This window comes from Priestia sp. MDV22-iso46 (assembly GCF_058629175.1).
Window position 1 is genome coordinate 1,554,543 of sequence record NZ_JBZVWT010000001.1, and the last position, 56,801, is coordinate 1,611,343.

Annotated in this window: 63 protein-coding genes (2 of these 63 cut by a window edge); 17 read left to right on the forward strand and 46 right to left on the reverse strand. The window is 38.5% G+C overall.

Features of this window, described 5'->3' with window-relative positions; genetic code table 11:
• The 3 genes from AC4NPH_RS07985 to AC4NPH_RS07995 form a co-directional block, all read right to left on the reverse strand.
• Positions 1-50: the 5' portion of a hypothetical protein gene (locus AC4NPH_RS07985; RefSeq protein ID WP_013056121.1), read on the reverse strand. 613 nt of this gene lie to the left of the window's left edge; 50 of the gene's 663 nt are visible here — the first part of the coding sequence; it begins with the start codon at positions 48-50; its stop codon lies beyond the left edge, outside the window.
• Positions 51-114: 64 nt separating this feature from the next.
• The gene (locus tag AC4NPH_RS07990) at positions 115-1,278 is read right to left on the reverse strand and encodes a spore coat protein (protein WP_146273847.1); all 1,164 of its coding nucleotides are present in this window, start codon (positions 1,276-1,278) and stop codon (positions 115-117) included.
• Positions 1,279-1,408: 130 nt separating this feature from the next.
• The gene (locus tag AC4NPH_RS07995) at positions 1,409-2,494 is read right to left on the reverse strand and encodes a CotH kinase family protein (protein WP_013056119.1); all 1,086 of its coding nucleotides are present in this window, start codon (positions 2,492-2,494) and stop codon (positions 1,409-1,411) included.
• Positions 2,495-2,665: 171 nt separating this feature from the next.
• On the opposite strand from AC4NPH_RS07995, the gene AC4NPH_RS08000 reads away from it, so the two are divergent.
• Positions 2,666-3,052, forward strand: coding sequence for a CotG/ExsB N-terminal domain-containing protein (locus AC4NPH_RS08000; RefSeq protein WP_491938685.1), 387 nt, complete (start codon positions 2,666-2,668; stop codon positions 3,050-3,052).
• Positions 3,053-3,196: 144 nt separating this feature from the next.
• Positions 3,197-3,343, forward strand: coding sequence for a hypothetical protein (locus AC4NPH_RS08005; RefSeq protein ID WP_335481793.1), 147 nt, complete (start codon positions 3,197-3,199; stop codon positions 3,341-3,343).
• A gap of 31 nt (positions 3,344-3,374) precedes the next feature.
• Here AC4NPH_RS08005 and AC4NPH_RS08010 read toward each other — a convergent pair whose 3' ends face one another.
• Complete coding sequence (locus AC4NPH_RS08010) at positions 3,375-3,788, reverse strand: YppG family protein (RefSeq protein ID WP_013056116.1); 414 nt, start codon at positions 3,786-3,788, stop codon at positions 3,375-3,377.
• Between the two features lie 229 nt (positions 3,789-4,017).
• Between AC4NPH_RS08010 and AC4NPH_RS08015 the strand changes: the two genes are divergently transcribed.
• Positions 4,018-4,212: a YppF family protein gene (locus AC4NPH_RS08015; protein ID WP_013056115.1), complete on the forward strand. Its 195-nt coding sequence runs from the start codon at positions 4,018-4,020 to the stop codon at positions 4,210-4,212.
• A gap of 125 nt (positions 4,213-4,337) precedes the next feature.
• Entirely contained in the window at positions 4,338-4,508 is a 171-nt protein-coding gene (locus tag AC4NPH_RS08020; protein ID WP_013056114.1) for a hypothetical protein, read from the forward strand.
• A 93-nt stretch (positions 4,509-4,601) separates the two neighbouring features.
• Here the strand turns inward: AC4NPH_RS08020 and AC4NPH_RS08025 are convergent, their stop codons facing one another.
• Positions 4,602-4,952: a YppE family protein gene (locus tag AC4NPH_RS08025; protein ID WP_013056113.1), complete on the reverse strand. Its 351-nt coding sequence runs from the start codon at positions 4,950-4,952 to the stop codon at positions 4,602-4,604.
• Between the two features lie 45 nt (positions 4,953-4,997).
• On the reverse strand, positions 4,998-5,252 hold the full coding sequence (locus tag AC4NPH_RS08030) for a hypothetical protein (RefSeq protein WP_013056112.1): 255 nt from the start codon (positions 5,250-5,252) through the stop codon (positions 4,998-5,000).
• Positions 5,253-5,479: 227 nt separating this feature from the next.
• Between AC4NPH_RS08030 and AC4NPH_RS08035 the strand changes: the two genes are divergently transcribed.
• Positions 5,480-5,581 (forward strand): hypothetical protein, encoded by a 102-nt coding sequence (locus AC4NPH_RS08035; protein WP_016763465.1) that lies wholly within the window; start codon positions 5,480-5,482, stop codon positions 5,579-5,581.
• An 11-nt stretch (positions 5,582-5,592) separates the two neighbouring features.
• Here AC4NPH_RS08035 and AC4NPH_RS08040 read toward each other — a convergent pair whose 3' ends face one another.
• Positions 5,593-6,588 carry a DUF2515 family protein gene (locus AC4NPH_RS08040; RefSeq protein ID WP_063671005.1) on the reverse strand — a complete coding sequence of 332 codons (996 nt, stop codon included), beginning with the start codon at positions 6,586-6,588 and terminating at the stop codon, positions 5,593-5,595.
• A 73-nt stretch (positions 6,589-6,661) separates the two neighbouring features.
• Between AC4NPH_RS08040 and recU the strand changes: the two genes are divergently transcribed.
• Both recU and AC4NPH_RS08050 read left to right on the forward strand, forming a co-directional pair.
• The gene (gene recU / locus AC4NPH_RS08045; protein ID WP_063671003.1) at positions 6,662-7,261 is read left to right on the forward strand and encodes a Holliday junction resolvase RecU; all 600 of its coding nucleotides are present in this window, start codon (positions 6,662-6,664) and stop codon (positions 7,259-7,261) included.
• Between the two features lie 63 nt (positions 7,262-7,324).
• Complete coding sequence (locus AC4NPH_RS08050) at positions 7,325-10,165, forward strand: transglycosylase domain-containing protein (RefSeq protein ID WP_098314634.1); 2,841 nt, start codon at positions 7,325-7,327, stop codon at positions 10,163-10,165.
• 35 nt (positions 10,166-10,200) lie between these two features.
• On the opposite strand, the gene AC4NPH_RS08055 is transcribed toward AC4NPH_RS08050, so the two are convergent.
• The 19 genes from AC4NPH_RS08055 to AC4NPH_RS08145 all read right to left on the reverse strand — a co-directional run bounded on the left by AC4NPH_RS08055 (position 10,201) and on the right by AC4NPH_RS08145 (position 27,986).
• Positions 10,201-10,692 carry a YpoC family protein gene (locus tag AC4NPH_RS08055; RefSeq protein WP_097813224.1) on the reverse strand — a complete coding sequence of 164 codons (492 nt, stop codon included), beginning with the start codon at positions 10,690-10,692 and terminating at the stop codon, positions 10,201-10,203.
• Positions 10,679-11,350, reverse strand: coding sequence for an endonuclease III (nth, locus tag AC4NPH_RS08060; RefSeq protein ID WP_013056107.1), 672 nt, complete (start codon positions 11,348-11,350; stop codon positions 10,679-10,681). The genes AC4NPH_RS08055 and nth overlap by 14 nt, the downstream gene beginning before the upstream one ends.
• A 140-nt stretch (positions 11,351-11,490) precedes the next feature.
• Entirely contained in the window at positions 11,491-12,198 is a 708-nt protein-coding gene (locus tag AC4NPH_RS08065) for a DnaD domain-containing protein (protein WP_063670997.1), read from the reverse strand.
• A 336-nt stretch (positions 12,199-12,534) separates the two neighbouring features.
• Positions 12,535-13,827 carry an asparagine--tRNA ligase gene (gene asnS, locus AC4NPH_RS08070; protein ID WP_013056105.1) on the reverse strand — a complete coding sequence of 431 codons (1,293 nt, stop codon included), beginning with the start codon at positions 13,825-13,827 and terminating at the stop codon, positions 12,535-12,537.
• Positions 13,828-13,982: 155 nt separating this feature from the next.
• Positions 13,983-15,167, reverse strand: a complete 1,185-nt coding sequence (locus tag AC4NPH_RS08075; RefSeq protein ID WP_013056104.1) for a pyridoxal phosphate-dependent aminotransferase — start codon at positions 15,165-15,167, stop codon at positions 13,983-13,985.
• A gap of 133 nt (positions 15,168-15,300) precedes the next feature.
• A complete protein-coding gene (locus AC4NPH_RS08080; protein WP_013056103.1) occupies positions 15,301-15,789 on the reverse strand; it encodes a cell wall elongation regulator TseB-like domain-containing protein in 489 nt (162 codons plus the stop codon).
• A gap of 11 nt (positions 15,790-15,800) precedes the next feature.
• A complete protein-coding gene (locus tag AC4NPH_RS08085) occupies positions 15,801-15,971 on the reverse strand; it encodes a YpmA family protein (protein ID WP_013056102.1) in 171 nt (56 codons plus the stop codon).
• 188 nt (positions 15,972-16,159) lie between these two features.
• Positions 16,160-16,957 carry a ComEC/Rec2 family competence protein gene (locus AC4NPH_RS08090; RefSeq protein ID WP_063670988.1) on the reverse strand — a complete coding sequence of 266 codons (798 nt, stop codon included), beginning with the start codon at positions 16,955-16,957 and terminating at the stop codon, positions 16,160-16,162.
• 89 nt (positions 16,958-17,046) lie between these two features.
• Positions 17,047-19,848 carry an ATP-dependent DNA helicase DinG gene (dinG, locus tag AC4NPH_RS08095; protein ID WP_013056100.1) on the reverse strand — a complete coding sequence of 934 codons (2,802 nt, stop codon included), beginning with the start codon at positions 19,846-19,848 and terminating at the stop codon, positions 17,047-17,049.
• A 202-nt stretch (positions 19,849-20,050) separates the two neighbouring features.
• Positions 20,051-20,434 (reverse strand): aspartate 1-decarboxylase, encoded by a 384-nt coding sequence (gene panD / locus AC4NPH_RS08100; RefSeq protein ID WP_013056099.1) that lies wholly within the window; start codon positions 20,432-20,434, stop codon positions 20,051-20,053.
• On the reverse strand, positions 20,435-21,292 hold the full coding sequence (gene panC / locus AC4NPH_RS08105; protein ID WP_063670986.1) for a pantoate--beta-alanine ligase: 858 nt from the start codon (positions 21,290-21,292) through the stop codon (positions 20,435-20,437).
• Position 21,293: 1 nt separating this feature from the next.
• Positions 21,294-22,127, reverse strand: a complete 834-nt coding sequence (panB, locus tag AC4NPH_RS08110) for a 3-methyl-2-oxobutanoate hydroxymethyltransferase (protein WP_025749372.1) — start codon at positions 22,125-22,127, stop codon at positions 21,294-21,296.
• Between the two features lie 272 nt (positions 22,128-22,399).
• Positions 22,400-23,389, reverse strand: coding sequence for a biotin--[acetyl-CoA-carboxylase] ligase (locus AC4NPH_RS08115; RefSeq protein ID WP_081252124.1), 990 nt, complete (start codon positions 23,387-23,389; stop codon positions 22,400-22,402).
• On the reverse strand, positions 23,374-24,567 hold the full coding sequence (locus AC4NPH_RS08120) for a CCA tRNA nucleotidyltransferase (RefSeq protein ID WP_025749373.1): 1,194 nt from the start codon (positions 24,565-24,567) through the stop codon (positions 23,374-23,376). The genes AC4NPH_RS08115 and AC4NPH_RS08120 overlap by 16 nt, the downstream gene beginning before the upstream one ends.
• A gap of 15 nt (positions 24,568-24,582) precedes the next feature.
• Positions 24,583-25,710 carry an N-acetyl-alpha-D-glucosaminyl L-malate synthase BshA gene (bshA, locus tag AC4NPH_RS08125; protein ID WP_013056094.1) on the reverse strand — a complete coding sequence of 376 codons (1,128 nt, stop codon included), beginning with the start codon at positions 25,708-25,710 and terminating at the stop codon, positions 24,583-24,585.
• Positions 25,711-26,421: a bacillithiol biosynthesis deacetylase BshB1 gene (gene bshB1, locus AC4NPH_RS08130; protein WP_053487028.1), complete on the reverse strand. Its 711-nt coding sequence runs from the start codon at positions 26,419-26,421 to the stop codon at positions 25,711-25,713.
• Positions 26,422-26,431: 10 nt separating this feature from the next.
• Positions 26,432-26,830: a methylglyoxal synthase gene (gene mgsA, locus AC4NPH_RS08135; protein ID WP_013056092.1), complete on the reverse strand. Its 399-nt coding sequence runs from the start codon at positions 26,828-26,830 to the stop codon at positions 26,432-26,434.
• A gap of 12 nt (positions 26,831-26,842) precedes the next feature.
• Positions 26,843-27,643, reverse strand: a complete 801-nt coding sequence (gene dapB, locus AC4NPH_RS08140; protein ID WP_013056091.1) for a 4-hydroxy-tetrahydrodipicolinate reductase — start codon at positions 27,641-27,643, stop codon at positions 26,843-26,845.
• A 13-nt stretch (positions 27,644-27,656) separates the two neighbouring features.
• Positions 27,657-27,986 (reverse strand): nucleotide pyrophosphohydrolase, encoded by a 330-nt coding sequence (locus AC4NPH_RS08145; protein ID WP_013056090.1) that lies wholly within the window; start codon positions 27,984-27,986, stop codon positions 27,657-27,659.
• Positions 27,987-28,298: 312 nt separating this feature from the next.
• On the opposite strand from AC4NPH_RS08145, the gene AC4NPH_RS08150 reads away from it, so the two are divergent.
• Complete coding sequence (locus tag AC4NPH_RS08150; protein ID WP_013056089.1) at positions 28,299-29,165, forward strand: YitT family protein; 867 nt, start codon at positions 28,299-28,301, stop codon at positions 29,163-29,165.
• Positions 29,166-29,195: 30 nt separating this feature from the next.
• On the opposite strand, the gene AC4NPH_RS08155 is transcribed toward AC4NPH_RS08150, so the two are convergent.
• The 4 genes from AC4NPH_RS08155 to AC4NPH_RS08170 form a co-directional block, all read right to left on the reverse strand.
• Complete coding sequence (locus tag AC4NPH_RS08155) at positions 29,196-29,873, reverse strand: zinc metallopeptidase (RefSeq protein WP_013056088.1); 678 nt, start codon at positions 29,871-29,873, stop codon at positions 29,196-29,198.
• A 64-nt stretch (positions 29,874-29,937) separates the two neighbouring features.
• On the reverse strand, positions 29,938-30,714 hold the full coding sequence (locus tag AC4NPH_RS08160) for a sporulation protein YpjB (RefSeq protein WP_013056087.1): 777 nt from the start codon (positions 30,712-30,714) through the stop codon (positions 29,938-29,940).
• Positions 30,715-30,798: 84 nt separating this feature from the next.
• Positions 30,799-31,815, reverse strand: coding sequence for a CAP domain-containing protein (locus tag AC4NPH_RS08165; protein WP_029325123.1), 1,017 nt, complete (start codon positions 31,813-31,815; stop codon positions 30,799-30,801).
• Between the two features lie 190 nt (positions 31,816-32,005).
• On the reverse strand, positions 32,006-32,425 hold the full coding sequence (locus AC4NPH_RS08170) for a CBS domain-containing protein (protein WP_013056085.1): 420 nt from the start codon (positions 32,423-32,425) through the stop codon (positions 32,006-32,008).
• 185 nt (positions 32,426-32,610) lie between these two features.
• Here AC4NPH_RS08170 and AC4NPH_RS08175 point away from each other — a divergent pair, with 185 nt between their 5' ends.
• The gene (locus tag AC4NPH_RS08175) at positions 32,611-32,970 is read left to right on the forward strand and encodes a YugN family protein (protein WP_097813227.1); all 360 of its coding nucleotides are present in this window, start codon (positions 32,611-32,613) and stop codon (positions 32,968-32,970) included.
• A gap of 36 nt (positions 32,971-33,006) precedes the next feature.
• Here the strand turns inward: AC4NPH_RS08175 and ctaG are convergent, their stop codons facing one another.
• The 6 genes from ctaG to cyoE form a co-directional block, all read right to left on the reverse strand.
• Complete coding sequence (gene ctaG, locus AC4NPH_RS08180) at positions 33,007-33,945, reverse strand: cytochrome c oxidase assembly factor CtaG (protein ID WP_041816514.1); 939 nt, start codon at positions 33,943-33,945, stop codon at positions 33,007-33,009.
• A 57-nt stretch (positions 33,946-34,002) separates the two neighbouring features.
• Positions 34,003-34,335 carry a cytochrome c oxidase subunit IVB gene (gene ctaF, locus AC4NPH_RS08185; RefSeq protein WP_013056082.1) on the reverse strand — a complete coding sequence of 111 codons (333 nt, stop codon included), beginning with the start codon at positions 34,333-34,335 and terminating at the stop codon, positions 34,003-34,005.
• 4 nt (positions 34,336-34,339) lie between these two features.
• The gene (gene ctaE / locus AC4NPH_RS08190; protein WP_013056081.1) at positions 34,340-34,960 is read right to left on the reverse strand and encodes a cytochrome c oxidase subunit III; all 621 of its coding nucleotides are present in this window, start codon (positions 34,958-34,960) and stop codon (positions 34,340-34,342) included.
• Complete coding sequence (gene ctaD / locus AC4NPH_RS08195; RefSeq protein WP_013056080.1) at positions 34,960-36,825, reverse strand: cytochrome c oxidase subunit I; 1,866 nt, start codon at positions 36,823-36,825, stop codon at positions 34,960-34,962. The genes ctaE and ctaD overlap by 1 nt, the downstream gene beginning before the upstream one ends.
• A gap of 34 nt (positions 36,826-36,859) precedes the next feature.
• Positions 36,860-37,915: a cytochrome c oxidase subunit II gene (coxB, locus tag AC4NPH_RS08200; protein ID WP_491938686.1), complete on the reverse strand. Its 1,056-nt coding sequence runs from the start codon at positions 37,913-37,915 to the stop codon at positions 36,860-36,862.
• Between the two features lie 137 nt (positions 37,916-38,052).
• Positions 38,053-38,991, reverse strand: a complete 939-nt coding sequence (gene cyoE / locus AC4NPH_RS08205) for a heme o synthase (RefSeq protein WP_013056078.1) — start codon at positions 38,989-38,991, stop codon at positions 38,053-38,055.
• 504 nt (positions 38,992-39,495) lie between these two features.
• Here cyoE and AC4NPH_RS08210 point away from each other — a divergent pair.
• On the forward strand, positions 39,496-40,398 hold the full coding sequence (locus AC4NPH_RS08210) for a COX15/CtaA family protein (RefSeq protein WP_081252123.1): 903 nt from the start codon (positions 39,496-39,498) through the stop codon (positions 40,396-40,398).
• A 39-nt stretch (positions 40,399-40,437) separates the two neighbouring features.
• Here the strand turns inward: AC4NPH_RS08210 and pyc are convergent, their stop codons facing one another.
• The 3 genes from pyc to AC4NPH_RS08225 form a co-directional block, all read right to left on the reverse strand.
• Positions 40,438-43,887: a pyruvate carboxylase gene (pyc, locus tag AC4NPH_RS08215; protein WP_013056076.1), complete on the reverse strand. Its 3,450-nt coding sequence runs from the start codon at positions 43,885-43,887 to the stop codon at positions 40,438-40,440.
• 133 nt (positions 43,888-44,020) lie between these two features.
• Positions 44,021-45,211 carry an FtsW/RodA/SpoVE family cell cycle protein gene (locus AC4NPH_RS08220; RefSeq protein ID WP_013056075.1) on the reverse strand — a complete coding sequence of 397 codons (1,191 nt, stop codon included), beginning with the start codon at positions 45,209-45,211 and terminating at the stop codon, positions 44,021-44,023.
• Positions 45,212-45,354: 143 nt separating this feature from the next.
• Entirely contained in the window at positions 45,355-45,621 is a 267-nt protein-coding gene (locus AC4NPH_RS08225) for an Fpa/YlaN family protein (RefSeq protein WP_370506486.1), read from the reverse strand.
• Positions 45,622-45,902: 281 nt separating this feature from the next.
• Between AC4NPH_RS08225 and AC4NPH_RS08230 the strand changes: the two genes are divergently transcribed.
• Positions 45,903-46,403 (forward strand): hypothetical protein, encoded by a 501-nt coding sequence (locus tag AC4NPH_RS08230; protein WP_013056073.1) that lies wholly within the window; start codon positions 45,903-45,905, stop codon positions 46,401-46,403.
• Positions 46,404-46,440: 37 nt separating this feature from the next.
• On the opposite strand, the gene AC4NPH_RS08235 is transcribed toward AC4NPH_RS08230, so the two are convergent.
• Positions 46,441-47,769, reverse strand: a complete 1,329-nt coding sequence (locus AC4NPH_RS08235) for a PhoH family protein (RefSeq protein WP_013056072.1) — start codon at positions 47,767-47,769, stop codon at positions 46,441-46,443.
• Positions 47,770-47,985: 216 nt separating this feature from the next.
• Between AC4NPH_RS08235 and AC4NPH_RS08240 the strand changes: the two genes are divergently transcribed.
• On the forward strand, positions 47,986-48,585 hold the full coding sequence (locus tag AC4NPH_RS08240) for a YhcN/YlaJ family sporulation lipoprotein (protein WP_013056071.1): 600 nt from the start codon (positions 47,986-47,988) through the stop codon (positions 48,583-48,585).
• A gap of 26 nt (positions 48,586-48,611) precedes the next feature.
• On the opposite strand, the gene AC4NPH_RS08245 is transcribed toward AC4NPH_RS08240, so the two are convergent.
• The gene (locus AC4NPH_RS08245) at positions 48,612-49,067 is read right to left on the reverse strand and encodes a pyridoxamine 5'-phosphate oxidase family protein (protein WP_013056070.1); all 456 of its coding nucleotides are present in this window, start codon (positions 49,065-49,067) and stop codon (positions 48,612-48,614) included.
• 185 nt (positions 49,068-49,252) lie between these two features.
• Here AC4NPH_RS08245 and AC4NPH_RS08250 point away from each other — a divergent pair, with 185 nt between their 5' ends.
• Entirely contained in the window at positions 49,253-49,453 is a 201-nt protein-coding gene (locus AC4NPH_RS08250) for a YlaI family protein (protein WP_013056069.1), read from the forward strand.
• Position 49,454: 1 nt separating this feature from the next.
• Positions 49,455-49,889: a hypothetical protein gene (locus AC4NPH_RS08255; RefSeq protein ID WP_013056068.1), complete on the forward strand. Its 435-nt coding sequence runs from the start codon at positions 49,455-49,457 to the stop codon at positions 49,887-49,889.
• Between the two features lie 26 nt (positions 49,890-49,915).
• On the opposite strand, the gene AC4NPH_RS08260 is transcribed toward AC4NPH_RS08255, so the two are convergent.
• Positions 49,916-50,233 (reverse strand): YlaH-like family protein, encoded by a 318-nt coding sequence (locus AC4NPH_RS08260; protein WP_013056067.1) that lies wholly within the window; start codon positions 50,231-50,233, stop codon positions 49,916-49,918.
• 159 nt (positions 50,234-50,392) lie between these two features.
• Positions 50,393-52,231 (reverse strand): translational GTPase TypA, encoded by a 1,839-nt coding sequence (typA, locus tag AC4NPH_RS08265; protein ID WP_013056066.1) that lies wholly within the window; start codon positions 52,229-52,231, stop codon positions 50,393-50,395.
• A gap of 113 nt (positions 52,232-52,344) precedes the next feature.
• On the opposite strand from typA, the gene AC4NPH_RS08270 reads away from it, so the two are divergent.
• Positions 52,345-52,530, forward strand: coding sequence for a YlaF family protein (locus AC4NPH_RS08270; RefSeq protein ID WP_016763441.1), 186 nt, complete (start codon positions 52,345-52,347; stop codon positions 52,528-52,530).
• A 108-nt stretch (positions 52,531-52,638) separates the two neighbouring features.
• Here the strand turns inward: AC4NPH_RS08270 and AC4NPH_RS08275 are convergent, their stop codons facing one another.
• Complete coding sequence (locus AC4NPH_RS08275) at positions 52,639-53,445, reverse strand: inositol monophosphatase family protein (RefSeq protein ID WP_063670981.1); 807 nt, start codon at positions 53,443-53,445, stop codon at positions 52,639-52,641.
• Positions 53,446-53,640: 195 nt separating this feature from the next.
• A complete protein-coding gene (locus AC4NPH_RS08280; protein ID WP_013056063.1) occupies positions 53,641-53,826 on the reverse strand; it encodes a YkzI domain-containing protein in 186 nt (61 codons plus the stop codon).
• Between the two features lie 267 nt (positions 53,827-54,093).
• Between AC4NPH_RS08280 and AC4NPH_RS08285 the strand changes: the two genes are divergently transcribed.
• Positions 54,094-54,729: a YktB family protein gene (locus tag AC4NPH_RS08285; RefSeq protein ID WP_013056062.1), complete on the forward strand. Its 636-nt coding sequence runs from the start codon at positions 54,094-54,096 to the stop codon at positions 54,727-54,729.
• Between the two features lie 49 nt (positions 54,730-54,778).
• Here the strand turns inward: AC4NPH_RS08285 and AC4NPH_RS08290 are convergent, their stop codons facing one another.
• On the reverse strand, positions 54,779-55,048 hold the full coding sequence (locus AC4NPH_RS08290) for a UPF0223 family protein (RefSeq protein ID WP_013056061.1): 270 nt from the start codon (positions 55,046-55,048) through the stop codon (positions 54,779-54,781).
• Positions 55,049-55,578: 530 nt separating this feature from the next.
• Here AC4NPH_RS08290 and AC4NPH_RS08295 point away from each other — a divergent pair.
• Positions 55,579-56,801, forward strand: the 5' portion of a protein-coding gene (locus AC4NPH_RS08295) for an aminotransferase class I/II-fold pyridoxal phosphate-dependent enzyme (protein WP_013056060.1). 253 nt of this gene lie beyond the right edge of the window; only the first 1,223 of its 1,476 coding nucleotides appear in the window; it begins with the start codon at positions 55,579-55,581; its stop codon lies beyond the right edge, outside the window.

Consider the following 56,801-nt stretch of genomic DNA (forward strand, 5'->3'; position numbering starts at 1 on the left):
CCTGAAATATCTACTTCTACAATTTTATTAATATAACGATTTATACTCATTCTCCTCCCTCTTTCCTATATGACAGAAAAGGTGCTTTATAAGCACCTTTTTTGTTCTTATTCATTATGCTTTCCAACGATAATTTTTTGTTTGGATGACTTGCTCTCTTGACGCTGACGAGTGTGAATCTGTGCGGCGGCTTTTTCCTGACGAGTGTGAACCTGTGCGGCGGCTTCTTCCTGACGAGTGTGAACCTGTGCGGCGGCTTTTTCCTGTACGACCTTCTGGAACGCCTTCCGTTGATCCTCCGTCTTCAGCATTTGTATTTTCCTCTTTCTGCTCATCATCTTGATTATTATTTTGTTTAAAAGATCCTTTTGCTCCTACACAAATGGTTTTAACATGTCTTGGCTGTAAGCGTAATACTTGATTGTCCTGAACAAGGGTAAAAGTACCATTCCGACTTTGCACCAATACACCTTCTACAGCTTCTGGACCGCCGCCGTTGATCGATACCCATTTGTGTGATAGATGAGTAAATAAATTATTAAAGTTTTTTGATTTCATATAAGTTGGTTCCTGATTTGTAGCAAATTGATTATTCATTTGAATGTTATTATTGTTATTATTATTGTTATTATTGTTTTGATATTCACTTATACTTTTTACATGTTCAACATTGATATAGACGATACCATCATCTTCCGACAGTAATACAAGGTAAGCAGACTCTGACGAACCTAATACGTCAAGGAGCTGGCCTGCTTTTTTCTCAGGACCCCCTTGATTTATTTGAACATATTTACTTTTCAGTAATGATAAAGTACTAGCAAATGTCTTGCCTCTATACAACTCTAAAGTACCGTCATTATCAAACCCGGTAAACGTCTGTGCTGAATTTGACATAGCATCTTCCGTAATACTCTTAACATGGGATAAATGATAATATACAACAGTATATTCTTGTTGATTATTTTGATTATTTTGGTTACTTTGGTTGTTTTGGTTGTTTTGGTTGCTATTTCCCTCATTATTATTTTCATCATTGTTATTATTGTTATCGTTTTCTACTGCTAATATTAAATAATCAGACTGAACATCAAGTAAATAACCTGTTTTTGATTCAGGACCTCCTCGATAAACAGTCACCATTCTTCCTTTTAAAGGTTTAAACTGCGAAGAATAGCCTTTATCAGTTCGATTTGCATTTTTGCTGTGGCTGCGTTTTCGGTTTGGATTTGAATCTTGACCTTGATTTTGCCCATAATAATAATAATAGTTTTCCATTCTTTTTCCTCCTTGTTAGTCATCCATATTGGTCATTCATACTGTATATATACGTATCATGTACAGCTATTGATTTCGTACATTTGCCTATTATTAACAAATTCCACTTCTGCCTATCATTCTATGGTATCTAAAAAGCAAGAAGATTATTTTTAATATATGCTGTTCGGTCTTTTATAAAGGATAAAATAAATGCCGGCTCCTCATAAAATTGTTCTATATTGTTTTTTACATAAGGATCTTTCAAAATATAAGGCTTAAGCTCTTCGTGCATTTGATAGACGATGGGTTTCATATATTCCACTGTAAATTGATTATTTAGAACATTGTTCATCTTTTTAATATAACGTTTTTTAATGCTATCTACTGCCAATAAGCGAGCGGTAAGCGTGTTAAATCCTTGTGCACGGACGTAATCCCCTTCCATTACTTTTCCATTTACATCTCTTCCCCAAGTCGCATCATAATCCCATGGAATCAGTTCAAAGCGTCCACTTTCATGGTTTCGATAGAGGGCATAATTATGAACAAAACCGTCGTAATTCTGCATACAAATAATACCAACTAACCAAGATAAGTAGCGGTCGACGTGCAGATACTTCTCAATATTCTGTTCGAATTCTGTATTTGTCCACGTATTAAGATTAAATATAAACTGCTCTAATTTTTCCTCATCTCCTTGTTTCACTGCTTTATCTTCATACCCTGATAGCAGAGTTGTTTTCGGCTTTTTATCTAAGTCGCTCATTAAAGAAAAATTAGCATCTCCGTCTACTGCATAAAATATGGATCCATCCGCCAAATTTCTTTTTTTCAAAAATAGTTCATCTACCGATTCGAGCTGAAGATATATTCCTTCATTTTTACCGTTAATTGTGAGGTTTATAAACTGAGACTGAGGAGATAAAACGTCTAAGGAGGAGAAAAAATCGAGGGACAATTTGTTGCGCATAAGCGATGGATCTTTATATTCAGCGTTTAGGTGTATTTCTTTGGCACGCTGAAATATTTTCGGAGAATAGAATTCAATATAATATGACTTTTTCTTCATCTTCCGAATATGGGAGCCTCTTAGCAACAAATCAATATCGTAGCGTTTTTTGTTAAACTTCATCGTTGCCTGAACAGCTTCTTCTGACCAAATATCTCTTTGCATTTCCTTTAAATCTTTTACATTCACAAACAGAGCGTATTGAGGAATTTCTTTTTGCTTCATTACTCGACCACCTTTCTTCAATTATTAAAGTATATGAAGAGCAAATTCTCCATGATACCCCATCATATCAACTATTTCCTTAAACTCCACTTTTGACTTATATCAAAGACAAGCATCGTCGCGTATTCTATTAATGCAAGACCTAGTCCAATTGACAAGGAGGTTTTTGGATTGCATATTACAGCTGAAAAAATTAAAGAGGCTGCTGAAGCCCTAGAAAGTACAGAACTGAAATCTTTTATGTTTCAAGAGCCAACTGCCGGCCCACTAACAAGACGTCGTCGCTCTTCTCGTAGTACTGGCCGCTCTCGTCGTTCTACTCGCGGTACTCGCCGTTCTACTCGTCGTTCTACCCGTCGTTCTACCCGCGGTACTCGCCGTTCTACTCGTCGTTCTACCCGCGGTACTCGCCGTTCTACTCGTCGTTCTACCCGCGGTACTCGCCGTTCTACTCGCCGCTCTCGTCGTTCTACTCGCCGCTCTCGCCGTTCTACTCGTCGCTCTCGCCGTTCTCGTCGTTCTACTCGTCGCTCTCGCCGCTCTACTCGCCGTTCTTAATTTCTCTAAATACTCATCTTTATTCCAAAAAAAGCCGAAGAACCATGAGTGTCTTCGGCGTTTTTTTCCACTTATAGAAGGGGCACATTTGGAAATATACTAAGATGGGATGTTATTCATTTTACATAGAGAAGGAGAGGTTTTATGAAAAAAAACAAGCATCAAATTTCAACTTCATCAACAACAGATATCGAAGAAGTCAAACGTTTAAATGCTCAGTCTGGATTAACTTACAATGAAGTATTTACACTTTTTGGAGAAACCTATTTGAAAAATCAAAAGAAAAAATAATAAGCAGGGACTAGAAAACACCTTCTAGTCCTTATACTTTGAAAATCCCGGAAAACCCTTTTACTAGGGATGTTAATTGGTTCATGGCTCCCATCATCTGCCCCGCAGTATTCATCATCTTGTTCATATCGTAATTGCCATCACTCGATTTAAACTGAGACATTAATGACTGAAATTGAGAAGGCTGGGGCTTTTGTTGCTGAGCTTTAGGGTATGGATTAAAAGGCGCACCTGCATTATTGTACATAGGCTGCTGGTACATTCCGTTCATATAGGGAATTTGCTGAGGACCAAAAGGCATTTGTTGCTGAGCGTACGGATGTTGCGGCATATAAGCTTCCGTCCATGGCTGCTGATGATACTGCGGAAATGGATGTACCTGACTTAAATCAAAACGTTCTGGTTGATGTTGCTCATAATACGGATAATGCTTACTTGTATACATGCAAAATCAATACCTCCTTTTTAATATTACATAATATATAGTATGTATGCAGAAATAAGAGGTGACGTTCGTCTACTTGTACTTTTGGAAAACACATTCAAAAATATGTAGGTTTCTGTCGAAAGTTTAAATTTTTCAAAAAAACGAGATTATTTAAATATATGGTACGATAAGAACAAGTGATACTACGATACGTAGTGGCACAAATGGGGATTAGGAGGGAATTTACATGTATGTGAACGAACTTCAAGAAGCTTTTATTGCGGTGAAACAGTATGAGCCGCAGTCAAGTAATGAATTACTCGATTTTGCTCAGCAGCAGTATTTAAAAGGTTTTTTAACTCCTATGAATTACAAAGCCGCTGTACGTGAACTCGAACAAATTGGAGCTACTAAGCCCGATTTTAGTGCACAAGATGATTAATTTTTTTACTACCATCGAGAAATCGGTGGTTTCTTTGTTTCCTATAAAGTGGACACATACTTCTGTTTTGACTTGTTTATACTATAAAAGCTTTAACGTAGTATTCAATAAAGGAGGTCTATCTTATGAGTCGTGGAAAACATTTTGATCATAAAAAGCAAGGACAAAGTGCAGTAACTAAAACAAATAACGCCGTTGCTTCTAAACATACTGAAAAAGTTGATTATCATATCGATACAGTCGCTTCACAAGATCACCCAGCTGTTTCTATCCAATCTCAAAAAGATTTTGATTAACTTTTTATTGATAATGATAAAATGCCTAAAGAGTTTGCTCTTTAGGCATACATAGAAAATCCCCACCTTATAAGTCTCAACGGAAGGCCGGGATTAATTATTCAATATCGACTCGAGCACATACTTATTTGAGTGATACATCTTTTTAAATCGCTTTTCTCGCGTCTCAGGATAAAAGGACTGTAGTACAACGTTTTGTAAATTTTCTTTTAACGTCTCTACTTGATTCACATGAATATATTTTGGTCGCTCTTTCTTCAGCCATTCCGTTACGAGACTAGCCCATTCATCAAGTTCTTTGAAGAAAATATCTCCATAAGGCTTTACTTCTTCAAAAAATTTCACTTCATAATTTTCTTCCTGTTGAATAGACGCTAATCGTTCTACAGCTACTTCATTATATTGAAACATGATCTCCGTACTTTTTTTCACATCTTCATTCATCGTTATTCGTCACCTCTACGATGACTATTGTAACATAAACAGTCTTTATACTGTATGAAGAACCATTTCTCTTCGGCTTCTATTCCATTCTGTTTCGGAAGGCATGCTTTCATACACAGCTACTTCAATTTCTTGCAGTGATTGGTCAATGCGATGAACTTGTTCCATATATGTTTCTTCACAATGTGTAAATGCTTCATTTATAGATGTAGACATCGTTTTATCCACTAAATCTACTTGCTCTAGTAAGCTATCTAATAAAGTCATCATTTCGCTTGTTTTAACCATACTTTGTTTCATCGCCATCCCTCCAAATTTTCCTTTGCATAACGTATTCTCTCTTTTCTTCATTGTCCCTTCATACATGACAAAACTAGTTTCTATTCGTCAAAGAAAGATGTTTTCGACATTTTCATTTATGGTGAATCGAAAGTGAACATATTGAAAACACTAGTATAGACATTTCAGCTAAGCAGATACATTCCGCTGCTGAACGTTTATTACAACATGATAGGAGGTGCCTAGATATGGCCAACAAACAGCAAAAATCACAGCCTAAAAATAAGCCTGAAACAAAAACCTACGGTGATCCTAAAAAGTTAAACGGTCCTAACCAGCCTTCTACTTAAGAACAAAACGGTCACTTGTGACCGTTTTTATTTACATTAAATACTTGCGCTACTTTCATTAATATATATAGCTGCTTTTGCTTTTGAAGATACCACTTTGTAAAATGAACTTTCTTTGGAAAAGACGGCTTTTTCATGAGCTTTTGCTCCTCTTCTTTCGTTAAAAACCACTCTTCTCTCTTCTTTTCATGATGTCTAATAGCCGGATACACCTTTCGAAGAGCAGGTGTACGGCAAATGGTTTCATTCACAAAATACTGCTCATAATCGTATCTCGAACCCGTATGCTTTGTTTTCAAAGAAAATTCATAAAACAAGGGATAATACTTTTCATGAAATAATAAAGCCGCTAATTTCTTCCCCAAATCAATCCGATTATTTACTTTTGTAAAATCATGAACAGAACAACCGTATAGCTCCCCTTTTGTAGTAGGAAAAAGGACGGAACTAAAGTGGAATATATCTTGAAAAAAAAACAGGGTACTTTTAAACACTCTATCTTGATAAAAAGGCTGTTCAATAACGGGCTGTTGAATAACATGCTGCTCATTCACAATTAACGCATGAATAAGCTGCAGTTCACAAGGTCTCTGCATAAATTGTCTCCACTTCTCTTCGATAAAAGATGAAACATTTAAATAGGGAAGTAAATGAACGTAAGAGACATGTTTTTTACGCGAAACAGCATACAATAGTAATTGAGGGAAGGCATCTTTAAAAATAAGCCAATTTGCTCTTTCATACGTCAAAAATAATAAATCGCGCGTTTGCTTTGATAACGCTTTTTTCATGTTTTTCCCTTGCAAATCACACATATTCCATCCTGCGTTTCGTGATACCATACTTGCGAGAAATGCCCACTTTACTTCAGGATATCTATGATAAAAAGTTGCATAAGCCTGGGTTCTTGATATATTATCAATATTCAGCTTGTCTGTGGTTTTTTTAATCGCCGTCAACAGCGCTTGTTCCGAACTATTGAGTGACATCTCTTCATCTTCTTTCATCTATTTTTATTTGTAGGATTTGGTATAATAGAATTTGTTTGTTTAATAGATTTACACTAAAGGAGTGATGGTTATGATTCGCTATCCTAACGGAAAGGCCTATAAGCCATTGAATACCAGCAGTCCTTCCCCTAAAAAGCTAGAAGCTAGCTATAGCAATCGTGGTATGACGCTGGAGGACGATTTAAACGAAACAAACGAATACTATGTTTCAAAAGGAATAGCCATTGTTCACAAAAAACCAACCCCTGTTCAAATTGTAAAAGTAGACTATCCGAAGAGAAGTGCCGCTGTTATCAAAGAAGCTTATTTTAAACAGGCTTCTACTACAGACTACAATGGAGTCTATAAAGGAAAACACCTTGACTTTGAAGCAAAAGAAACGAGAAATAAAACCTCATTTCCGCTGCGTAATTTTCATGAACATCAAATTGAACATATGAAGCAAATTGTGAAACAAAACGGGATTTGTTTCGTTATGTTAATGTTCTCTACTTTACAAGAAATATACTTGTTCGAAGCACAGTTCCTTTTTCCTTATTGGGATGCCATGAAAAAAGATGGACGAAAATCAATCCCTAAGGCAGATATTGAAAAAAAAGGACATTTCATGGAACTTGGTTACCATCCGAGAATCGATTACATAAAAACTATAGATAAATTATACTTTTAAGAGTATGATATATATGTTTACGGAAATCATTCTCTTACAATGCGTTGAAAGGTAGGAGTTTTTATGTCAGATAATTATCGCTCTCGTGAAGAACGACGAAGAGCTATGAATGACAACAAACCAGAAGGTAAATCTCAAGGAAAACCGAAAAAGAAGAAAAAAGGAGGCCTATTTCGTAAAATTGTTGCCGCAGTTTTACTGATAGGAATCATCGGGCTCATTGCCGGAGTGGGAACTTTTTTTGCTATGATAAGTGATGCTCCAAAAGTTGATGACTCGGTATTAAAAAACTCTTTTTCATCTAAAGTATATGCAAACGATGGAAAGACAGTTGTAAAAGAAATTGGAGCTCAAAAACGTACATATGTGCAATACGATGAAATCCCTCAAGTCGTCAAAAACGCATTTATCGCTACGGAAGACGTTCGTTTTTATAAACATCACGGCGTCGACTTTTACCGTATTGGCGGAGCATTAATGGCGAACTTTAAAAACGGCTTCGGTGCTGAGGGCGGTAGTACGATTACTCAGCAAGTGGTAAAGAATTCGTTCTTATCACCAAAGAAGACGGTTAAACGTAAAGTACAAGAAATGTGGTTAGCTTACCAGCTTGAGCGTAAATATTCCAAGCAACAAATTCTTGAAATGTATTTAAACAAAATATATTTCGCATCAGGTGAAGTATACGGTATTGAACGAGCAGCTGAGAAATTTTATGGAGTTAAAAGCGTAAAAGATTTAACTCTTGATGAAGCTGCTATGTTGGCAGGCTTACCAAAAGCGCCAACTACTTATAACCCAGTTACAAACCCAGAGAATGCTACTAAACGCCGTAACACAGTATTAAACTTAATGGCTAAAAACGGCTTCATTACACAAGCCGAGGCCGACAAAGCAAAACAAGTAGATGTACAGGCTCACTTAGCTAAACAAACTGAATCAACATCTAAGTACGATGTATTTATTGATCAAGTAATCGAAGAAGTAAAAAAGAAAACAGACGCAGATCCATTTTCTGCGGGCTTAGAAATTTATACAACGCTTGACACTAATGCTCAGGACTATGTGGATGATGTGATGAATAACAAAGTAGTCAACTTCCCGAACGATAAATTCCAAGCAGGTCTTGTCGTTGTAGATAATGAAACAGGCGGTATTCAAGCAATTGGAGGCGGACGTAATCGTGTGTCAGGCGGCTTAAACTTTGCAACAAATATGAGACGCCAGCCCGGCTCAACCATTAAGCCGATCTTAGATTACGGCCCAGCGATTGAGAACTTAAAGTGGTCCACTGGACAACCGATAAAAGATGAAGAATATCATTATTCAAACGGCACGCCAATCCGAAATTTTGGACGCAATTATAAAGGGTGGGTTTCAGCGCGTGAAGCTTTAGGACGCTCACTGAACATCCCTGCTTTAAAAGCGTTTCAAGCAACCGGGGCAGACAAGGCAAAAGAGTTTGCTACGGGCCTTGGGCTAAAATTAGACGAAGAAGACGGCGAAGCTTATTCTGAATCTTATTCTATCGGAGGCTTCCGTACAGGTGTTACACCGCTACAAATGGCTGGAGCCTATAGCGCTTTTGCAAATGAAGGTATGTACAATGCACCTCATACAGTAACAAAGGTAAAATTCCCAGATGGAACAGAAATTGATTTAACGCCAAAATCGAAACGCGCAATGCAAGATTACACGGCATTTATGATGACGGACATGATGAAATCTGTTGTAAACGAATCATATGGTACAGCTCGTGCTGTTCGTACACCAGGATTAGAAATTGCAGGTAAAACGGGAACTTCGAACTTTAGTGCTGCAGAAAAACAACGATACAACATTCCAGACGCTGGTGAAAAAGACGTTTGGTTTAATGGGTTTACGCCAAACTATACGATTTCCGTATGGACAGGCTATGAAACTGCTAAAGACGGGTATATTTTAAGTGCTAATGAAACAGGCATGGCAAAAAATATCTTTAAGCATGTTATTACTCATATTTCTGAAGGCAAACCTAAAGGAAGTTTCAAGCAGCCGGACAGCGTAGTTGAACGTTCCGTGGAAAAACCAACAGGCAAAGACTTAAAACGCCCAAGCGGCTCTACTCCTTCGAGCTTAATTACTAAAGAATACTTTGTACGCGGTACTGCACCGACAAAAGTATCGCAAACGTTTGTGAAAAAAGAAAAAGAAAAAGAAGAAAAGAAAGAAGATAAAAAAGAGGACAAAAAAGAGAAAAAAGACAATAAAGATGTGAAGCCAAAAATTACTGCTTCGTATAGCGGAGGAGCAATTTCAGTTAACTGGTCAGCGGCAAACGCAGCCAGTGATACGACCTTTACAGTCACAATGTCATCTCCTAACGGTTCTGAACAACTCGCATCTGGCGCAGGAGCCGGTGGAAAAACAATTTCCAATCCAGCACCAGGCGCAACGTATAGTTTCACCGTAACAACAAATACGGGTGAAAGCGCTAGTTCTTCTGTAAAAGTCCCTGATTCATCAGATCAAGCTACCGAAGATGATTCTACTAAGCCTGAAGATGACGGAACAACGGACGATAATCAAAATGAAGACAATAGCAACACTGATCAAAACAACGGCTCTGATCAAGGTGACGATTCATCTACTCAGCCGGATGATAACCAAAACAGCAATAATGGCAGCAATAATGGCAGCAATAACGGCGGTAACAATAGCGGCAATACCGATAATAACAATAATGATAGCGGCAATGCTAACGATGGTAATAGCGGCAACAACAGTAATAACGGAGGCACAACAACTCCTCCAGCAGACAACGGTGGAAGTGACTCAGGAAGTCAAACACCACAAACCCCTGCTACACCATCGACGCCGGCAACTCCTGCTACACCGCAGCAAGAGCCAACAACTGAAAATTAACGTAGCAGTAAAAAGCCCCTACACGTGTAGGGGCTTTATTTCTTGTGAAGAATAAGCATTTTTGCATACTGCTTACGCAGCTCATTAAATAATTCTGTCAGCTGAATATACGCTTGATAAGAAGAAACTCGCTGCAGCGAAAACATAAGTCTCTCAGCACAGTTAATAGGCTTATAGGTTAGGTCCGCTATATCTTCTTGCAGCCGATTTAAACGCCGAACGGGCTGTCCGTTAATCCAAAACAGTAAACTAATATACATAGCAGCAGCTTGTTTCATACAAGGGGCTGCTTCTTTTGCTTTTCGCAGAGAAAAAAGCGTATACAGTTCTTCCCTTTGAGTTTCCCACTTTTCAAAAAATGGCCGTATGTTCTTTTGAACATCTCTCCAAGGTGTTTTCGTTTCTTTATGTACATCGTATAAAATATCATAAGCAAAATAATTTTTTCCACCCACTTCAAGAACCCGATCTTCTTTTGAATAGAATGGTTCGCATATGAAATGTGACGGCACTTCAATCGGTAACATCTGTCTTCTTCTCTTTTCCTTTCATTCGTTTCTTTCCTTCTCGGCAAAGATCAAGAAGCGGGCAGACATGACATTGAGGAGACTGTGCTTTACAGTGATAGCGTCCAAAAAAGATAAGTCGATGATGCGTAACTGACCATTCATCTTTCGGAACTTTTCTCATTAGCGTTTTTTCTACTTCCAAAACGGAATCTTTCCACCTGCAAATCCCGAGGCGTTTACTTACACGTTCTACATGCGTATCTACTGCTATTGACGGTACTCCAAAAGCTACGGATACAACAACATTAGCCGTCTTACGCCCTACTCCTGGAAGATTGGTCAGCTCATCACGATCTGTTGGAACTTCTCCTCCGTACTCATCAATGAGCATACGGCAGAGCTTTTGAATATTTTTAGCTTTGTTTCTATATAAGCCGATTGATCTAATATCTTGCTGCAGCTCTTCTAACGAAACGGCTAAATAGTCTTCAGGCGTTTGATATTTTTTGAATAAATCCGCTGTTACGCGGTTGACTAGAGCATCTGTGCACTGAGCAGATAGCGCCACAGCAATGACTAAATCAAAGGGATTCCGATGATTTAACTCACAGTGGGCGTCAGGAAACATTTCCGCCATAGCATCTAGGCACTGTCTGATTTGTTTTAACGTTAACATACTAGTTCTCCTTCTTCTTACAGGTAGTTCCCTCCTATTTTACAATAGGGTTCCTGTCAAATGCTACTTTTGTCCATATTCTTTTAAAAAAGCTGCTTCAAGATTCAATTACTTGGATCTTGAAGCAGCTTTTTATCCTGTCATTGCTCTAGCCAGTTAAAAAAAGGAATGGCTGATGTAGACTGAGAAGGGTTAACAGAAGATAGTTTTTTGGGCTGTTGATTTTGACGAAATTTTTGGCTATGCTTGCGGGCTTGATCAATGGTTTGAATACCATTTTTCTTCCATTCAAATAAAATACGATCAATATACCGGAAGTTTAATTTTCCAGACATCACCGACTCTCTTAGTGCCGCTTTAATAATAATGGGATCATGATGATCTTGATCAATCCACATCGCTAGCGTTTCGCATTCAAACGGAGACAATGCTCTGCCGAACTCTTTTTCAAACATTGTATATAAATTAAGCTCTTCTTGTTCTTCTTCGCTTTTTTCTACTTCTCTTGTTTCTTGCATCATATGATGAATAAGCTTTTCCCAAAGCGGTTTTAATGAATAACGTTCACAAATAAGGGCGTTTTGCTGTTGATCTTGCTCAATAGATAAAAAGCCGCGCTGAATTAATGCTCGCAGCGTATCCATACAGACAGCACTTGAAATACTCATTTTTGCCGCCAATTCGTTAGGTGTCGGGAAACCTTCACCGCCTTCAATGGAAACATAAATATGCATTAACGTCATGAATTCCGTTTCGTTCATTCCCAAATTGCTATAGTGATTAAACAGCAGCTTCGGAATTGAAACTGTGCCTTGTTCAAACCATTCAATTAACGTTTCTTTTTTCATATCCGAACACCTCAGTAGTTAGTATATCATGAAGTTTATAGTCAAAGTAATAATTATTCGAAGCTAAAAAAGCTTCTATGTAAAACTTTCCGCTGAAACCGTACCATTGCTCTGCACATATAAAATATATACGAACGATGACTTCCTTCCAAGAATATTACACTAACTTATTTTTTCGAGAATTGCAACTCCCTTTTAAGTTAGACTCTTTTCTATGTTTGCCTTTGTTTCCTTATGATATAAGTAAAAGCCTCGTTTTTCTTTTCTTTTTATGATTCATAAAAAAAGCTAAAAAAGTATCCTGACTACAAGAGTCAGAATACTTTTTTCACTTCCTTACGGGTATAGACGGTTTAATAAGCGTGGGAATGGAATCGTTTCACGAACGTGTTCTACGCCGCTAATCCATGCTACCGTACGCTCAAGGCCTAAACCAAATCCTGAATGTGGAACTGAGCCATACTTACGAAGCTCTAAATACCACTTATACGTTTCAGTATCTAATTTGTGCTCTTCTACACGCTGAGCTAAAAGCTCTTGATCATGAATACGTTCAGAGCCTCCAATGATTTCTCCGTAGCCTTCTGGTGCGATTAAGTCTGCGCATAATACTACGTCTTCATTTGTTGGATCTGGCTGCATATAAAATGGTTTTAATGACGTTGGATAGTGTGTAATGAATACCGGCTTGTCATAGCTTTCTGCGATAGCCGTTTCATGCGGTGCTCCAAAGTCATCTCCCCACTGGATGTCTGTAAATCCTTTTTCATGTAAAAATTTAAGAGCCTCATCGTACGAAATACGAGGGAATGGCGCTTTAATTTGTTCTAACTTAGATGTATCACGGCCTAGTACATTTAACTCTAACTTACAGTTTGTTAAAACAGACTGTACGACATGAGACACATACTCTTCCTGTACTTTCAAGTTATCTTCGAATTGGTAGAAAGCCATCTCTGGTTCAATCATCCAAAACTCAATTAAATGACGGCGTGTTTTAGATTTTTCAGCGCGGAACGTTGGACCGAATGAAAATACTTTTCCGAGCGCCATTGCCGCTGCTTCCATATAAAGCTGTCCACTTTGAGAAAGATATGCATCTTCCTCAAAATATTTCGTGTGGAATAATTCTGTTGTTCCTTCAGGAGCACTTCCTGTTAGGATTGGAGGATCTACTTTTGTAAACCCGTTTTCGTTAAAGAATTCGTACGTTGCACGAATAATTTCGTTACGAACCTTCATAACAGCATGTTGACGTTTAGAACGGAGCCATAAATGACGGTTATCCATTAAGAACTCTGTTCCATGTTCTTTTGGCGTAATTGGATAATCAACAGCTTCATGAATAACTTCAAGGCTTGTAACTGTTAACTCATAGCCAAACGGTGAGCGCTCATCTTCACGCACCACACCTGTTACATATAGTGATGATTCTTGCGTCATAGATTTAGCTAATTTAAAAGTTTCTTCTTCTACTTCAGCTTTTACAACTACCCCTTGCATGAATCCTGATCCATCGCGCAGCTGTAAAAAGGCAATTTTACCACTTGAACGTTTATTCGCTAACCAAGCACCAATTGTTACTTCTTTTCCTACATGCTTGCTTGCTTCTGAAATCGTAATTTTCACGATTAATATCCCTCCAAAAAACTTACATTTCGTAATTATGTATGCCATCCTATTATACATTTCGACAAACATAATAACAAGTAACAAACAAAAAGAGCCTTCTAACACGTGTGATTTGTGCTAAAAGGCTCCTTTGTTTTTAAATATAATCTTTTTTATTTCATATGACGAGTCATAAATGAATGGATGCGTTCCACTGCTTTTTCTAGCAGATCTAGTGATGTAGCATAAGAAAGACGTACATTTTCAGGTGAACCGAATCCTGAACCAGGCACTAGCGCTACCTTCTCTTCTTCTAAAATAGCTTCTACCCATGCATCAACTGTATCAAAACCAGTTAACTTTGCAGCTTCAATTGCATTAGGGAATAAGTAGAAAGCACCCTGTGGTTTTAAGCATGAGAACCCTGGAATGTTAATCAGCTTTTCATGAATTACGTTTAGACGCTCTTCAAAAGCTTGTCGCATCATTTCCACCGGCTCCTGAGTGCCGTTATAAGCAGCAATTGTTGCATATTGAGCAATAGATGTTGGATTTGACGTGCTGTGACTCGCTAGGTTTGTCATCGCTTTAATAACTGTAGCATCACCAGCTGCATATCCAATGCGCCAGCCCGTCATGGAATGTGACTTAGAAACACCGTTAATGATAATTGTTTTTTCTTTTAACGCTGGTGAAAGCTGTGCAATCGATACATGTTCATTTTGACCATACACAAGCTTTTCATAAATTTCATCTGATACGATAAAAATATCGTGCTTCAAGCAAACTTCTCCTAAAGCTTGTAGCTCTTCTCTTGTGTAAATCATACCTGTTGGGTTGCTTGGTGAATTGATAATAACAGCTTTGGTTTTAGCAGTAATAGCCGCTTCTAATTGTTCAGGTGTGATTTTAAATTCGTTATTTTCAGAACCTTCAACGAATACTGGTGTACCTTCTGCTAACTTTACTTGCTCAGGATAACTTACCCAGTAAGGAGTTGGGATAATCACTTCGTCACCTTCGTCTAACAGAACTTGAAATAACGTATACAGTGCGTGCTTAGCACCTGTACAAACAATAATTTCAGAAGGTGAATACGTCAGGCCTTGGTCGCGTTTGAATTTTTCAATTACCGCTTCTTTTAATGGTGCAAGGCCGCCTGCTGGCGTATATTTTGTCTGACCATCATTCATTGCTGTAACAGCCGCTTCTAAAATGTGCTGCGGCGTATTAAAATCAGGTTCCCCTGCTCCAAGTCCAATCACATCATGACCAGCCGCTTTCAATTCTTTCGCTTTTGCTGTAATCGCTAATGTTGATGATGGCGTTAATGCTGATACACGTTTTGCTAACTTCACTAAAATCTCCCCCTATGAACTAAAGCTATAATCAGCCCGCGGGCTGATTATAGATAAAAAATTGGCTTCATTTTCATAAAGCGCTGAAATCTTATATTATGACACATATGGTATTTCATATGGTATAAACGATTTATGATTGAGATAAGCTGTATCGTTTTATAAATTCACCGCTAGAGAAATCAAGATAATAGTATGTTAAATGTTTCTTATCTTTATCCACATATGTTACTTCCCACAGCGGCTTTTTATTTTCAATGCCTAGGCGCACCGACTTAATTTCCTGCGGATTTTTATCATTTTTCACAATGGAAATGGCTTTCTCTTTTGTGATCCCGCTGCTTGCTTTCTTTAAAACAGCTGTTTGTTTTTTGCTTTTAGGCATCCAAGCAATTACCTTTTGATTGCTTCGGTTTGTACCTTCTACTACATAAAATGCATGATTGCCGAAATATGGCTGGGTGCTTGTGACAGATTTCAAATTAAATTCTTTTTTTGCTTGGGATGCTGCTTTTTCCTCAGCAGACTGCACATCCTTCACGGACGAGTGATAAATGCTAAAAGAAATGCCCCCGATAATTAAAAGCACAGCAGCTACCGCTACAATAATTAACTTTTTCATAAAATCCCTACTTATGTACGATAAATTGTAAATACAGCTTTGCTTTGATCTTCTTCATCTAACGCTAATCCGAACATCAAATCTTGCTTTTTCAACGTGCGATTCAAACTATCAACAATTTTATATAAATCCGAGGAATTTTCCACGCGGACAGTTGATAATACTTCAATCCTACTTTCCATTGTAAACCTCCTAGCTCGTCTATCACGACGCAAAAATGACGATATCCGTATTATAACAGGTATCAAAAACCATCGTCATCTTTTTCACTCATCAATCCAATCTGTACGTTTTGCGTAAAAACCGAATAAATAAGTAAACATATATAATATTATAAGGAATTTACCTCTTTTTGCAAAAGGAAATTTATTTATTTTGCAGAAAATTTCATCACATCATAGGATTTTAGCGACATTTTAATAGAGTAAGCGCTCCCCTCTCTTACGTCATATAATTCAATCCATTCAGCTGTTAAATTTGAAAGCAGTCGAGGGGAATAGGAATGGCCTGGTTTCGTAAACGCAACCGCAAGCTGTGTATCTAATTGCTTCAAAAATGCATTCGAAAAAAACGTTCCCTCTCCAAAATTAGGAATTTTCAATACATCTACATGGGTAAGAGGAATGCGTAAAAACTTTTCTTCTACTTCATCTGAGCTGCTCATTGCATATAGAATCCGATGTTCTCCGATCGTAAATAATAGATCCATAGCCGCTGTTTTTTGCTTCGATGCATGCAAGACATCAACGTGTATATTATTTGTTAACTGAAATAAATCACTTTCTTTCCACTTCTCTGTTTGAAATTCCGCCTGGTACTGAGCCGGGACAATAATACGCTCTATATGATAATCATTCACAGCTCGCTGAACATTTGAATCATAGTACTTTTGCTGTTTCGTAATCACTAATTGGTTGATTTTTTTTACTTTATATCGCTTCAACCACTTCTTTAGCTCGGGATAGGAAGATGTATTCCCGGTATTTATCAAAATAGTCTCACCGCTTCCGTCTTGAATCAGACTCGCTTCTCCAGCTGAAAGAGGTAAAAAGGTGATCACTACTTCATCAGCTTGTAAACCAAAATCTACGTTTTTAATGACGGCTGCTGAAACCGAACAGTTCATAAAACTAAAAAACAGTACAGCACTTATTAATATTTTAATCATACACTGTCCTCATTTGCTTATCATAGTATATTACTATCGTCTCTCAAGTGAAGAAACAGTATGCATAAAAAAAAGACTTAAGCGTATGCTCAAGTCTTTTCATTCCACCATTCTTTGTAGTCCAGTAATATATTCGAAAACGTTTTTTGAACAACCTGGACTTTTGGAAGTGAGTGAAGGAAATGGTACCCATATGCTGTTCGCGTAATACGATTATCAAAAATAAATATAGCTCCTCGGTCACTTTTGGAACGAATCAACCGCCCAAATCCTTGTTTAAAACGGATAACGGCCTGGGGAAGTGAATAATTCATAAAAGGACTTTTTCCTTCTTTTTTCATCTGCTCAAATTTAGCTGTCAGCAGAGGTTGATTTGGAGATGAAAAAGGAAGTCTGACAATTACGAGACATGATAATAAATCTCCTGGCAGATCAATTCCTTCCCACAGACTGTTTGTACCTAATAGAATGGAATGCTCAAACTGGCTGAAGTCCTTTAGCAGTCTATTACGATTTCTAGTTGTGACTCCTTGACCGAGCAGTACAAACTCTTCAAGATCGTTTAACTCTTTTAAATAACCATACGTAGCTTTCAACATGTCATATGAAGTAAAAAGCACCAGCATACGACCATTTGTTACTTTAGCTACGTCAAGAATACTTTCTGCCATCATAGCGCTATACTCATATAATGATACTTCGTTAACAGCAGGCATATCTTGAGGAATATAGACTCTAGCTTGCTTCTCATAATCAAACTCGGAAGGGAGAATGAGTTGAGCAGGCTGAAAGTCATATAACCCTAGCTCTTGAATTAAATAATCAAATGTTCCATTCACCGTCAATGTAGCCGATGTTAAAATAACGCTTTGTTTCTTAGCGAAAAATTCATCAGCCAGCGTATCGGCAATGGAGGTAGGCTGACTATAGATATACGTAGCATTCGCTGCTCCTTTTGGTTCAATCTCAAACCACGTTACGTGATGACTCTGCTGTTTGAACAAAAGCTTTTCTATTTGCTGAGATATGTGTTCAAATCCTTTAACAGCCGTTTGAAATTCATGAAGAGACGACTGTTCATTTTTTGTGACTTTGTCATATAGTTCCTCTAAGGAATGTCTTGCCCCATCATTCCATGTAAAAAGATCGTGAATTAAAAAACGAATGCGCGACGCTGCTTCTTGAATAGCCGTCCAGTAATGCCCATGCTCTTTTTCCACTTTATATCGATAGCTGCTTCTTCCAATCTCGCCCTGCTGATTGCCAATTCTTTTTTGGACAAAAGAATGAATCAAACGAAATAAGTCATCGCACTCAGAATGAAGCTGCACAAACAGGTTTTGAAGAAGTTCAGTGTTAAGCTCGATACTATATTTCACAAACGTATGATGAACTTTTTTTAACAGCCCTTTGTCTTGAATGGTTCCGATTCGGTTTAATAGCGCATGAACCGCAAAATAATCTAAGCGCTCCCCCAGCTCTTCTCCAGCAATGTCTTCTAAGTGATGAGCCTCGTCAATAATAATCTGTTCATACTCAGGCAGCAGCTCATGATTACTCATCACATCCATCAACAGCAAGCGATGATTTGTCACTACTATATGGGCATTTTGCGCTCTGTTCTGCGCTCGTTCATAAAAAGAATAAAGTTTCCAAGGATGTTTAAAGTCACTTGGAGACGGATTGCTTTCGTTTAGCTGTTCCCAAAAAAGTTTGCCGCCAGAAGGCAGGTTTATTTCATCGCTATCGCCCGTTTCCGTTTCCGTCAGCCAAATAAGCAGCTTCGCTTTTGTGAGGATCGCATCGTAATTATTATTGCGCTCTTTTAAGAGCTGAATAAATTTTCTTATACTAATGTAGTGTTCTCTTCCTTTTAAAACAGCTGCCGTAACAGGAAACGGAACAATCTTTTCTAGAATGGGCACATCTTTTTCGATGATTTGCTGCTGAAGCGTTACCGTGTTAGTCGAGATAATGACTGGGTGATGATGAACAGAAGCATAAAACACGGCAGGAACTAAATAAGCGTAGGTTTTACCAATACCGGTCCCGGCTTCAATTAAAGCATGCTCATTACCTGCAAAGCACTCTTGTACAAAGTTCATCATCTCCCACTGCCCTTTTCGTTCTTCAAACAATGGCAGAGCCTGATGGAACAGCTTTTGCTTTTCAGTTTCAAATATTTCGTAAGTATGAGAGTGCTGCTTTTCATTAGCTGAATGCGGCTGATATTTGTTTAGCGCAATGCCATGTATAAATTCATAAGAACCATCCTCGGCATAACTTTTATCATCTATAACTTGTTGAATCAGTTCTCCAATTTCACTTTTAAAGTGCAAGCTTAGCGCATACAGCTGCTTTAAGGTTGTTAGAGGTAGCTTCTTTAATTTCTCAATTAGTAACAGTAAAATACGTGCCGTTACTTCTGCATCACTATCTGCTTGATGAGGGTTTTCATGTTCAATATGTAAATACTCAGCTAATTGGCTAAGTTTGTACCCATCAACTGTAGGCAGCAGAATCCGAGCCAGTTCGACGGTGTCTACGGTTGAATTATAAAGCGTCTCCTCTCCGCACTGATAGAGTTCTTCTTGTAAAAAAGTTAAATCAAATGCCACATTATGTGCAACAAAATAAGCATCATCTAGCAATTCTATAATTTTAGGTGAAATTTCTTCAAATAAAGGCGCATCTTTCACCATATCATTTTGAATGTTAGTTAGTTGTGTAATAAAAGGCGGAATATCCATACCAGGATTTAAAAAACTAGAAAAACGTTCAACAATTTTGCCGTCTTCTACTATGACAGCAGCAAATTGAATCATTTTATCTCCTTGTTTTGGAGAATGTCCCGTCGTTTCAAGATCTACCACAACAAAGCGTTTATTCACGGTCAACACCTCGCAAGTCTGTCTTTTTATAGTATAAAGTGAAAGCCTGCTCTATATGCTTTAAAAGCGCAACTCCTTCTCGTGAAAAACAGAGAGGCTTCCATACATAGAAGTTTTACTTTAGTGTGTATAGAGGTATATACCGTTCACTTACTAGCGTATGTATTCAAATAAAAATCCCCCTCATAAAGGGGGACTGTTCTTATAGAATTGTACCAGCTGGTTCTTGTTTAAGCAATTGTTGGATTTTATTCTGCTCATTCATAATCGCTACGGTTGGATGATGGTGAGCTACTTCTTCATTTGCTACAAGCGCATAAGAGATAATGATGATGATATCTCCAGGCTGCACAAGTCTTGCAGCAGCTCCATTTAAACAAACTACGCCGCTCCCGCGTTCGCCGGGAATAACGTACGTTTCCAAGCGAGCTCCGTTATTATTGTTTACAATTTGGACTTTTTCGTTTGCTGCGATTCCTACTGCGTCGATGATATCTTCATCAATGGTGATACTGCCAACATAATTTAAGTTGGCTTCAGTTACATGAGCTCTGTGTATTTTAGCATTCATCATCGTGCGAAACATTTAGTTATCCCCCTGTACGTCTACAATTACATTATCAATTAAACGAGCTTTAGAGAATTGAACAGCTAAAGCAATGATGATTTTGCCAGCGGCTTGTTTAATCGTTTTTAGCTCTGGATACGTATAAACCTCGATATAATCCACTTTACCGCTCGTATATTGCTCAATTTCTTTTCGAATGGCCTGTTTAATAATTTCTACGTGCTTCTCTCCGCTTTCAAGAAGCTGCAGAGCGCTTTGTAAACTCTTAAATAAAACAGGTGCCTCTTCTCTTTCTTTATCTGTTAAATATACGTTACGAGAACTTTTTGCTAAGCCATCTGCTTCTCTCACCGTATCTACTGCTCTAAGCTCCACTGGGAAATTAAAGTCTTCAATTAAGCCATCTACTACAGCAACTTGCTGTGCATCTTTTTTACCAAAGTATGCACGATCTGGTGTTACAATGTGAAAAAGCTTTGTTAGGACCGTGGCTACTCCGTCAAAATGGCCAGGTCGCTTCTGTCCACACAATACGTCTACACGATCTGTCACGGTTATAGCAACTGAACGGCTTGGCTTATACATTTCCTCTACTGAAGGATAAAATAAATAGTCGACGTTAGCTTCTTTTGCCACGCGCTCATCGCGCTCAAAATCTCTTGGATACGTATCAAAATCTTCATTTGGCCCAAATTGAGTCGGGTTCACAAAAATACTTAGCGCCACTACTTCATTTTCTGTGCGGGCTGCTCCAAGTAAAGTAGCATGGCCTTCATGCAAATAGCCCATCGTCGGGACAAATCCAATTGAACGTCCAAGCTGCTTTTCTTTTTTCATCTCCTGCTGCATGTCTTTAATTGTTGTAATGACTTTCATCTTATTTTCCTCCGTACAGCGCCGTTAACTGCTCTTCTTTCATTGAAAAAGTATGGGCTTCTTTCGGAAACTCTCTTTTTTTCACTTCACTTACATACTGTGAAAGCCCCTGTAAAATAGGCTCATTTATTTTCGCAAATGACTGAACGAATTTTGGCACACGCTCTACGCCGTACGTTAATACATCGTGGTATACAAGTACTTGACCATCCGTGTCAGCTCCTGCTCCAATTCCGATTGTGGGAATGCTTAAGCGTTCAGCTACTTGTTTTGCTACTTGTTTAGGAACACATTCTAATACAACAGCAATAGCTCCCGCCTGCTCACACTTAATCGCGTCTTGGATTAGCTGTTTGGCTTCTTTCGCTTCTTTCCCTTGCACTTTATAACCGCCCAGGACACCGACAGACTGAGGTGTTAACCCGAGATGTGCAACAACCGGAATACCAGCTTGCGTCAATTCTGAAATTGTATAAAGAACATCGTTTGCACCTTCTACTTTTAAAGCATGAGCTCCGCTTTCCTGCATAATGCGAGCAGCATTTTTCATCGTGTCTTCTTTCGACACGTGATAGGACATAAATGGCATGTCGGTGACGATAAATGTATCAGCAGCTCCTCTTTTAACCGCTTTTGTATGATGAATCATATCATCTACCGTTACAGGAATCGTAGAGTCATATCCTAAAACGACCATTCCTAGAGAATCGCCTACTAAAATCATGTCTACGCCTGCTTCCTCAGCGTACTTAGCTGACGGATAATCGTACGCAGTCAGCATCACAATTGGTTCATTGTTTTGTTTCATACGTAAAAAATCTAATTTTGTTTTCACTAACTTTCTCCTCCTTCTCAGAGGAGATGAGCGCACGTCTGCACACAAAAAGTCCTTCTACCTATAAAAGAAAGAAGGACTTTGACAGACTTCATCTATAAAAAGCACGCTTTACCTAATGTGCTTACCTACGCGTCATCCCTCTGTCCTAGTCCTTAATGGATCAAGGCAGATTTATTGTCGTATTAAAAATAAACAAACGAGTATCAAGTGAAGTTCTTGCGATACTACCTTGATACTCGTATTATAATAAAAATTTCTTTGTTTTTCTACTATTTTTTAGCAGAGAGCTCAATATCTGCTGAATGAATTCGGTGTATAACTCCTGCATCATCTTCAATCAATAAAACGCCTTCGTCTGTTATACCTTTTGCAAAGCCTTCAATGTTGGCTGTCATCGTGCGCGCTATAATTCGCTTGCCAATACTGATCGCATACGTTTCCCAAAGAACTTTAATTAAGCCAAAGCCATTTTTTAAGTATTCTTCATAAAGGGTTTCTAACTTTAAGAAAAACGCTTGCATCAAAGCTGCACGATTAATTTCTTCACCTTTTTCAATACGTAAAGATGTGGCAATGTGTTTGATTTGTTCATTAAAATCCGTTTCCTGCTGATTCACATTGATGCCGATTCCAATGATGACCGAATGAATCCGGTCAAAATCCGCCTGCATTTCTGTTAAAATCCCAACTAGCTTCTTCCCATTTAATAAAACATCATTAGGCCATTTAATGTCTGGAGAAAGGTTCGTCACTTCTTGAATGGCCTGTACCACAGCCACTGCTGATAGTAGAGTCAGCTGCGGAGCCTGCTGCGGAGGGATAGAAGGACGCAGTATAATACTCATCCAGGCACCAGTATATTTTGGAGAATACCACGCTCTATCAAGTCTTCCTCTCCCTGCCGTTTGCTCTTCAGCAACTACGACCGTTCCTTCTTTGGCTCCTTCTTGAGCAATTCGATGAGCAATTTTTTGAGTAGAATGCACGCTTTCCTCATAATGAATATACTGACCGATTTTTGTTGTTTGTAGCCCTAATAAAAGCTCGTTGCTGCTTACTTTGTTCGGCTTCCCAACAATGCGATAGCCTTTTTTACGAACAGCTTCAAGTTCATAGCCGTCTTTTCGCAGCTCTTCGATATGCTTCCATACAGCTGTTCTTGAACAGCCTAATAAATCGCTGATCTTTTGGCCGGACACATAGTCCCCATCTGCGTTCGTAAACATTTCAAGCAGCGTTCTTCTTATATCTGACTGCAAGACTGCACCCACTTTCTTATTGAAGATTTCGTGTTCATTAACTCATTGTATAGAACTTTCTCCTCAATTTCTTTTAACAGTTGAGACACCCATGGACCACCCTTTTTACCTGTCCACACTAAAAGATCTTGACCATTTATATCTAAATCTTTTAAAGAATGAATAGGCAGCTCGCTATAGATGTAAAGAAGCTCATGTTCATTCATATACTCATTGCTTCGAAGAAGTTGTAAAATACGATTCACGCTTACGCTGGCCTGCTCTCCAATTGTATACATGATGCGCTTTGACCATCCATTTTCCAAAACGTCTCGAAGACCAATAGACTGAAGCTGAATATCTTTAATTTGCTTATTAGATAATTTCCAGCTTTTAAAAAATGCCTGCTTGTCTTGAATGTCGAGTAGATGTACCAGAAGTGTCCATGACTCCGATACTCGCTGAAGCATCATCCAATCGTGTGCACAAACAGATCGGAATTTTTGCGGATCTACATTCAATTGGGGCAAGTAGCGATACAGCTCCGTATCTGCTACAAGTGCTAATGCTAAAGACGGACGCTTTCCGCTCAGCATTTTTTCGAATTCAACTGTAATGCGTTCAATAGAAACATGCCTCAGCAGTTCACCATATTGCTGAATGGCTCTTTTAGTTTGATCAGACAGCGAAAACGCCAGCTGACTGACAAAGCGAACGGCTCTCATCATACGAAGAGCATCTTCATGAAAGCGTTCCTTAGCATTTCCGACAGTGCGAATTAACTGGTTTCGCAAATCTTCTCTTCCATTAAATGGATCAACAATTTCTCCTTTTGCATTCATAGCCATTGCATTGATTGTAAAATCGCGACGCTGCAAATCTTCTATCAGAGACGAAATAAACGTAACGGACGAGGGACGACGAAAATCATCATATTCTCCCTCAGAGCGAAAAGTGGTTACCTCATAGGTCTCGTTCTCATGGACAACGACAACCGTACCATGCTCGATTCCTACATGAATCGTCTTAGGAAAGAGTTCCATCACTTGTTCAGGCCTAGCTGACGTAGCAATATCAATATCACCAATCGTCCGATTTAAAATGAGATCCCGGACCGCTCCTCCAACAAAATACGCTTCGTAACCGGCTGTCTCCAGTTTTTCAATAATATAAAGAGGATGAATGAACGGTTCTTTCATAACGTCCTCCATTCTTCAACCCTGTACCAATTTATAATAAAGTTTTTCATATTGACTCACAATCTCTGTTGAATGAAATTTATGATTAACTGCGCTTAGAGACGCTTCCCTCATTTGGTGATGCAGCTGTTCATTTTCAAGTAGCTGAATTGCTTTGCTCGCTGCCTCTTCGACGTCTCCCACTTCGCAAATATATCCTGTTTTTTCGTGTTCAATTACTTCAGGAATTCCGCCTATATTTGTTCCGATGCATGGAACACCACAAGCCATAGCTTCTAAAAGTACAAGCCCAAAGCTTTCTTTTTCAGATAATAACAATTTTAAATCGCTAATCGAATATAATTCTGCTACATTTTCTTGTTTCCCAAGAAATAACACAGAATCTTGAAGATTTAGCTCTCTTACTAATTGAGACACAACCGTCATTTCAGGGCCGTCTCCTACAAGCAGCAGCTTAGACTGAAGCTTTTTATTAATAATAGCAAATGTTTTGACTATATCTGTAACTCGTTTGACTTGACGAAAGTTTGAAATATGAATAACGACTTTTTCATTTTCTAATATGCCATACTCCGCTTTTAAATACTGCACTTCTTTTTTATGATAAACTCGTTCATCAATAAAATTATACATCGTTTCAATTTCTTTATCTGGACTAATTAAATGGTGAGTTTGATCAACAAGTGACTGAGATACAGCAGTCACTGCATCTGATTTCTCAATTCCAAATTTAATTAAATCTTTTAACGATGGATCCTCTCCTAGAACCGTAATATCTGTCCCATGAAGAGTCGTCACAATTTTCACTTCGTGCTCCACCATTTGTTTAGCTAAAATCCCGCAAACGGCATGGGGGATTGCATAGTGCGTATGAATAATGTCAAGCTTTTCTCTTTTAGCCACTTCAGCCATTTTACTGGATAAAGCGAGATCATACGGAGGGTATTTAAAGACGGAGTACTGATTTACATCTACTTCGTGAAAATAAATATTTGGATATACTTTCGTCAATCTAAAAGGCATGCTAGAGGAAATAAAATGAATTTCGTGCCCCTTTTCAGCCAGCAGCTTCCCTAGCTCCGTTGCTACCACTCCTGAACCTCCAACGGAAGCATAACATGTAATACCAATTTTTAACTTCATTTATTTTCCACCTACTAAATCGTCGTACATCAAAATCGGTTTTTTAGATAAAAAACCTTCACCGTATGCTACCCCGACTTCTTTGCCAAATAATCTCTCTCTGCTCTCTACCGTTTCAATATATCCGTTTACCAGCGGCGTATCAAACGTATCTGCTGTTTTTATAAATTGACTTTCATAAGCCTCTAGACTAGCTACTTTCTTTTGAAACGTGCTTGATACATCTACAATAAAATCTGGCTTATGAAATCCATTTATCATATAGAAATAAAGAGACTCAGCACGATGAGCTTTTTGCTTTTTATAATCGATATAATTTTTAACGCCAGCGGAAAACATGGCCTCTTCTACAAGCTTTGCACAATTTCCATGATCAGGATGACGATCTTCAAAGTAAGGAGCAAATATAATCCTTGGTTGATACGTGCGAATGACTGATGCAATTTCAGCTATATACTCTGCCTTTAAAACCAAACCTCTGTCTGGCAAATGCAGATGAATTCGCTCATGAACACCTAAGACATCAGCAGCTTTGGACGCTTCTCGTTTTCGAATTTCAACCGTTCCATTTGAAGAAAGTTCAGCTTGCGTCAAATCGCAAATAACTACCTTCAAACCTTGTTCACTCATTCTTGCAATGGTTCCACCCATACCGATTTCTACATCATCGGCATGAGCACCAAACGCAAGGATATCTATTGTTTCTTTCATTATCTTCACCCTATTTTTTTATAATTGAACGCCAATGCAAATCGCCTCGTTCAAGTCCATGAATTAAAATCTCTGCTGTTCCCATATTCGTTGCAAGAGGAACCGCATAGACGTCACATAGGCGCATCAGAGCTGAAATATCAGGTTCATGAGGCTGAGCTGTTAACGGATCGCGGAAAAAAATAACCATATCCATTTCATTTTGAGCAATTAAAGCTCCTATCTCCTGATCTCCTCCAAGCGGCCCTGATTGAAAGCGGTGAACCTTCAAACCTGTTGCTTCTGAAATACGCGTTCCTGTTGTTCCTGTTGCGAACAGCGAATGTTCCTGTAAAATCGCTTGATAGGCTGTTGTGAATTGTACCATATCATTTTTCTTTTTATCATGTGCAATTAAGGCGATTTTCATTTTTCTCGCTCCTTAGTCAATAATATTTTCTAATCCATATACAAGTGTGTCTACGTTCATAACTGTATCAACAGCTAGCTTCACACCTGACATAAAAGAAGCACGGTTGTATGAATCATGACGGATTTTTAATGTTTGTCCAAATCCTCCGAACATTACTTCTTGGTGAGCAATCAGCCCTGGCAGGCGTACGCTATGTAGGCGGATTCCTTCATAATCTGCGCCGCGCGCCCCTTCTAGCAATTCTTTTTCCTCAGGATGACCCTGTTTTTTTGCTTCACGAACTTCACTGATAAGCTCCGCTGTTTTTAAGCCTGTTCCTGATGGTGCATCTAACTTTTGATCGTGATGCATTTCAATAATTTCAACATCATCAAAGTATTTAGCTGCCATTTGTGAAAACTTCATCATTAAAATAGCGCCAATCGCAAAATTAGGTGCAATGATACAGCCAAGTTCCTTCTCTTCAGCAAGCTGCTTTAATTCTTTTAAATCTTCTTCTGAAAAGCCAGTGGTTCCTACAACAGGTCTTACTCCATATGTTAGGGCTGTTTTAGTATGAACGCGCCCAATTTCAGGTGTTGTCAAGTCAACTAAAACATCTGCCTTAACGTCTTGAAAACATTTTTCAATATCCGTGTAGATTGGCGCTTGTACATTTGGCATTCCTTCAATATCACTTATGTATTTTCCTTCATTGATACGATCTACCGCTGCTACTAATTCAAAATGCTCTGTTTCTTCTATTAATAATACAGCTTCTTTCCCCATACGACCTCTTGGTCCTGCAAGTACAATTCGAATTTTGTCCATTCTTTTTCTCTCCTTAGTCTTCTTTTTTCGTCCAGCGATCTTTGTCACGCGTATTAAATTTATTCATAACGCGATCATGCGCTTCTTGTAAATCAATATTTAATGAATTTGCAAAGCAAATTAATACAAATAAAATGTCGCCCATTTCTTCTTCGACCGTACGTTCTGCTTCAGTCGTTTTCTTCGGCTTTTCACCATAATAGTGGTTAATTTCGCGCGATAATTCGCCCACTTCTTCCGACATTCGCGCAAGCATAGCAAGAGGACTAAAATATCCTTCTTTAAATTGGCTAATATATGCATCAACTTCTTGCTGCATTTGCTCCATCGTTTTTTTTGACATCTTTTTATTTCACCTCTTTTAGAAGTACACTCAGCTTACTATTATAACATCTTTACTTCAAATTATTTAGTGTAATTACTTCTTCTTACCAAGCCTTTGTCAGATGCTCTTTCACAATATTCCTCGCGTTTCCCTTAATTCTCAAAAATCTGTCTATATTTTACGAATTGAGGATACTACTAATACATAGCACTCGAAGAAACATCATCACTTTTTACTATTTTCAAAAATCTTTTCGATAGTTATTTACGAAATGAAATATATTCCTTTATGATAAGGTAGTGCAAAAACGGTCATAGGAGGTTTGTAAGTATGAAAGGTCTCAGATTTAAAAATATTATTTTTATACTGCTTGGTGCTGCCATATTTGCGTTTGGACTTGTTAATTTTAACATGCAAAACAATTTAGCTGAAGGTGGATTCACAGGCATTACCCTGCTTTTATTTTTCTTATTTAACATTGATCCCTCTTATTCTAACTTAGTGTTAAATATTCCTTTGTTTTTTGTAGGGTGGAAACTATTAGGGAGAACAGCATTTATTTATACCATGCTCGGAGTCGTTAGCTTATCGCTATTTTTATGGATATTCCAGCGCTTCCCGGTGAATATGCCCCTGCGTCATGATATGACTCTAGCAGCTCTTTTTGCCGGTGTTTTTATTGGAGTGGGTCTTGGCATTATTTTCAGGTTTGGAGGAACAACAGGAGGAGTCGATATCATCGCACGTGTTGTTCAAAAATATATCGGGTGGAATATGGGAAAAACGATGTTTCTTTTTGACTTTATTGTGATTAGTGCGTCTCTCATTTATTTATCCTACCGAGAAGCTATGTACACACTTGTTGCAGTCTTTGTCGCTGCACGGGTTATTGACTTTATGCAAGACGGCGCGTATGCCGCGAAAGGAGCAACGATCATTTCAAATCATAACGAAGCCATATCGGATAAAATTATGAAAGAAATGGATCGAGGCGTGACGATTTTAAAAGGACAAGGTTCTTTTTCTAAGCAAGATACCAACGTGCTATACTGCGTGGTTAGTAAAAATGAAATTTTCCGTTTAAAGCAAGTTATTACTTCTGTAGATCCACACGCATTCGTTGCAGTTACGGATGTTCATGATGTCTTAGGCGAAGGATTTACCCTTGATGAAAATAAAAAACCGCTTGAAAGATAAAAAAAATACCGCTAATGCGGTATTTTTTTATTAGTCGTCGTTATTCATTCCTGTATAAATCATGATTAAACGAACCAACTCAAGAACTGCTACTGCTGCGGCTGCTACGTATGTTAAAGCCGCTGCGTTAAGCACTTTACGCGTCTCGCGCTCTTCGTCATTTCGAATCGCTCCGACTGAGACGATTTGCGTCATCGCTCGGCTTGAAGCGTTAAATTCAACAGGCAGTGTTACAACTTGGAATACGACCGCTGCTGCCATGAAAATAATACCTAACAATAGCAACGGCTTAATCGACGCGATAATTCCAATCATAATTAAAATCCAAGAAGCGTTTGATCCAAGGCTTGCCACCGGCACAAGGGAGTGGCGAAGACGTAAAAACGAATAGTTTTCTTTGTCTTGAATCGCGTGTCCCACTTCGTGAGCCGCAACGGCAGCGCCCGCAACAGACGTTCCGTAATAGTTGTCTTCTGATAAACGAATTACTTTTGAACGAGGATCGTAGTGATCCGATAAAAATCCGCCTACAGGCTCTACGTGAACGTTGTACAACCCGTTTTCATCCAAAATTTTTCTTGCCACTTCTGCGCCGGTCATTCCTGATGAGTTGCTTACTTGTGAATATTTTTTGTAAGCACTTCTCACCTTAAACTGTGCCCAAATTGGCACAAGGATAATAATGAGAAAATAAATCAAAAAGCTCATTTACCCACACCTTTCATTATGTGTTTGACTACTCTTTTATTTTAGACAATTCTGCGCTTTTACGTCAATCATTACGCCCTCTAGCTGACTTTCTTTTCTGGTCAGCAAAATATTTTCGCGCTCCTACATAAAAAAGTGTAGCAATAATAATACTTCCGGTGGTAATTGTAACCCAAATAAAAGACGGGTCTGTACGATTTTCTTTTACTTGTTCAAAAAAATCTTTTAAGTTTTGTTCCATTTGGTTAAACTGCTCATCGTTAATCTCACTTGGCGTTCCTTCAGTTTGTAAAAAGTGAACGTCCGCGCTCACACGCTGTACGTAGGGAGACGACACGTCTACCTGCGCGCTCGGTAAGATCATATCATATTCCTTCAAAAATTGCTTAAGCTGCGCTTCATAAGCCGCTTGTTCTCCTTTTACCGCTTCATTTCGCATCTCTTTAAATGTTGCTAGCATACTGCCTTCGAGCTCAGTCCACATAGGCTGATGCTTGCTGTGCAGCGCATCGACTAACAATCGAAATTGAGTAGCTTTTTGAAGACGTTCTTCATCACTGGAATCAGAAGATAAAAGAGACCTTTCTACCTGTTCATAACAAAGAGTTAAAATACGTATATCTTCGGCCGATACGCCCAAAGAAGCTGTATTGAGACTGGTAAATTCATTCGAAAAGTTTCTGAACAAATGTTGGGCTGCTTTATACTCCTTTTGCTCTACAAGCGATAGCGTTTGATCAGATAAGTTATCAAGCTTTTCCCACTGCCCTTCAGCTGCATGTACAGTAGTCGTATATGCAAAGAAAAGTACGAGCAATATTCCTACTATTCTTCCTTTCATTCTCGTCCCTCCTCTAACCTCTACTAAAACTTATGAGAAAGAGGACAAGAGTAGACCTATTTTCAAAAGGAAGTTTTAATCTTACTATTCATTCATCGGAGTGATAAAGTTTTGCGTGTAATATTTCTCATATACACCTACACCAAGACGCGTAAACTCTTTATTGAGTAAAGCCTTACGATGTCCCTCACTATTAAGCCACCCTTCAACCGCAGCGATTCCATCCTGATAATTCGAGGCAATATTTTCGCCCGCGATACGATATACTACATCACCTTTTTGCAGACGGTTGCCTAAATCACCTTGTGCTGGTGAAACGTGAGAGAAATAGTTTAAGTCGCTCATTTCTTTGCTGTGTAAATAAGCTACTCCAGCAGTGGCTTCGTCCCAAGCTAAAGGTGACAGCTGAAACCGGTCTCGAATTACATTTGTAATATCGATAATTTGCTGCTCTTCTCCTTCTTGGACACTTTTCCACTCCTCCGATGTCAATGACGGAGCTGTTGGAAGCTCGCCGCGATAAACAATTTCGTACGGGCGCTGTTTTAATAGCGTGTCCATGTCCATAATTCGAATACTTGAGATTGTATTAAGGAACTGATCAAAATATAGTTGGACGTATACATCTCCATATTTAATAATGGGACGCATTTTCATATCCTCTTCACTCAGACGAAATCGGTATTCATTTCCGTCTTTTTGAAGCGTGAGTTCGGATGAAAGTGAAACTCTTTTTTCTACTTCCTCTCGCTTCTCACCAATCTCAAAAGGATCTGTATTTGTTTTTGAGCCAATGACGTATACAGATACGACTTGATTATTTTCTACTCCTACCTGCGCATACGTTTGACGATTCTTTTTGTAAATCCACCAGTCATAGCCATATGCAGAAGAATCAATACGATCCGGCTCTCCAAGCATTCCAATTAACTGTTCTGAATGATCTCCAATGAGCCTCATCATATTTTCACTTTGTTTTTCATAAGAAGCCACTTCTTGTGTGGGCTGACTTTTGGAATCCGTTTGGTTTTGCTCAATATTTTGACCCGTTAGATATTTTTCTAGCTGAGGTAAATAATCCTCCGCGTATACAAATGCCACTATTAATACGAGAATAAAAATAACTTTTTTCAGCTTTTCTTCCTCTCCTTACACCTGTTTTCTTTACCTGTTTAACTTATTTTTATCTCTATTATACATGCATTCAAAAAAAAATAGCTATCGGTATGAAGGAAACAAAAGAAAAAGCCAACTATTTACGAATATACTGCAAACAGTTGGCTTTCGCTTTTTAATGCGTTTGTTGTGAAATGTCTGAGAGCGCTTCTCCTGCACGTTCATTTGCATAGCGAAACGTTGATAAATCACCTAGCGATACAATCCCTACTAGCTTTTGATTTTCCACAACGGGAAGACGACGGATTTGATGTTGAGCCATAAGCTTAGAAGCTTCTTCTACAGAGGCTTCCGCTGTAATAGTTATAAGCTCTTCACTCATAACATCCGTTACTTTACTTGAATTTGGCTTCTTTTCTGCAATGCCTTTTATAACTAAGTCTCGATCTGTAATCATTCCTACTAGCTGATCTCTATCGACAATTGGAATTGCTCCTACATTCCATTCCTTCATTTTCACTGCTACTTCATATACGTTATCAAGCGTGGTGCATGTTTCCGTATCAGCTGTCATTACCTCTTGTACAGTTTTCATTGTTTTATCCTCCTTTACATCGTGTGTTCGTTTTATAGTGTGACCAACTTTTCAGTAAACTTTCGTATTTAAAACGTTTAAATAAAAATAGATAACGTTTACATTTTTCCTTATTAGATATTGCAAGTTTTATCCATTCGGCTTATGATTTAATTGGGGTATATCTGTTTTGGGAGGGAGTTCATATGAAATTTGAATATGCAAAATTTGATTCATTAAAGGTTGATTTAGATTTATTAGATGAGATTATGCATCAATTTGGTCTGGTCCGCGCCGGACAATGGGATTATGAACGCGTCACGTACGATCGAAAATTCGAGTTTCAGCGAGATACCTTCTATTTGCGAGTACAAGGACATGCTATTTCAGGCGACGTAGGGGGCAGGCATGCTGTTATTCATCTTATGACACCTCTACTAGGCAAACATTATTATCCTCACGGTGTAGAATATGGAGACGGCGAATACTTTCCGCCATCCCTTGTAGAACAGTGTGAAAAGATATTAACACAAATCAAATCAAAGCTTGAAACCGTTCAGCTATAGAATTAGAAAAAGCGCAGTAATCACACTGCGCTTTTTTTAATTCAAAGGAGGAGTAGACGGAAATTCCTTTGGTTTTATATCTTGAGGCTCAGTAAAATCGGGCATGTACGTATCTTTCTCTCGTTCTTTTCGAGCCCACTGAAAAAAAATAAAGCCTAAAACCGTTCCATACACAATTTCTTGAATGATCTTCATAATAACGCCCCCTAGCTGCTGATCTTCCACGGGTGGCAGCGTATTAAACATCTCGGGAGCAAGCTGCCCTAAACTTGCAATCATAGAAGGCGGTACACAAAGGGAAAGAGCTTGTACCCAAGCGCTTGAGTCTGTATACGTCGCATATAAAGAATGATTTGCAAAAATAATCAGCGCGCATGCTGGAGTAAGGAGTACGCCATCTGCAAAAATGTATCCAAGTTTTTTTAAAGAACTTAGCGTTTGTTCTTCTTCTAGCTGATTAACGAGTGGCCACCACATGCAAAATGCAGCGATAAATAATACAACACTCACGATTCCGTGGAGCATCATATTCGTTTTAATAAAATCAAAAAGCAGCGGAATATGATACAAAGAGAATAACCCATTAAATAATAGCAGAGCAATTAAAGGCTTTGTAAAGAATTTAAAAACATGTTTAACCCCTTTTACATAAATAACAGAACGAGCTAGCCACGGCGGAATTCCTAAAATAAAAAGCGGAGGAATCACCAAGTAAACGATGGCCATTTGCGTCATGTGAGCACTAAACATAAAATGCCCTAGTAAATCTACGGGTCCTCCTTTACATATATATAAAAGAACCATGCTAATAATAAAATACGCTTTTGTTTTTCTGTTTACGGCCTCCGCTCCCATAAAATTCCCTCTCCATCTACCAACGATGAAAAAATATAAGACGGTCACCAGACAAATAGTTAGAAAATAATAAGGACTCCAAAGTGCTTCAAAACCAAACATCCGCAAATTGTTAATCAACGTCTATTCCTCCTTCTACAGATGATGAAAAGGACTGGCGCATGCCAGCCCTTTTCTTTACCACCAAATAATGGTTACAAAAGCTAAAATGGTTAAAAGAGCTACCAATACGCCTGAATACAAGAAAAATGCTGGTATGGTATGTCCTTTGTGGTTCATATGCATGAAATAATAAAGTTGAAAGATGACTTGAACAACTGCCAAGAGCACAATCACCGGCATAATGTACCATCCGCTAAACTCTTGATAAACCGCAAAAAAAGCAATTAGTGTTAAAAACAGCATCATCGCAAAAGAGACAACTTGCATTTTCATATCTTCTGCATTTCTTTTTTTGCGATACTCTAAATTGAGCCTTGGGTTATCTGAGTTTGATTGATTTGTCGTCATCAGCTTATCCCACCATTCCCATTAAATATACAACCGTGAAAATAAAGACCCACACAACATCGATAAAGTGCCAGTATAAACTTGCTACATAATATTTTGGGGCGTTATATAAGTTTAACCCCCGCTTCGCATTTCGAATCATTAAAGAACCAATCCAAAGCAACCCAAACGTTACGTGAGCTCCGTGAGTTCCAACTAGCGCATAGAAAGAAGAACCGAATGCGCTGCTTGTGAACGTATGCCCTTCATGAACATAATGCCTGAACTCATAAATTTCTAATCCTAAGAAAGCTAAACCTAAAAGCCACGTAACGCCTAACCATAGCTGCATCTTTTTAAATTCAAAATTTTTCATATGATACATAGCATATACGCTTGTTAGTGAACTTGTTAATAAAATCATCGTGGCTGCAAAAACAAGCTTAATATCAAACAATTCTTCCGGCTTAGGTCCTGACATCGTTGAGTTGCGCAAAGCTAAATAAGTAGCAAAAAGTGAAGCAAACAAAACCGTCTCTCCGCCTAAAAAGAGCCAAAAGCCAGTAAATTTATTTTTCCCTTCGAGCGTTGCTTTTTCAGGCGAAGCAGGGAAAGTTTCAGCAGTTAGCTTTTGTTCAGTCTCCATTACATCTTCGCCTCCTTGTCATCATCAACTAAGTCTTCTTTATGAATATGAAAGCCGTGATCATCAATCCATGAACGGAAGAACATCGATAAAAACATGACGATCATTCCGGTAATCCCTACAATATCTCCCCACGCATGGTCATTTCGATACAAAAATCCAATCCCTGCAATAAACATTCCAAGCGAGATCATAAATGGAATAAACGACGAGTTTGGCATATGAATATCACCAAGAGGTTCGGCTGGCGTCATTTCTTTATTTCCTGCCATTTTTTCAATCCAATATGCATCTAAACCGCGTACAAGCGGCGTTTGTTTAAAGTTATACTCTGGAGGCGGAGATGAAATAGCCCATTCTAATGTACGTCCGTCTCCCCAAGGGTCTCCTCCTACCTTTTGTCCTTTGGCAGTTGTTTTTATAATATTAAACAGTAAAATGAGCGTAGCAACCGCCATGAAAGCAGCTCCTGATGAACTGATTGCATTCCCAAGGTCGAGACCTTGATTAGGCAAGAACGTCCATACGCGGCGAGGCATCCCCATTAGACCTAAGAAATGCTGAATAAAGAACGTTAAGTGGAAACCAATCAAAAAGAGCCAGAACGTTGCTTTGCTTAACTTTTCATCTAACATCTTCCCAAACATTTTTGGCCACCAGTATGTGACACCCGCTAATATAGCGTATACGACACCGCCTACGATAACGTAATGGAAGTGGGCAACGATAAAATAAGAATCTTGAAATTGATAATCTGCAGGTGCTACAGCTGCCATAACTCCTGTTACTCCCCCGATAACAAATGATGGAATAAAGGCGACAGCATACAGCATTGGAGACGTAAACTCAATACTTCCTCCCCAAAGCGTAAACAGCCAGTTGAAAATTTTAATTCCAGTTGGAACGGCGATAGCCATCGTAGCGACAGCAAAAATGGCATTTGCAATCGGACCAAGTCCGGTTGTAAACATGTGGTGAGCCCACACCATGAACCCTAAAAATCCGATTAATACGGTAGCAAAAACCATCGACGAGTACCCGAATAATCTCTTTCTTGAAAAAGTAGGTAAAATTTCAGAGAAGACACCAAACGCTGGAAGAATTAAAATATATACTTCCGGATGACCGAATATCCAGAAAAGATGTTCCCAGATAATGGTGTTTCCACCCATTGTGGCGTCAAAAAAGTTTCCACCGAATAAGCGGTCAAAAATCATTAAAAACAATCCAACCGTTAGTGCTGGAAACGCAAACAAAATAAGAGCTGATGCAACAAACGTCGTCCACGTAAACAGCGGCATACGCATATAAGTCATACCTGGCGCCCTCATGTTAATGATTGTCACGAGAAAGTTGATACCTGAAATCAATGTCCCGGCTCCCGAAATCTGCAAACCTATCGCATAAAAATCAATTCCGTGACCAGGTGATGCAATAGACAGCGAAGCATATGATGTCCAACCTGCATCAGGTGCTCCTCCTAAAAACCAGCTTAGATTTAAAAAGAGTCCCCCAAAGGCAAACAGCCAAAAACCTAACAAGTTTAAAAATGGAAATGCTACATCTCGAGCTCCAATTTGCAGCGGAACAACTGCATTCATCATGGCAAAAAGAAGCGGCATTGCGGCTAAGAAAATCATCGTTGTTCCATGCATTGTTAAAATTTCATTATACGTTCCTGCACTGACAAAGTCATTGCTTGGTATAGCCAGCTGAATACGTATAAATAGCGCTTCCACTCCTCCGACTAGAAAAAAGATACCGCCGGCAATTAAATAAAGAATGGCAATTTTCTTATGGTCAACGGTTGTCATAAAGTCCCAAATTGTTCCACCTACACCCTTCTTTTGACTGAGTGTACTCATCGCTAAACCTCCCCTTTTAAAAACGACTGGACGTTTATTTTTCTTTTAAACTCATTAAATAGTCTGCTAGCTCATTCACTTGTTCATCTGTTAAGTCAGGATATGTACCACTCATCTTATTACCCGGCTTAACTTTTTCAGGGTCTTTTAACCATTTTTTGATATTTTCCTTGTTGTGAGGAAGCACCCCAGCTACACGCTCACGTTCAGAAAAACCGGCTAAGTTTGGTGCTTGACGAGCTTGCTCTGGACGATTGTCTTTGACGTCAACAGCATGACATCCGATACAGCTTTCATTAAAGACCTTTTGACCAGCTTTTGCGGATGCTGTTTCTACATCAGGCTTTGCCTTTTTCAAATCTTTTGCCCACGTATCAAATTCACCGCTTGATACAGCCCGTACTTTAAAGTCCATAAGAGAATGAGATGGACCGCAAAGCTCAGCACATTTTCCGTAGAATACCCCATTAGCTTCCTTCGATTTTTTAGAATCAAACACTAGCCAGAATTTATTATCATTTTCTGTGTTAGCATCGAGCTTTCCTCCAACTGAAGGAATCCAGAATGAGTGCTTGACGTCAGAAGCTTTAATGTTAAAGTAGACTTTTTTATCCGTTGGCACAACTAGATCTTGCGATGTAATAATTTTTTGATTAGGATACTCAAATTCCCACCAGTACAAGTTAGCGCGCACATTTACTACGACAGCATCTTTGTCCTTCATTCCTTTTACATCCGCTAGCTTAAATGTTGAGATGACCGTTGGAACAGTCAAAATAATCAGCAGCAAGATAGGAATCACTGTCCATATAATTTCTAACTTTCTGCTCCCCTCTACTTGCTTTGGAATCACATTTTCTTCGCCTTTGCGACGACGAAAGCGCAGAATAACAAATATAAAGATAATGGTGACAACAATAATAACTAAAACCATGATGGCTGTACTAAGCAGCATAAGCGAATATTGTTCTTCAGCTACCTCACCTGCAGGCTTAAGTGTTGACAAAAACGGTTTTCCACAGGCCGATAACACGAATGCAAGCAGCGTAAATAACGACAAAACACGAAAGTTCAATCGCCATTTTTTCATACCATTCCCCAACCTCTCTTTCATTGACGTGATTTCATCTATGCCCTCTTGAGCATAAAACTTATTCCTTCTATAATGAATTCTACATGTAGAAGAAATCCCCCTTGTGCAGTGTCGCATTCAGTGAAAGATTTTATCTAGGCAAAAAGCGTTGCGACAATCATTGAGACAAATAAAATAGTTAAATAGTTTAGTGAGTAGACAAACATCATGCTAGCCCACTTTGTGTCTTCTTGTTTATTGTATTGAGCAAATCCTAAAAATAGCCATCCTATGTTTAAAACAGTGGCCAAAATTAGAAATGGAGTGCCTAATTCGTATAAATAAAGAGGTAATGGCAACAAACAAGCAATCCAAACGAGAATCTGTCGTTTTGTAAGCTCAAAACCGTGTACAACAGGCAACATAGGGATTCCCGCTGCCCGGTATTCTTCACATCTTCGCATAGCAAGAGCTAGAAAATGAGGCGGCTGCCAAATAAACATGATTAAAAATAACACCCAAGCCACTACATGTAAATTGGGATCGATAGCGGCCCATCCAATTAAAGGCGGGACAGCGCCTGATATACTTCCGATTACTGTATTAATTGTGTATAGTCTTTTGGACCACATGGTGTAAAGAACTACATATGTAAGTATTCCTGCTAATCCAATGAGAGCGGCTACGGAAGAAACAACTAGTAGCATAAGCAAGCCGGTTAACGTAAAACCGATTCCAATCCCAAGGACCGTCAAAGGTGTAAAACTTCCTGTCACTGTAGGTCGTCCCTTTGTTCGTTCCATTAGAGGGTCAATGTCACGATCTATGTAATTGTTCAAACTGCATGAACCGGCGATGATAAGTGAAGAACCTATTAAAGTAAAAAATGCTTTATCCAGGTTTTCTAAGAAGTGTTGTTCGTTGAAGAAAAGAGCTAGCCAAAAACCAGTAAAGGTGGTGATGAAATTTGAATTGACTATTCCAATTTTAATCGCAGCTAAAAAATCTGACCAAATGGAGCTATTTTCGCTTACATGAGCTGTGTTAGGCGATGCAGAAAGCGTTGAATCTTCCACCATTTTTGAATCTTCCATGGCGCGTCCTCCTTTACTCATCCACAGACTTTTATCTAGTAAATAAAGAGTCTATAAATGAAGGCGTTTTCAACATATTTTTACAAAAATCTCCTCTTTGTTCACAAAGAAGTCATATTCCTCTCACCAAAGCTACTTAAAAGCTTCACATGTAAACGATAAAATAGTAGAGAAATATCTATTTCTCATGTTTATTAAACCATATTTTGCCGCTACTTTGTGAAGAATTCATGAAAAAAATATGGATTTTTTTTGACATGAGCTAAATGCATGTCCCTGTCACTTGTTAAAAGATATTTGTGCAAGTAAAATAGTTTTCTGTACGGTACCTTTTACATATCTGCAGAGTCAAACTCATGAATAAACCTTACACTTTCTACCATTATAACAAATTCAATCAAGTTTATGGAGAATAAATGAAATTTATGTTTAATATACAAAAAGATTAGGATAAATTGTTTAGCTCGTTATATTACTTACTTTGCTTTTAGGATGGTGATTATTGTGCGACTTGGATTAAAATTTTTATCCGTTGTGACGAGCATGGCCATGTTACTTATTCTACTTGGCGGTGCCCTTGTCACGAAAACTGGTTCAGCAGACGGGTGCGGAGATTCTTGGCCTCTGTGTAATGGACAGCTCATTCCTGACCCTTTAACATTTGAAACCGTTGTTGAACTAAGCCACCGTTTAGTTTCTGGCGTGTCGGGCTTTCTTGTGCTCGCTTTATGCGTATGGGCATGGATTTCACTAGGACATATAAAAGAAGTTAGACCTTTAGCATTTATCTCTTTTTTCTTCCTAGTACTGCAAGCATTAATTGGGGCTGCTGCCGTTATGTGGGGGCAATCAGATGCAGTTCTTGCTCTTCATTTTGGTATTTCCCTTATTTCGTTTGCTTCTGTGCTGCTGTTAACACTTATTATCTTTGAAGTGGATCAAAAGCTCGACGCAACTAATATACAGCTAGGCTCTAAAATGAAAAAACACATTTACGGGGTTATCTTGTACACATATGCTGTTGTGTACACGGGCGCGCTTGTTCGCCATAAAGAAGCTAGCTTGGCTTGTCCAGACGTTCCATTTTGTTCAAACGGAAACGGTTGGCTACCTGTTGATTTGAATCAGTGGATTCAAATGGGACATCGATTCGCTGCTGTTTTAACGTTTGTATGGATTTTAGTTGCCTTTATCCATGCAGTTAAATATTATCGCCATCAAAAAAATATTTTTTACGGATGGTTAACTGCTCTCATTCTAGTTATTTTTCAGGCGGTTTCCGGTATGCTTGTTGTTGTCACACGTTTGCAGCTAGAGCTCGCGCTTGCTCATTCTTTAATTATCTCTTTCCTATTCGGTGTATTAAGCTACTTAACCTTACTTGCAACGCGTCATACACATAATTGATCAAAAAAGGTACGAGCTCAGAGCTCGTACCTTTTTTAATTAGCTTTCTAATTCAATTAACAGATCTCCCGGCTGGATGCCATCTCCACTCGACACGTGTACTTGTTTAATCACGCCGTCAAATGGTGCTTGCACGGTTGTTTCCATTTTCATTGCTTCTGTGATCATTAAGTGATCACCTTTTGAGACTTTATCGCCTTTTTCTACTACTACTCGAATAACGGTTCCAGGCATTGAAGCGCCGATGTGGGCCGGATTTCCTTGGTCGGCTTTTTGTTTTGCCGTAACGGTTGTTTTGACACTTTCGTCTTTAATCACGACTTCACGAGGCTGACCGTTCAATTCAAAGTATACCGCTCGCGTACCGTCTGCCTGCGGTTCTCCAATGGATACAAGGCGGACAATTAAGGTTTTTCCTTTTTCAATCTCAATTTCAACCTCTTCTCCTAAACGCATGCCGTATAGGAAAGTCGGTGTATCAAGAACAGAAATGTCCCCGTATTGTTCGACTGCTTTGTGGTAATCCATAAATACTTTTGGATACAGCGCATAAGCAATGGCATCAAAACTCGTTACTTGACGATTTAAGTCTTTAAACAGCTTTTCTTTCACTGCATCGAAGTCCACATCTTCTAACAATTCTCCAGGACGAACTGTAATAGGTTTTCTGCCTTTTAGAATGATGCGCTGAAGCTCTTTAGGGAATCCCCCGTGAGGCTGCCCTAAATACCCTTCAAACAATTCAATAACTGAATCCGGGAAGTCAAGCGTTTCACCGCGCTCAAACAGCGTTTCTTCTGTCAAGTTGTTTTGAACCATAAACAATGCCATATCTCCAACTACTTTTGATGATGGCGTAACTTTTACAATATCACCAAATAACAAATTCACGCGTGAATACATATCTTTTACTTCATCCCAGCGGTTTCCTAAACCAACTGCTTTTGCTTGTTGCTGTAAGTTGCTATATTGACCCCCTGGCATTTCATGCTCGTACACTTCCGTATGAGGAGCGTTCATGCCGCTTTCGAAGTCTTGGTAATATTTTCGCACGTCTTCCCAATAGTAAGAAAGCTGTTCTAGATTTTTAATATCCAGATTTGGTCTGCGGTCCGCACCTTCTAATGCGTAATAAAGAGAGTTAGCACTTGGCTGAGACGTTAAGCCTGCCATTGAGCTTACGGCTACGTCTACAATGTCTACACCTGCTTCAATTGCTTTTGCATACGTGTATACACCGTTTCCGCTTGTATCATGCGTATGAAGGTGGATTGGAATATCAACCGTTTCTTTTAGAGCCGATACTAAATCATAAGCTGCCTGTGGTTTTAAAAGACCCGCCATATCTTTAATGCCCAGGATATGTGCTCCAGACTGCTCAAGCTCTTTTGCTAAGTTCTTGTAGTAATCCAAATCATACTTACGGCGCGTCGGATCTAAAATATCACCTGTATAACACATCGCTGCTTCTGCAATCTTTCCTGTTTGACGAACGGAGTCAATTGCAAGAGTCATTCCTTGCACCCAGTTTAAGCTGTCAAAGATACGGAAAACATCAATACCTGCATAAGCTGATTTTTCAACAAATTCTTTAATTACATTATCAGGATAGTTTTTATATCCAACCGCATTTGACGCGCGAAGAAGCATTTGGAAAAGAACGTTTGGCGCTTGTTGACGTAAAGTAAGCAAGCGATCCCACGGATCTTCTTTTAAGAATCGATAAGCGACATCAAACGTTGCTCCCCCCCACATTTCCATAGAAAATAAATCTGGAAGCAAGCGTGCAGTTGGGTTAGCTACTTGTTTTAAGTCGTTTGTACGGATACGCGTTGCTAAAAGAGACTGATGGCCATCACGGAAGGTTGTATCCGTTAATAGCACTTCCTTGCGTTCTTTCACCCAATTTACTAAACCTTCTGCACCTTTTTCATCTAAAATCTGCTTTGTTCCGTTTTGAATTGGTTTGCTTATATCCACACTAGGAACGCGCGGTTTCGTAAAGATCGGCTTTTTCTTTTCCGATACACCTGGGAATCCGTTTACCGTAACATTCCCAATGTATGTAAGCATTTTAGTTCCGCGGTCTTTTCGCTTCGGGAAAACAAAAAGTTCAGGCGTTGTGTCAATAAATGATGTATCATAAGCACCTGTTAAGAACTTATCATGCTTCACTACATTTTCAAGAAACGGAATATTTGTTTTAATTCCACGAATACGAAATTCTTTTAAGTTCCGTACCATTTTTGATGCGGCTTGATCGAATGTTAATGCCCATGTTGTTACTTTTACTAACAGTGAATCATAATAAGGCGTAATTACAGCACCTTGGAAGCTGTTTCCCGTATCTAAACGTACGCCAAAACCGCCACCAGAACGATAAGCCATAATCTTACCCGTATCCGGCATAAAATTGTTTAACGGATCTTCTGTCGTTACACGAGATTGAATCGCATATCCATGTACGTGAATTTGATCTTGTGCAGGAATGGACACTTCCTTGCTGTGAAGCGCGTAACCGTCTGCAATTAAAATTTGCGATTGAACGATATCAATACCTGTAATCATTTCAGTAATTGTGTGCTCTACTTGAACACGTGGATTTACTTCAATAAAATAAAAATCGTTTCCTGATACTAAAAATTCTACTGTACCAGCATTTATGTACTGCACTTTTTCCATCAGCTGCACAGCTGCTTCACAAATGCGGAGACGTAAGCCTTCATCTATAGAAACACTTGGTGCTACTTCTACTACTTTTTGGTGACGACGCTGCACAGAACAGTCGCGTTCATAAAGATGCACAACATTTCCTTGTTCATCACCTAAAATTTGCACTTCAATATGTTTTGGATTTTCAACTAATTTCTCGACATACACTTCATCATTACCAAAAGCCGCTTTTGCTTCTGATTTGGCACGGTCATAAGATTCATTCAGGCTGTCTGCATCGCGAACGATACGCATGCCTCGACCGCCTCCGCCTAAAGCCGCTTTGATCATTAGAGGATATCCATGCTGATTAGCAAATTCTTTTGCTTCGTCAATTGAATCAATAGGACCATCCGTACCAGGAATAACGGGAATATCTGCTTGAATAGCCTGATGACGTGCTTTTACTTTATCGCCAAACATATCAAGATGCTTGGATTTTGGGCCAATAAAAATAATGCCTTCTTCTTCGCAACGTTTCGCAAATTGGATATTTTCTGACAAAAAACCATAGCCAGGGTGAATAGCATCTACATCATGAGACTTAGCAATGTCGATGATGCCTTCTATATCTAAATAAGCATCAATCGGTTTTTTCTCCGCTCCTACTAAATAGGCTTCATCCGCTTTGTAACGGTGATAAGAGCCTGCATCTTCCTTAGAATAAATCGCAACAGTCCGAATATTCAGTTCAGTACATGCTCGAAATACACGAATTGCAATTTCTCCTCGGTTTGCTACTAATACTTTTTTGATTTTTTTAGTTACAAAACTCATGTTGCTAATCTCCTCTCAATTTCGTATAAACTTCAATATATAGCAAAATTAGATAAAAGAAAAGCAAAAATCAATGGAAAATGATAAAATCCCAATAAATTTTTGCTTTTTTTACACATTTTTTTCACGAAAATCAATCGCTTGTTGTTGATGTATTGTTCGGATGTAGCACAATATTTTCCGTATTTTTCTGTTTTTTATTTTGATAATTTACGAAAAACGAAATATTTACAATAATTCCCATAGATACCATCAGCGTTAGCAGCGAAGACCCTCCGTAACTGATAAACGGAAGCGTGACGCCGGTAATCGGAATGAGTCCCGTAAGCCCTCCAAGGTTAATGCCTGTCTGAATACCTATCATACTGGCTACTCCAATACAAATCATGCTAGCAAACGGATCCTGAGATTTTTTAGCCAACATTAAAATCCTGAAAATTAAGAAGCCTAAAAGGCCCAGCACGAGCATAACTCCAAAGAACCCTAATTCTTCTGCAATAATAGCCATAATGAAATCGGTATGGGGCTCCGGAAGATAACCATACTTTTGTACACTTTCTCCTAAACCAAGGCCTTTTAAGCCTCCTGTACCTATTGCTAAATATGAATTAACCAGCTGATAACCGGTTCCTTGAGCATTGGCAAACGGATCTGATGCACCGGTAAAACGGCCAATTCGATTGGTAGTAAACTGCCCTGTAAAAAAACCAATCGTAATAATTACCGTAAGTAAAATGATACCTAGTGCTAGCATGCGGAAAAAGGTTTTTTTAGAGATTCCCGAACATAGCATAATGGTAACGGCAATAGCAAAAATAATTGATCCCGTTCCAAGGTCAGGCTGAATCGCTACAAAGCCTAATATTAGAAATACAAGACCCATAGGTCCAAAAAAAGCTTTTTTGATGTTGTCAATATACTCTTGCCTTTTAGACAAAACATACGATAAGTATAAAATGACAACAAGCTTGGCATACTCAGCCGGCTGCATGTTTGCCCCGCCAAGCTGCAGCCAACTTTGCGCATTGTTACTCGTATGCCCCATTACAAACACAAGCAAAAGCAGTACAAAAATGCCCAGAATCGCATAAGGCAGTATTTTAGGATACAGCTTGTAAGGTGTTAGCATTGTTAAAATGAACAATACAAGCGTAAAAGCAAGCCACATTTTTTGTCTGTTGTAAAAGAAATCACTTGACGTATGATATCTTGTAATACTTACAATCATACTTGAACTGTAAACCATAACTAGTCCAACCGCACAAAGAAGCAGCACTGGAATTACAATTGAATAGTCAAAATGCCTAAATATTTTTTTTACCATAACCCTCTTCCTTTAAAAATGACGTGTTTCTGTTTCGTTTCATCTTTTATGTACAAATTTAAGTAAATTAGGAAATTCCAACCACCTGTAATAAAAAACTCAAACTACGTTTGTATATAGTTTGAGTTTCGATCGCGTGATTTTTATTTTTTTGTAAACGCTTCATGCAGTGCAGAAAGTTCACGCTCGAGGCGGTCTAGCAATGTTTTTCCAACACGTTCATCAATTAAACCAAGACGAACTGCAAAATCAATTTCTCTTGATAAACCAAACATTTGTGTATCTAAAACCTCTTCATAAAGAGGACATTGTGGCATTGTTAAGTTATCCATTTGAACTTGAATTAATTGCAAAATCTTATCTGCATCAGCTTTTAACAACGCATACGCTTTTTCACGATGATCTATCATTGTCTCAGGCGTCAAACTCAATCCCTCCGTTCGCGAGCGATTACCTAATCTATCTCTTAATTTTAAAGGCTATGCTCCAAAAAAGCAAGGATAAACATGTCCGTGAGGCTGGCCGTCTTTTTTATACTGTTACTTTCTCAAAACCGTTACCATAGATGTAGGAAATTTCGCACTTTCGTTGACCTTTACATTATATCATACGAGAATCACTCTCAACTAAATTTTTTCATCAAAGTGACAAATAAGTAGAAAGCGCTTATACTTTTAGCAAGGGGGCATTTATGATGAATTCAATTATTATGTTAAAAGGAAAAGTAAAATATACGCTGACACTCGACCCAAGCGTGTGGATTTTCGATGACCGCAAGCTCGATATGGACGTTTTCTTTGAACATCCACCGGAGCAAAAAGACGAGACAGAAGCGTACACAAAGGCTGTTTCGAAGCATTGGGACCGTGAAATTCAAGAGGGAGCCGTCTTTCCTCCTACGTTAAAAACCGAAAAAAAATTCAAAAAACAGGAGCTAGTAAATGGAACATTTGGTATTTTATTTGCACCTTTTCTAGCAAACGCTTCACCTACTGAAGAAGCTACCAACGTTTCATTTAAAACAAAAGACGCGCTGATTTCTTTTTCATTAGAAGAAGCTCAAAAACTAATCTTTGGTTTCAGCCAAGATGGAAAGCCTCTTAGAGAAGATGGGCCTATCTATGTCTATTTACCTGACGGATCTAACCGAAATAACCCTATTAAATATGTGGAAGAAATCATCGTTACATAATAAAAGAAGCGGGGTTCCAAAAGGAACCCCGCTTCTTTTAAAGAATATCAGCTGCTAATTGTGCTAGCCCGGAGCGCTCTCCTTTGATTAACCGAACGTGGCCCGATACTTTTTGCTCTTTAAACTTTTCAACTACGTACGTTAATCCGTTGTTATACTCATCTAAATAAGGATGATCAATTTGAGCCGGATCTCCCATAAGGACAATTTTACTCTTTTCCCCTACCCTTGTTAAAATTGTTTTAATTTCATGCTTCGTTAAATTTTGCGCTTCATCAATAATAATGAACTGTTCCGGAATGCTTCGGCCTCTTATATACGTCAAGGCTTCCACTTCTATTGAACTGAGCCCCGCTAGAATCGCATCCAGTTCTCCAGGCTTTTTAGTGTTGAATAAGTACTCTAGGTTATCATAAATTGGTTGCATCCATGGACGAAGCTTCTCCTGCTTTTCTCCTGGCAAGAATCCAATATCTTTCCCTAAAGGAACAATTGGACGAGCTACAAGTAGCTTTTTAAAACATCCTAGATCTTCCGTCTGCATAAGTCCTGAAGCTAAAGCAAGCAGCGTTTTACCCGTACCTGCCTTTCCAATTAACGTGACCAGTTGAACGTCGTCTCTAAGAAGAAGTTCTAAAGCCATAATTTGCTGAACATTTCGAGGTTTGATTCCCCAGATATGATCATATTCAAATAAAAGCTTTTTTACTTTCGTTGTTGTCTGATCGACAATGCCGATGGCTGATCCGGATCCCCCAAATGCATCTTTCATCACTAAGAATTGATTTGCAAAAAAGGAGTGGTTCGCAATTTGAGACGTTAGCAGCTCTCCTTTTTCGTAAAATTGACTCAGCAGTTCTTTTGCAATATAGACTTCCGAAAAGCCTGTATAAATACTATTGAATTCCACTACTCTATCACTTAAAAAATCTTCTGCTCTTAAGCCGATTGCGTCAGCCTTCACACGTACCAACACATCTTTACTCACTAGTATCACTTCACGTCCATCTTCTTTTGTTTCCTCTTCAAGAGATAGATTTTTAGCAACAGCTAAAATTCGATTATCATTTGTTTTTTCCACAAAGATTTCTTGAAGCTGTTGAAAAGAGCGATGATTGAGTTCAATTCGCAAATGGCCCCCATTTTCTAAAGGGATTTTCTCATATAACTTTCCATGTTGTCTCAAGTTATCAATAAGTTTGGATACCTGCCTTGCATTTCGTCCGACTTCATCCATATTTCTTTTTTTCGAATCAACTTCTTCTAGCACAACGGCCGGAATCACTACTTCGTTATCATCAAATGAAAAAATTGAATGCGGATCTTGTAATAAAACATTCGTATCTAATACATAAATTTTTCCCAATAATTCAGCCTCCTACTCCGATTGTTTTTCCTGTAAGGAGTGAAACAAGGCACCCATCCATTTATATACTATGTAACGCACATGTGTGAAGTGACCTTAAATGGACGGACCATTTTCTTTAAATATATGAACACGTGTATAAAGATAGAAGAACTATTAGAAACTAAATACAAATTACTACAAAAAATGAGTCATTCATAAGGAGGAGTCTCCCACATGAACAAATTTTTTCTATCCATTAGCTTATGTTTTATTACACTAACCGGCTGTAACAATAACCAAGCAGACGTTGAAGAAGGACAAAAAACAGATCGAATTGTACAGGTCAAAAATTCATCTCCTGAACGCTCTCACAAGCGTACTGCTAATGAAATATCAGCTCATTTAGTTGAACTGGCTTCAAGCGTTCCGAATGTAAATGATGCTACTGCCATTGTGCTTGGTAAGTATGCAATCGTAGGCATTGACGTCGGCAAAGATATTGATCGTTCAGAGGTAAGTTCAATCAAATATACAGTTGCCGAAGGTCTGAAAGCTGATCCGTACGGCGCAAATTCTGTTGTTATTGCAGATCCTGATACGGTCGCTCGGCTAAAACAAATTGGAAATGAAATTCGCAAAGGTCGGCCGGTTACAGGATTTTTAGATGAATTGGCAGCCATTGTAAACCGAGTGATGCCTGAATTTGCAGAAGAAATTCGCCGAAATCCTAGCTCAACAGATACAAACAATCAAAAATTAAATAATAAACAAGAGCAAAATTTAAAGAATGAGCAGGAAAAACAATCTAATAATCATCTTCAAAAAAATGAATAAGAAAGTCGCTTAGCGGCAGGCTGCTGCTAAGCTTTTTTTATCGCTTCAATTACTTGCTTATCGAGTTTAGCAGCTGCTACTGGATCATAGGTCTTTTCATATGAAGGGTTTACTGAAATCTTAGAACCATAGAACATGACATCCCTTACTTCATTAATATCTAGTTCAATTAGCGCCAGCTTTAAAGCTACTCCTTCTAACTTTTCTTGCGCTACCTCAGCTATTCCGCTGATTGAGTAGCATGATTCATTAGCAAGAATATTTACCACTGCTTTATTCGTATGTTTAATGTTTTCTACAATCCTCGATTTGACATCTACGGCAAATCGAATTTTTTGTTTAGTCGGAGCTACTAACCACGAAATGGCACTAACATTTGGACCGTTTGTTTCAAAATCAATAGTTGAAATGGTTGCAAATCTCTCTGTCTGTAGCTCATCGTATAATGCATCTACTAATTGAGTCTCGACTTCGTTGGCCATTTTCATCCCTCCTACTGTTTATGTACTTACTAGTTACTATCTTCGAGCTAACAAGCAAAATTACCTGCTTCTTTAGGAATGTTTTCCTATCGTTCCTTTTCTACTGAGAGATAGCACCGCAAAAAAACTTTATAAAACAAGAATTTTCGGCTAGAATGATGTATAGAGAAGTTGAGGTGATAGAAATGAGAGTACAATGTGTCATGTGCGATAAAATTGAAACAATTGAGGATGAAACGCTTGTGGCAAAACGACTGCGCAACCGTCCTATCCATACATATATGTGCAATGAATGTTCTGAACGGATTGAAAAACGAACAAAAGAACGCATAGCTACTGGTAACTTTAAACTATATGAGTCGAAAAAGACAGAGGAGGATTGGTAAGGTGCTCCGATTAGGAATAAGTATTGGCATGTTAAGCGGGATTATCCTTGGGTTATGTTTAAAATGGATAGAATGGCTAACCGGCAAACAAGTTTATACCCTTTTATTAAATGTTGATTTTATTCCTATCATTGGCCCTATTCAATGGCCTGAATGGGTAGAGTTTGTTTTTCATTTACTCATTGCCGTTGCAATTGGGATCGTTTTTGTTTACATAGTAGGTAAATTAAATAATATGTCTATTCGAAAAATCGTATTGTGTTCCTTTTTATTAACACTTCCAACCATTCCTTTGTATTTTCCGTTGACGCTGCTTGCGCTTAAGCCTACGCCTGCGGTGGATGACGCAGTAGCGATTTTTTATTGGACAGCTGGCCATTTAATTTTCGCAGCCGCTCTTGTCTTCGGCTATATCATACTAAAAAGACGCTTGTAGCTACAAGCGTCTTTTTATGTAGTCTTTTATGAACCCAACGTGGAGTTTTGCTTTTTAGCCTGATACAGCCGTATTTTATAAATAATTAATACAAGCGCTGCAACCACAAGCCCTTCAGCTACAGGTAAAAAAATGCCTAAAAACGTTAAGATCGTACATCCAAAAGCTAAAAATAGATAAATAACCACAGATTTTAAAAGCGGCAGCTTCTTTGCAAACCCGAGTTTGTACACGAGAACAGATAGCCCTAAAATGGTAAAGTATAACAGCCACATTCCTATTTTTGCATGTTCATCTACTTGATACAGAGCAGCAAAAAATGAAAGGTGTTCTTTTACATCCATACTTCTTCCCCCTATTCCTTACTTTACATTATTCGATATAAGCCACCTTTTTCCTTTCCAAATTCCTTATTTATAAAACGCTTTCAAAAATAGAAAATTCTGATATAATAGATAAAAAACAAGCCGCTAGCAGATAGAGCTAACGACTTACTTTTTTTATTATTTCGTGTCAGCGTACTTTTTCTTTTTCGCTGCTTTTTCACGTTCATTTTTATCAAGAATTTTTTTACGTAGACGAATAGATTCTGGTGTGATTTCACAATATTCATCTTCGTTTAAATATTCAAGTGATTGCTCTAAAGACATAATACGAGGTTTTTTCATACCTGTTGTTTGATCTTTATTAGCAGAACGCATATTCGTCATTTGCTTCATTTTACAGATGTTAACAACGATATCATTTTCACGAGTGTGTTCTCCTACGATCATACCTTCGTATACTTCTGTACCTGGCTCAACGAAAATTGTGCCGCGGTCTTCTACGCCTTGGATTCCATAAGTAGATGATTTACCGCTTTCCATAGAAACAAGCACACCTTGACGGCGACCTCCAACTTGACCTTGCTGCATTGGCTGGTAGCTATCAAATGAATGGTTAATGATACCGAATCCACGAGTTAACGATAAGAACTCAGTTGTATAACCGATTAAACCACGTGCAGGAACCATAAAGATCAGACGAACTTGACCGCTGCCGTTGTTAATCATATCAACCATTTCACCTTTACGAGCACCCATTGATTCCATAATAGAACCCGTATGTTCTTCAGGCACGTCGATTTGCACACGTTCAACTGGCTCACAGCGAACGCCATCAATTTCACGAACGATTACTTCAGGTTTTGATACTTGAATCTCATATCCTTCACGACGCATATTTTCAATTAAAATAGATAAATGAAGTTCTCCACGTCCTGAAACAACCCATACATCCGGTGAATCAGTATTTTCCACGCGTAAACTTACATCCGTCTCCAGTTCAGACATTAAGCGCTCTTCAATTTTACGAGATGTAACAAATTTACCTTCACGACCAGCAAACGGTGAATTGTTTACTAAGAACGTCATTTGTAAAGTAGGTTCATCAATACGTAAAATTGGCAGTGCATCTTGGTGGTCAAACGGACATACGGTTTCACCTACGTTGATGTCTTCCATTCCTGATACAGCGATCAGGTCTCCTGCTTTTGCTTCTTCGATTTCAACACGCTTTAAGCCTAGGAAACCGAATAATTTTGTTACACGGAATTGTTTTACCGTACCGTCAAGCTTCATTAATGCAACTTGCTGGCCTACTTTCATTGTTCCGCGGAATACGCGACCTACACCGATACGACCAAGATAGTCATTGTAGTCAAGCATTGCCACTTGGAATTGAAGTGGTTCGTCGCTGTTGTCTACTGGTGCTGGAATGTGCTCGATGATTGAGTCAAATAGAGATGACATGTTCTCATCTTGCTTTTCAGGGTTCGTGCTAGCCGTTCCGTTGATTGCTGAAGCATAAACAACAGGGAACTCAATTTGTTCCTCGCTTGCACCTAGTTCAATAAATAAGTCAATTACTTCATCAACTACTTCAGTTGGACGAGCAAAGTCACGGTCAATTTTGTTAACAACAACAATCGGCGTTAAGTTTTGCTCTAATGCTTTTTTCAATACAAAGCGAGTTTGAGGCATACATCCTTCATATGCATCTACTACAAGTAGAACACCGTCTACCATTTTCATAATACGCTCAACTTCTCCACCGAAGTCAGCATGTCCTGGCGTATCCATAATGTTGATACGCGTATCTTTATAATTAATAGCTGTGTTTTTCGCTAAAATTGTAATTCCACGCTCACGCTCAAGGTCATTTGAATCCATCGCACGTTCTTCAACATGCTCATTAGTACGGAATGTTCCGGACTGATGTAATAATTTATCTACTAACGTTGTTTTCCCATGGTCTACATGGGCAATAATGGCAATATTACGTAAATCTTTACGAATGTTCACGCATTTCACTCCTATGCTTGTAATAACTAAGCTATTATATCACACTAACTCTAGAATTGCAGAATGATTTTGTTGTACACTATAAATATCCGTTATAAATGGGAGGAATCAACATGAGAAACATTAAGTGGGTATTTGTTTTATATGCATTTATCGCAACTGCGGCAATTATGTCAATCGGCATATTTATCGGAGAAGGAAGCGCTCTCGGGGTCATTTTAGCTATCGCAGCTTTAATTGTTGTAATGGGCCTTGGCTTTACGACTAAGAAAAAAATGCGAGAAAAAGGGCAGCTGTAATTTTTTTGCGATGATTGAAAGCGTCATGGCCATTTGCAACATCAAAATGGTTCATGACGTTTTTTCATCACAAAATTCTTTGACTACACGTAAGTCTTCACTTCTATTTTATTTATTCCACTTTCCTTCAAGGTACGTACGAAAGATTTCGTCATGTAATGTTGGTTTGCTTACAAATACACTGCTTTTTTCAAGAATCTCTAACGGCTTTCCTTCTAAATCCGTCATAACTCCTCCGACTTCTTCAATCAATACTTTACCGGCAGCAAAGTCCCATGGAGCCAAGCGTAAAGTAATGTATCCATCCAAGCGTCCAGCCGCTACGTAAGCAAGCTCAATAGCTGCGGATCCATATGAACGGGTCCCTCTTACTTTACGCACAAGCGGACTTAATACGGAAGGATCAATACGGCGGTTCTCCGTCACCCAGGTTGCATTTAGGCTAATAATAGCTTGTTCAACTGGTACAGGTTCAAGTTTCGGCAATTGGATGTTATTCATAAACGCGCCCTGTCCTTTTAAAGCATGATACAGCTCATTATGAATAACATCGTAAATATAACCTGCTTGTCCTACACCATCTTCAAATATACCGATGGAAATAGCAAAATTTCGCTGCTGATGAACAAAGTTCATCGTACCGTCGATTGGATCGATAATCCAAATCGTTCCTTCGTCTGATTCAAGCTCTTCTCCATATCCTTCTTCTCCGAGAATATGATGTTCCGGAAAGGTTTCATTGATTTTTGAGATAAAAAACTGTTCAATTTCTTTATCCATATTTGTTACTAAATCATTTGGATTCGATTTTGTTTGAATGAGAAGTTCTTTACTAAACGACTGTTGAATTTTTTGTCCAGCTTCTTTTAGCCACTCTTTAACGTATGTATCAATTTCTTCCCAGCGTTGCGTCATCTCAATTCCCCCTCAAAAATACGTCTCTTATTTAAGCTTAAAAAAACCTCTGCAAGATGTCAATTAACAGAGCACGTGGGAGAAGAACTGCCGCTTCTTCTCCCACGTGCTCTGTTACCACTTATGAATCTGCTCATTCAGTTTAATCCTTTTTTACAGTTTACCCTTATTTGTTCTATTTTATTCCCGTATCTGCTACTGAAGAGATATCATTTCTTCACGAAGTTTCTCGAGCTTTCGCTTACATTTTTGTTTTTGTTCCTCATTATTCTCCATCATGGCTTCATATAACGTTGCTAACTCGTAATCTAACTCCAAACGAATTACACCTAATCTTTTTTGTCCATCATTCTTCTTATACATATTCACCACTTGTTTCATGTTTCAAACACCCCTCTCAAATTATTGAACCCGCTTATAGAAAACTAAATTTTCAGATATTTTGATTGATATAGTCTATGTCGAAACCTAATCTCATGTAACTAAATTGTGTGATTACCTATAAAAAAATGATAGACACGTTTTGACAAGCATATGCGAATTAATTGGTGTTTATGCTTTTCATGTGGTAGAATCTTCGCGTAAATCATACTTACTTGCATAGATGCACAGCAGCTATACATATTCACTAAAAAACGGAGGTTTCACATGGCATTCTCAGGATTTTCACAAGATGACTTTAACGTATTCCGTATCGAGGGACTTGATGCACGTATGGAAGCCATCAAGACAACGATACGCCCAAAATTCGAACAATTGAGCAATCATTTTGCTCCTACTCTTTCTTCACTTTGTGGAGATGAAATGTTCGTACACATTGCCAAACATGCACGAAGAACAGTTAACCCGCCAGCAGATACGTGGGTAGCCTTTGCTAACAGTAAACGCGGGTATAAAAAGCTCCCTCATTTTCAAATTGGCCTTTGGGAAACACATGTCTTTGTGTGGTTCGCCGTCATTTACGAATCACCTATTAAAGAACAATTTGGAAAGCTGCTAAAACAAAACATTGAGGAGATTCGTCAAAATATCCCAGCCTCGTTTGTTTGGTCGAAAGATCATACAAAACCTGATAGTGACAAAATGGGCGACTTATCTTCTGAAGACTTAGAGAGTTTGTTTGAACGTCTAGAGACGGTTAAAAAAGCTGAGATCCTATGCGGCATTACAATCCCAAAAGAAGAAGCGATTGCAATGAACGGCGAAGAATGGATAGCTCGTATTGAACAAACATTTCATACGGTAACTCCATTATATGAACTAACTAAAAAAGCATATGCATAATTTTAACGAATTGATATAAAAAAAATGGAGCCAAGCTTGGCTCCATTTTTTACATTTTTATGATGTCTCCAGAAGAAGCAGCCTTTGCTTTTTGAATCGTTCGATAAGAAGAATATTTGCTTTGATCTTCAAAATCGTTACAGATTGTTTTTTCTTCTGCTTTACTTGGCACAATTTCTTTAAATCGGCGATAGACTGCCATTAGGTGATCACGCTCAATACCTTTTTCATAAGCTCGTTCAATGCTTTCAAAAAACTTCACTACATCAATAATTTCTTCTGTACTCCAATCAAGGGAGATAGGGTATTGATATTCCACTTCTCATCACTCCATTTATTTCTTCAATCTATGTATATCTATATTCTTAACTCTATCACAATCTATAATGTACACAAAATTTATTCTCTTTTCACACAAAAAAATTTCTCCTTTTTTTTCTTTTTATTTTCTCTTTAAAATATCTTTGCAAATGGGTTAATAAGTGCTATAATTCTTTTGTTTTATGGGGATTTTCAAAACATAAAGAACTATAAAATAATAAGTAATAAGCAGTTTACAATTACTTGTATTTTTTTAACTAAAAATTGTATTTATATTATCAAACAGTAGTAAACATACACGTTTCATTCATTTATATAATGGTTAAAATCAAGAAAACTGCCGAGTAGAATTTCTGTTGAATTTCTTTTATAGAAAAAAGATCTGATATTTTAATATGTAGAATTCAACAGCCACTAGTTTTTGGTATATAAAATTGAATGCTGTAATTTGATAAAAAACAATCAAAGTCCCTCTAAGCTTTGCTTAGAGGGACTGACAATTTATGATAAAAGAGGTGTATAGCAAAGTTGTCTTCTCAATTTTCAACTCCATTATTTACTGGATTGGTTAATCACGCTAAGAAAAACCCAACACAATTCCATATCCCTGGACATAAAAAAGGAAATGGAATGGATCCTGAATTCCGCTCATTTATTGGCGATGATGCTTTATCCATTGATTTAATTAATATCGGTCCTCTTGATGACCTTCACCAGCCAAAAGGCATTATCAAACAAGCGCAGGATTTAGCTGCAGAAGCATTTGGTGCTGACCATACTTTTTTCTCTGTTCAAGGAACGAGCGGAGCAATTATGGCAATGGTCATGGCGACATGTGGTCCTGGAGATAAAATTATCGTTCCTAGAAACGTGCATAAATCTGTTATGAGTGCGATTGTTTTTTCAGGAGCTACGCCTATTTTTATTCACCCTGAAATTGACGAAAATCTTGGCATTTCTCACGGTATTACATCGGACTCTGTAGAAAAAGCCTTAAAGCAGCACCCTGAAGCAAAAGCAGTGCTTGTTATCAATCCAACTTATTTTGGAATTTCTGGAGACCTTCGTAAAATCGTAGAAATTGCCCACTCGTATCAAGTGCCTGTACTTGTTGATGAAGCTCACGGCGTTCATATTCACTTCCATGATGATTTGCCTCTGTCTGCTATGCAGGCCGGTGCAGATATGGCAGCAACAAGCGTGCATAAATTAGGGGGCTCTATGACGCAAAGTTCAATTCTAAACATACGCGAAGGCTTAATTTCTCCAAAACGTGTACAGTCTATTTTAAGCATGCTCACAACAACATCAACATCTTATCTGCTGCTGGCTTCTTTAGATGTTGCACGAAAACGTTTAGCTACAGAAGGAAAAGAGCTGGCTGAACGTGCAATTTCTCTTGCTGAAAAAGCACGAAAAGAAATTAATACAATTGAGCATATCCGATGTATAGGCAGAGAAATTTTAGGGACAAAAGCTACGTATGATTTAGACCCTACTAAATTAATTATTTCTGTTTCAGATTTAGGAATTACGGGCTATGACGTAGAAAAATGGATGCGTGAAGCTCATAATATCGAAGTTGAAATGTCTGACCTTTATAATATTCTATGTATTATCACGCCTGGAGATACAGAAGAAGATCTGTTACGTCTGGTCACAGCTCTGCGTGAATTATCTGCAAAATTCCATAATCTTTCTGAAACAACGGCAAAACCGGCTATTTTATTGCCTGATATTCCTGTATTGGC

Excerpts from the sequence above, each read along its gene's own strand:
- ctaF (WP_013056082.1), bottom strand. The coding sequence starts at position 34,335 with ATGACGACAAATCAATCAAACTCAGATAACCCAAGGCTCAATTTAGAG.
- ctaD (WP_013056080.1), bottom strand. The coding sequence starts at position 36,825 with ATGAGTACACTCAGTCAAAAGAAGGGTGTAGGTGGAACAATTTGGGAC.
- panD (WP_013056099.1), bottom strand. The coding sequence starts at position 20,434 with ATGTTTCGCACGATGATGAATGCTAAAATACACAGAGCTCATGTAACT.
- AC4NPH_RS08245 (WP_013056070.1), bottom strand. The coding sequence starts at position 49,067 with ATGGCCAACGAAGTCGAGACTCAATTAGTAGATGCATTATACGATGAG.
- AC4NPH_RS08250 (WP_013056069.1), top strand. The coding sequence starts at position 49,253 with ATGAGAGTACAATGTGTCATGTGCGATAAAATTGAAACAATTGAGGAT.
- AC4NPH_RS08150 (WP_013056089.1), top strand. The coding sequence starts at position 28,299 with ATGAAAGGTCTCAGATTTAAAAATATTATTTTTATACTGCTTGGTGCT.
- AC4NPH_RS08280 (WP_013056063.1), bottom strand. The coding sequence starts at position 53,826 with ATGAAACAAGTGGTGAATATGTATAAGAAGAATGATGGACAAAAAAGA.
- AC4NPH_RS08240 (WP_013056071.1), top strand. The coding sequence starts at position 47,986 with ATGAACAAATTTTTTCTATCCATTAGCTTATGTTTTATTACACTAACC.
- mgsA (WP_013056092.1), bottom strand. The coding sequence starts at position 26,830 with ATGAAAATCGCCTTAATTGCACATGATAAAAAGAAAAATGATATGGTA.
- AC4NPH_RS08220 (WP_013056075.1), bottom strand. The coding sequence starts at position 45,211 with ATGGTAAAAAAAATATTTAGGCATTTTGACTATTCAATTGTAATTCCA.
- AC4NPH_RS08260 (WP_013056067.1), bottom strand. The coding sequence starts at position 50,233 with ATGGATGTAAAAGAACACCTTTCATTTTTTGCTGCTCTGTATCAAGTA.
- AC4NPH_RS08065 (WP_063670997.1), bottom strand. The coding sequence starts at position 12,198 with ATGAAAAAAGAAACGTTAATTGAATGGTTTGAACAAGGCACAGTTTCA.
- nth (WP_013056107.1), bottom strand. The coding sequence starts at position 11,350 with ATGTTAACGTTAAAACAAATCAGACAGTGCCTAGATGCTATGGCGGAA.
- AC4NPH_RS08015 (WP_013056115.1), top strand. The coding sequence starts at position 4,018 with ATGTATGTGAACGAACTTCAAGAAGCTTTTATTGCGGTGAAACAGTAT.
- pyc (WP_013056076.1), bottom strand. The coding sequence starts at position 43,887 with ATGAGTTTTGTAACTAAAAAAATCAAAAAAGTATTAGTAGCAAACCGA.
- ctaE (WP_013056081.1), bottom strand. The coding sequence starts at position 34,960 with ATGGAGACTGAACAAAAGCTAACTGCTGAAACTTTCCCTGCTTCGCCT.
- AC4NPH_RS08275 (WP_063670981.1), bottom strand. The coding sequence starts at position 53,445 with ATGACGCAACGCTGGGAAGAAATTGATACATACGTTAAAGAGTGGCTA.
- AC4NPH_RS08285 (WP_013056062.1), top strand. The coding sequence starts at position 54,094 with ATGGCATTCTCAGGATTTTCACAAGATGACTTTAACGTATTCCGTATC.
- AC4NPH_RS08155 (WP_013056088.1), bottom strand. The coding sequence starts at position 29,873 with ATGAGCTTTTTGATTTATTTTCTCATTATTATCCTTGTGCCAATTTGG.
- cyoE (WP_013056078.1), bottom strand. The coding sequence starts at position 38,991 with ATGGAAGATTCAAAAATGGTGGAAGATTCAACGCTTTCTGCATCGCCT.
- panC (WP_063670986.1), bottom strand. The coding sequence starts at position 21,292 with ATGAAAGTCATTACAACAATTAAAGACATGCAGCAGGAGATGAAAAAA.
- AC4NPH_RS08080 (WP_013056103.1), bottom strand. The coding sequence starts at position 15,789 with ATGAAAAAGTTAATTATTGTAGCGGTAGCTGCTGTGCTTTTAATTATC.
- AC4NPH_RS08050 (WP_098314634.1), top strand. The coding sequence starts at position 7,325 with ATGTCAGATAATTATCGCTCTCGTGAAGAACGACGAAGAGCTATGAAT.
- recU (WP_063671003.1), top strand. The coding sequence starts at position 6,662 with ATGATTCGCTATCCTAACGGAAAGGCCTATAAGCCATTGAATACCAGC.
- bshB1 (WP_053487028.1), bottom strand. The coding sequence starts at position 26,421 with ATGAAAGAAACAATAGATATCCTTGCGTTTGGTGCTCATGCCGATGAT.
- AC4NPH_RS08170 (WP_013056085.1), bottom strand. The coding sequence starts at position 32,425 with ATGAAAACTGTACAAGAGGTAATGACAGCTGATACGGAAACATGCACC.
- AC4NPH_RS08025 (WP_013056113.1), bottom strand. The coding sequence starts at position 4,952 with ATGAATGAAGATGTGAAAAAAAGTACGGAGATCATGTTTCAATATAAT.
- coxB (WP_491938686.1), bottom strand. The coding sequence starts at position 37,915 with ATGAAAAAATGGCGATTGAACTTTCGTGTTTTGTCGTTATTTACGCTG.
- AC4NPH_RS08030 (WP_013056112.1), bottom strand. The coding sequence starts at position 5,252 with ATGAAACAAAGTATGGTTAAAACAAGCGAAATGATGACTTTATTAGAT.
- bshA (WP_013056094.1), bottom strand. The coding sequence starts at position 25,710 with ATGAAGTTAAAAATTGGTATTACATGTTATGCTTCCGTTGGAGGTTCA.
- dapB (WP_013056091.1), bottom strand. The coding sequence starts at position 27,643 with ATGGACAAAATTCGAATTGTACTTGCAGGACCAAGAGGTCGTATGGGG.
- AC4NPH_RS08035 (WP_016763465.1), top strand. The coding sequence starts at position 5,480 with ATGGCCAACAAACAGCAAAAATCACAGCCTAAAAATAAGCCTGAAACA.
- AC4NPH_RS08120 (WP_025749373.1), bottom strand. The coding sequence starts at position 24,567 with ATGAAAGAACCGTTCATTCATCCTCTTTATATTATTGAAAAACTGGAG.
- AC4NPH_RS07990 (WP_146273847.1), bottom strand. The coding sequence starts at position 1,278 with ATGGAAAACTATTATTATTATTATGGGCAAAATCAAGGTCAAGATTCA.
- AC4NPH_RS08055 (WP_097813224.1), bottom strand. The coding sequence starts at position 10,692 with ATGTTACCGATTGAAGTGCCGTCACATTTCATATGCGAACCATTCTAT.
- AC4NPH_RS08040 (WP_063671005.1), bottom strand. The coding sequence starts at position 6,588 with ATGAAAGAAGATGAAGAGATGTCACTCAATAGTTCGGAACAAGCGCTG.
- AC4NPH_RS08225 (WP_370506486.1), bottom strand. The coding sequence starts at position 45,621 with ATGATAGATCATCGTGAAAAAGCGTATGCGTTGTTAAAAGCTGATGCA.
- AC4NPH_RS08160 (WP_013056087.1), bottom strand. The coding sequence starts at position 30,714 with ATGAAAGGAAGAATAGTAGGAATATTGCTCGTACTTTTCTTTGCATAT.
- AC4NPH_RS08175 (WP_097813227.1), top strand. The coding sequence starts at position 32,611 with ATGAAATTTGAATATGCAAAATTTGATTCATTAAAGGTTGATTTAGAT.
- AC4NPH_RS08010 (WP_013056116.1), bottom strand. The coding sequence starts at position 3,788 with ATGTATACAAGTAAGCATTATCCGTATTATGAGCAACATCAACCAGAA.
- AC4NPH_RS08230 (WP_013056073.1), top strand. The coding sequence starts at position 45,903 with ATGATGAATTCAATTATTATGTTAAAAGGAAAAGTAAAATATACGCTG.
- AC4NPH_RS08090 (WP_063670988.1), bottom strand. The coding sequence starts at position 16,957 with ATGATTAAAATATTAATAAGTGCTGTACTGTTTTTTAGTTTTATGAAC.
- AC4NPH_RS08005 (WP_335481793.1), top strand. The coding sequence starts at position 3,197 with ATGAAAAAAAACAAGCATCAAATTTCAACTTCATCAACAACAGATATC.
- AC4NPH_RS08270 (WP_016763441.1), top strand. The coding sequence starts at position 52,345 with ATGAGAAACATTAAGTGGGTATTTGTTTTATATGCATTTATCGCAACT.
- AC4NPH_RS08085 (WP_013056102.1), bottom strand. The coding sequence starts at position 15,971 with ATGGAAAGTAGGATTGAAGTATTATCAACTGTCCGCGTGGAAAATTCC.
- AC4NPH_RS07995 (WP_013056119.1), bottom strand. The coding sequence starts at position 2,494 with ATGAAGCAAAAAGAAATTCCTCAATACGCTCTGTTTGTGAATGTAAAA.
- AC4NPH_RS08145 (WP_013056090.1), bottom strand. The coding sequence starts at position 27,986 with ATGTCAAAAAAAACGATGGAGCAAATGCAGCAAGAAGTTGATGCATAT.
- AC4NPH_RS08020 (WP_013056114.1), top strand. The coding sequence starts at position 4,338 with ATGAGTCGTGGAAAACATTTTGATCATAAAAAGCAAGGACAAAGTGCA.